A 57,671-nucleotide genomic window follows, 5' to 3' on the forward strand; every position below is an offset into this window, starting at 1 on the left:
TGATTGCTCCGAGGACGCTCAAACCAGCCTCAGCATGTCGACGGGGAGGCACCTGGATGGTCGTCTGGGTCGGCGCGGAGGCGGCCGCCCCGCCCGGCGCCCGGGTGGAGCTCTCGCGGACGGGAGACCTGTGGCGGGTCCTGGTGTCGGCCCCCGCCCCGGGTCCGGCCACCCTCCCGGTCCGCCTCACCGCGAGGGCGGCCGCCCTCGCGGAGGACTCCGTGGGACCTCCGCCATGACGGGGGACCGGGCCCCGGCCCGCGACCGGGACCGGGGGTCGGCCACCGTGTGGGGGGTGGTGGTGGCGACCGTGCTGGTGGCTGTCTTCGGCGGGGTGCTGCTGCTGGGGCAGGCGGTCGTGGCCCGCCATCGCGCCGCGGCGGCCGCGGACCTGGCGGCCCTCGCCGCGGCGGCGACCTGGGCCCACGGACCGGAGACCGCCTGTGCCACCGCCGTAAGGGTGGCGGCGGCGCAGGGCGCGCGGGTCACCGCGTGCGTGCTGTCGGGCGAGGTCGCCGAGGTCCGGGCTCGCGCTCCGACGGGCCGCTTCGCGCCGGAACTCCGCTCCCGGGCGGGCCCGCCGCTTGCTCGGGAGCCCGGCTGAGGAGCGGTGGCGGCGGTGCGCGGTCAGGGAGTGGGGGCTTCTTCCAGGAGGCGGGTGAGGAGGCGGACGGCGCCGCGTTTGTGGAGGGGGTCGTTGCCGTTGCCGCACTTCGGGGACTGGATGCAGGACGGGCAGCCGGCCTCGCACTCGCAGGCGGCGATGGCGTCGCGGGTCGCCGTCAGCCAGGCGTGGGCCGTGTGGAAGGCGCGTTCCGCGAACCCGGCGCCGCCCGGGTGGCCGTCGTAGACGAAGACCGTCGGAAGGAGGGTGTCGGGATGCAGCGGGACGGAGACCCCGCCGATGTCCCAGCGGTCGCAGGTGGCGAAGAGCGGGAGCAGGCCGATGGAGGCGTGTTCGGCGGCGTGCAGGGCGCCGCCGAGGATCTCCGGGTTGATCCGGGCCTCGTCGAGCTGGTCCTCGGTGACCGTCCACCACACGGCCCTGGTGCGCAGGGTGCGGGGCGGCAGGTCCAGCTTCGCCTCGCCGAGCACCTCGCCGGTGATCAGTTTGCGGCGCAGGTAGGAAACGACCTGGTGGGTGACTTCCACGGAGCCGAAACAGAGCCGCCCCCGGCCCCAGGCGACCTCCGTCTCGGTTTCCAGGACGGAGATCGCGGTCGTGTCGCGGGCCGTCGTGGAGAACGGAGGGTTGGCCTCCTCGACGAGGGCCACCGAATCCTCCAGGTCCAGGCGCTTCACGAGGTAGGTGCGGCCCTGGTGGAGGTGGACGGCCCCGCCGTGGACGGCCGTGTGGGAGGCGGCCTCGTCGACGGTCCCCAGCAGCCGGCCGGTGGAGGACTCGACGATCTGGACCGGGCGGCCGCCGGCGCCCCGGATGTCGGTGAGGTCGGAGGCCCGCTCGCGGCGGGTCCAGTGCCAGGCCGTGGCCCGCCGGCGCAGCAGCTTCGCCGCTTCCAGCTGCGGCAGGAGCTCGCGCGCCGCCGGACCGAAGAGGACGAGGTCGGACTCGGTCAGGGGCAGCTCCGCCGCGGCCGCGCACAGGTGCGGGGCCAGGACGTACGGGTTGTCGGGATCGAGGACCGTCGCCTCCACGGGCCGCTGGAAGAGGGCCTCGGGGTGGTGGACCAGGTAGGTGTCCAGCGGGTCGTCGCGGGCGATCAGGATTGCCAGCGCCCCCTGTCCGGCGCGCCCGGCCCGGCCGGCCTGCTGCCACAGGGAGGCGCGGGTGCCCGGGTAGCCGGTGATCAGGACGGCGTCGAGCCCGGAGACGTCCACGCCCAGCTCCAGGGCGGTCGTGGCGGCCAGGCCGAGCAGTTCGCCCGAGTGCAGGGCCCGCTCCAGGGCCCGCCGCTCCTCGGGCAGGTAGCCGCCGCGGTAGGCCGCGACGCGCCCGGGCAGCGAGCGGTCGACGGAGGCGAGCCGCTCCTGGGCGATGACGGCGATCAGCTCGGCGCCGCGCCGGGAGCGGACGAAGGCGACCGTACGGACGCCCTGGACGACCAGGTCCGTCAGGAGGTCGGCCGTCTCGGCGGTGGCCGTACGGCGTACGGGTGCGCCCCTCTCGCCCCTGAGGTCGGTCAGGGGCGGCTCCCACAGGGCGAAGACGACCTCGCCGCGCGGAGAGGCGTCCCCGGTGATCTCGACCACCGGCAGGCCCGTCAGGCGGCCCGCAGCGGCCCCCGGGTCGCTCGCCGTGGCCGATGCCAGCAGGAAGACGGGATCGGAGCCGTAGCGGGCGCACAGCCGCCGCAGGCGGCGCAGGACCTGGGCCACGTGGGAGCCGAAGACGCCCCGGTAGGTGTGGCACTCGTCGATCACGACGTAGCGCAGGGACCGCAGGAAGGCGGACCAGCGCGGGTGGGCCGGGAGGATCCCGCGGTGCAGCATGTCGGGATTGGTGAGGACGTAGTTGGCGTACTGGCGCACCCACTCGCGTTCCTCCACGGGCGTGTCCCCGTCGTAGACGGCGGGGCGGATCGCGTTGCCGAGCGGACCGGCCAGTTCCCGTACGGCGCGACGCTGGTCGGCGGCCAGTGCCTTCGTCGGGGACAGGTACAGGGCGGTCGCGCCGCGCCCGTTGGGTGCCTCCGCGCCGTCGGCCAGGGCGGACAGCACGGGCGCGAGGTAGGCCAGCGACTTCCCGGAGGCGGTTCCGGTGGCGACGACCACCGACTCGCCGTCGAGGGCGTGCTCGGCGGCGGCCGCCTGGTGTTCCCACGGGTGGCCGATCCCGGCCGCCTCGATCGCCGCCACGACATCCGTTCGGATGCGATCAGGCCAAACTGCATGACGGCCCTCCCGAGGGGGCAAGTGCTCCGTATGGGTGATGCGCGCAGCCCGGGAAGGCCCCCGTGACAGCCGGTCCAGGACCGTGCCGGGAGTGGGTCGAGCGTCCGCGGGAGCCGTGGGCCGACCGGGACGGTGAGTGTTGGCCATTGGAACCGAGTGTGTCACTGGCGTGCGGGACAATGGTCCCAAGGCGTCGTGCACGCCTGCCGGTAAGTGATTGAATGCCATCGCGGCAGCCAATCCCTCGCATACCTTCGGGTGGCGAGGCCCCTGGGGGGCGCCGCTCGATAGCAAGGTGCTGGAGGATCCGTGGACCTGTCCCTGTCGACTCGCACTGTCGGCGACCGTACGGTCGTGGTGGTCGGTGGCGAGATTGATGTGTATACCGCGCCCAAGCTGCGCGAGCAGTTGGTCGAGTTGGTGAACGACGGCAGCTACCACCTGGTTGTCGACATGGAGGGGGTCGACTTCCTCGACTCCACCGGACTTGGTGTGCTCGTGGGAGGCCTCAAGCGCGTCCGCGCGCACGAGGGCTCGCTGCGTCTGGTCTGCAACCAGGAGCGCATTCTGAAGATCTTCCGAATCACCGGTCTGACCAAGGTGTTCCCGATCCACAACTCGGTGGACGAGGCCGTCAGCGCTACCGACTGACGGCCCTCGCGGCGAAACGGCCGATGAGGAGCGGGGGGCACCGGGCCACAGGCGGTCCGGGCCCCTGTAAGGCACGCCCGTAGTCCGAGGGGGACGCGCATGGCCACCGTTGAACTGCGCTTCAGCGCCCAGCCCGAACACGTCCGGACGGCCCGCCTGGTCGCGGCCGCCGTGGCGCGGCGGGCGGGCGTGGAGGAAGCCGTCCTCGACGAGGTCCGCCTCGCCGTGGGCGAGGCCTGCTCGCGCGCCGTCGGACTGCACCGCAACAACGGGCTGAACGCGCCCGTCCGGGTCGTGCTGACCGAGGAGGAGAAGGTGTTCTCCATCGAGGTCGGCGACGAGGTGCCCGGGCCGGCCCATGGTCCGGGCGCCGGCATGCCCGGGATCGAGGCCGTTCTGGACCCCGATGTCGAGGGCGAGGACGAAATGGGCCTCGCCGTGATCAGCGGTCTGGTCGACGACGTCGAGGTGCTCAGCGGTGAGGCGGGCGGGACCATTCGGATGAGGTGGCCCGTCTCGGGGGCCTCCGACCTGCCGTAGCCCCTGAGGGGGTGCCCCGACGCCCTGCGGGCCGTCGGGCGCTTCGGCGACTCCGGGTTCCCCCGCCAGCCAGCCGCGGCCGCGCCAGCGCCTCACGGACCAGTTCCCCGCCGCCTCCGCGCTGCCCCGGCCGGGCCGCCGCCTCCACCGGGCCGCCGCCCCACCTGGCCGCCGCCCCCCACCGGGCTCCGGCCGGGCTTTGCCGTGCCCCGGCGAGTCCGGGGCGGCCTCGCCCCGCCCCGGCGATCACGCTGCGCGCCCCCGACCCGTTCCGGCCCCCCTCCTCCGCCTCCCTTCCCCCTGCGCCCCCTGCACCCCCTCCGCCCCTTCCGCCCCTCCGCCCCCTCCTCCCCGTACCGGCCCCGCACGCGCCTCGCGCCGTCCGTGCCCGCCGGGTGGCGGCGCGCTGCGGTGGGTTTCGGAGACGGCCCGGCTGCCGACGGGAGGCCGGGCGGGTCCCGGTAGGGCCCGGGAGATCCCGGGGCAGGGGCTTCCGGCGATCTCCCGACGCGTGTGCCGACGTATCTTCTGATCTTATTCAAAGGCCTGCCGAGCAGGGTTTTTTGAGGCGCCGTAGATCAATTCTGAAGTCGGACCCCGGCTATTTCCTAGATCGATGATCAGGCGTCAATGCCTTTGCCCCATTACTTCTTTCGAGGGTAATGGAGTGACCGGATCTATTGGTGAGGAGCAAGTGCAGGCCAATTCGGTTTCCCGCGTACTGTTTTGATCCCGCCGCGCTCCCTACAATCCGTCCACATCTTGAGCTCATCACGTCAAGGAGGACGAATGACGGGGCTCTTCACCCCTATCGCGCCCGGTCGCACCACTGACCTGGCATCCGCAGTACTCACCGATGACAACCGGCTCATCGTGATCGTCATCGCGGCCGTCGCCGTCGCCGCGCTCGTCGTCGCGCAGATCCTGGTCCGCCAGGTCCTCGCCGCCGACGAGGGCACCGCATCCATGAAGGAGATCGCCGCCGCGGTCCAGGAAGGCGCCAACGCCTACCTCGGCCGGCAGCTGCGCACGCTCGGCGTGTTCGCCGTCGTCGTGTTCTTCCTGCTCTTCCTGCTTCCCGCCGACGACTGGACCCAGCGGTCGGGACGCTCCGCCTTCTTCCTGGTCGGCGCGCTCTTCTCCGCCGCCACCGGCTACATCGGCATGCGCCTCGCGGTCCGCGCCAACGTCCGCGTCGCCGCGGCCGCCCGCGAGGCCACCCCCGCCGAGGGCGAGCCCGCCAAGGACCTGACCGAGGTCTCCCACAAGGCCATGCGGATCGCGTTCCGCACCGGCGGCGTGGTGGGCATGTTCACCGTCGGCCTCGGCCTGCTCGGCGCGTCCTGCGTCGTGCTCGTCTACGCCGCCGACGCCCCCAAGGTCCTGGAGGGCTTCGGACTCGGCGCCGCCCTGATCGCCATGTTCATGCGCGTGGGCGGCGGCATCTTCACCAAGGCCGCCGACGTCGGCGCCGACCTGGTCGGCAAGGTCGAGCAGGGCATTCCGGAGGACGACCCGCGCAATGCCGCGACCATCGCCGACAACGTGGGCGACAACGTCGGAGACTGCGCGGGGATGGCCGCCGACCTCTTCGAGTCGTACGCCGTCACCCTCGTGGCGGCCCTCATCCTCGGCAAGGCCGCCTTCGGCGACCTGGGCCTGGCCTTCCCGCTGATCGTCCCCGCCATCGGGGTCGTCACCGCGATGATCGGCATCTTCGCGGTCTCCCCGCGGCGCACCGACCGCAGCGGAATGACCGCCATCAACCGCGGGTTCTTCATCTCCGCGGTCATCTCGCTGGTGCTCGTCGGGATCGCCGTCTACACGTATCTGCCGGACACCTACAAGGAGCTCGTCGGCGTCGACGACGCCGCGATCCTCGCCCACTCCGGCGACCCGCGGATCCTGGCCCTGGTCGCCGTCGCCATCGGCATCGTGCTCGCGGCCCTGATCCAGCAGCTCACCGGCTACTTCACCGAGACCAACCGCCGTCCCGTCCGGGACATCGGCAAGTCCTCCCTGACCGGCGCGGCCACCGTCGTCCTCGCCGGCATCTCCGTGGGCCTGGAGTCCGCCGTCTACACGGCGCTGCTCATCGGCCTCGGCGTCTACGGGGCGTTCCTGCTCGGCGGCACCTCGATCATGCTGGCGCTCTTCGCCGTGGCCCTGGCCGGCACCGGCCTGCTCACCACCGTGGGCGTCATCGTCGCCATGGACACCTTCGGGCCGGTCTCCGACAACGCCCAGGGCATCGCGGAGATGTCCGGCGACGTCGAGGGCGCCGGTGCGCAGGTCCTGACCGACCTGGACGCCGTGGGCAACACCACCAAGGCCATCACCAAGGGCATCGCCATCGCCACGGCCGTGCTGGCCGCGGCCGCGCTCTTCGGCTCGTACAACGACGCCATCGCGAACGCGGTCAGGGAGGTCGGTGCCAAGGCCGGGGAGATGAACCTCAGCCTGGACATCGCGCAGCCCAACAACCTGGTCGGCCTGATCCTGGGCGCGGCGGTCGTGTTCCTGTTCTCCGGCCTCGCCATCAACGCCGTCGCCCGCTCGGCCGGCGCGGTGGTCTACGAGGTGCGCAGGCAGTTCCGCGAGCACCCCGGGATCATGGACTACACCGAGAAGCCCGAATACGGCCGGGTCGTGGACATCTGCACCAAGGACGCGCTGCGCGAACTCGCCACGCCCGGCCTGCTCGCGGTCCTCACCCCCATCGCCATCGGATTCTCGCTCGGCGTCGGCGCGCTCGGGTCCTTCCTGGCCGGAGCCATTGGCACGGGCACGCTGATGGCGGTCTTCCTCGCCAACTCCGGTGGTGCGTGGGACAACGCGAAGAAGCTCGTCGAGGACGGGCACCACGGCGGCAAGGGCAGTGCGGCCCACGAGGCCGTCGTCATCGGCGACACCGTCGGCGACCCGTTCAAGGACACCGCCGGTCCGGCCATCAACCCGCTGCTCAAGGTCATGAACCTGGTGGCGCTGCTGATCGCCCCGGCCGTCGTGCAGTTCAGCTACGGCGCGGACGCCAACCCGATCGTGCGGGCCGTGGTCGCGGTCCTCGCGATCGGCGTCATCGTCGGCGCGGTGTACGTCTCCAAGCGCCGCGGCATCGCGGTCGGCGAGGAGGGCGAGGGCGAGAACGAGAACGCCGGCGGGACCGGGACGGCCGAGCGGGTGGGCCAGTCGGCCGATCCGGCGACGGTGGTCTCGTCCTGAACCCAGCACACCGGGGCACCTGATCGGACTCTCGATCGTACGCCCGAACGGCGGACGGGCGGCGCGGACTGACGCGCCGTCCGTCCGCCTTTGTGTTTCCCGGATGGAGGGCGTGTATCTTCCGGCCGAGAGTCTTCGAAGGGACCAATCCGGTGAACAAGAAGCTTGCGGCCGCGGTGTCGGGCGGTGCGGTGCTCATGCTCGTCCTGTCCGGCTGCGGCGGGGACGACGGCGACAAGAAGACCGACGCCTGGGCCAAGAAGGTCTGTGACAGCTGGCAGCCCGAGCTCAAGAAGATCGAGCAGGCCAACACGGACATCAAGCGGGTGGCGACCGAGAGCAGCAAGCCCGAGGAGGTCCAGTCGACCGACTCGGCGGCCTTCGGGACCATGTCCGAGGCGTACAAGTCGATGGGTGCGGCCTTGCAGGGGGCGGGTGTTCCGCCGGTCAAGGACGGCCAGAACACCCAGACCGCCGCGGTCACGGGCTTCGAGGCGACGTCGCAGGGGTACACCGCCCTGAAGGCGAAGATGGACGCCCTCGACCCCAAGGACCAGGGCAAGTTCGCCGAGGGCCTCAAGGACGTGGCGGGCGGCCTGGAAGAAGCGACCAAGGGTGGCAAGGACGCGCTCGACCAGCTCAAGGCGGGCGGCCTCGACAAGGCGATGAACGGCCAGAAGGGCTGCCAGGTGACGACCCCGTCACCGGCGAAGTCCTAGGCCCGGCACGGGCTGCCGCCCAGCCGACCGCGTCGGCGGACCGGGGCGGCCGGGATCCTTCGGGACCCCGGCCGCCCCGTCGCGTTCCGGGTTCCGGAGCCTGCCGGTGAGTACGGAGCTGCGCCCGGGCGGCGTTCCGCCCGGCGGCACCGGGCCGGACGCCGGCTCCCGGAGGGCGACGGGCGCCCACGCCGAAGGCCGTGTGGCGCGGGGAATGCCGGTGGCAGCGGCCACAATGGACGGGTGAGTACCACCAGCCTTCCCTCCGGTCTGCCCGCCCGCCTCCCCTCGTCCGACCGCGCCGCCGAGCTCCGCGCCGCGATGCTCGCCGCCGGTTTCACCGCCGACGGACTGCTCGACCTGCTCGGCGCCCCCGCCTACGCGGCGCTCGCCCGCAGCGAGACGGTTCCCGCGCTGCGCGCAACGCGCGGCGGCGGCGACGGACCGCTCGCGATCCTCGTCCGGCTGTTCCTCCTCCAGCAGTCCGTGCCGGCCGTGCACGCCTCGGCCGCGCTGCCCCTCGAGGCGGCGTTGGCCGACGGCTGGCTGCGCCGGGAGGAGGCCGCCGACGGCGAGGACACGGTGCGCGCCGTGGTGGACGTCCGCCCGTACGGAGGGCCGGAGGGCGAGGACTGGTTCATCGTCTCCGACCTCGGCTGCGCCGTCGGCGGGGCCGGCGGGATCGGCAGCCGCGAGGAGGGCGTGGTCCTCGGAGTCGGCGGCGCGTCCACCACGCTGGCCGCGATCACCGTCCGGACGCCGGTCGCCTCGGCCCTCGACGTCGGCACCGGCTCGGGGATCCAGGCGCTGCACGCCGCCCAGCACGCCACCCGGGTCACGGCGACCGACGTCAACCCCCGGGCCCTGGAGTTCACCCGGTTGACCCTGGCGCTGTCGGGGGCCCCGGAGGCCGAGCTGCTCGCCGGATCGCTGTTCGAGCCCGTCGGCGGGGCCACGTACGACCTGATCGTGTCGAATCCGCCGTTCGTGATCTCGCCCGGCGCCCGGCTGACGTACCGGGACGGCGGGATGGGCGGCGACGACCTGTGCCGGACGCTGGTCCAGGAGGCCGGAGCCCGGCTCAACCCGGGCGGTTACGCGCAGTTCCTCGGCAACTGGCAGCACGTGGACGGCGAGGACTGGCACGACCGGGTGCGGGGCTGGGTGCCGCGCGGCTGCGACGCCTGGATCGTGCAGCGTGACGTGCAGGACGTCACGCAGTACGCGGAGTTGTGGCTGCGCGACGCGGGGGACCACCGCAGCGACCCCGCCGCGTACGAGCGGCGCTACGAGGACTGGCTGGACGAGTTCGAGGCCCGCAAGACCAAGGCGGTCGGATTCGGCTGGATCACGCTGCGGCGCAGCGAGGCGGCCGAGTCGTCGATCGTGGTCGAGGAATGGCCGCACTCGGTGGAACAGCCGCTCGGAGAGGCCGTCCTCGCGCACTTCGCCCGGCAGGACTACCTCCGGGACCACGATGACGCGGCCCTGCTGGAGGGCTATTTCCAGCTGGCCGAGGAGATCGTGCAGGAGCAGGTCGGCGCGCCCGGCGCGGAGGATCCGGAACACGTGGTGCTCCGGCAGAACCGGGGGATGCGCCGCGCGACCAAGGTCGACACGGTCGGCGCCGGCTTCGCCGGGGTGTGTGACGGATCACTGAGCGCGGGCCGGATCCTGGACGCGATCGCGCAGCTGGTGGAAGAGGACCCGGTGGTCCTGAGGGACCGGACGCCGGAGGCGATCCGGATGCTGGTGGAGCAGGGGTTCCTGGAGCCGCTCACGCAGCCGTCGCCGGAGGCCTAGCCCGCGGGCCGAGCCTTCCGGAGCCGCGTTCCGGTGTGGGTGGGGACGGGCGCCAGCCCGGAATGCGGAATCCGGAATCCGGTCGGAAGGCCTGCGGACGGCGGGCCGCCGCTTTCCCGCTGTCGAGGCTTTCCCGCCGCCGCGGCGGGCCCGCGCGGCGCCGCGGGCCCGCGGAACGGGGCCGCGGCGCACCCGCGGAACGGGATGCGCGGCCCGCGGGACGGGTGGGCGGGCGCGCTCGCGAGCGGCGCGCCGGGTTTCGCCGCGGTTCCCCCCGAGGAGCGCGTCAGGACGTAAACGCCGATGTGAAGAGGGGTGCGGGGGCGGGGCCAGACGGCCCTTCGGCCACTCGGCCCGGTGATCGCGGAGGGCCTGGCGCGGCATCCGGGCGGCAGAAATGGCACTTGTCGGGTTACCGTTCGAGTGGCCGTTGCGGGCTTCTGCCGTTTGACACGGGGGCGGGTTGTACCGTCACACTCCGCAGCGTCGCCGTACCGCGACCGTGTGCCGACCGGAGAGAAGAGCCAAGTTGTCCCCGACTAGCGAGACCGCAAAGGGCGGCCGCCGACTCGTCATCGTCGAGTCCCCTGCCAAGGCGAAGACGATCAAGGGCTACCTCGGCCCGGGATACGTCGTCGAGGCGAGCGTCGGGCACATCCGCGACCTCCCCAGCGGCGCGGCCGAGGTTCCCGACAAGTACACCGGTGAGGTCCGTCGCCTCGGTGTGGACGTCGAACACGACTTCGCGCCGATCTACGTCGTCAACGCCGACAAGAAGGCCCAGGTCAGGAAGCTCAAGGAGCTGCTGGCCGAGTCCGACGAACTCTTCCTCGCCACCGATGAGGACCGCGAGGGCGAAGCCATCGCGTGGCACCTGCAGGAAGTTCTCAAGCCCAAGGTCCCCGTCCACCGGATGGTCTTCCACGAGATCACCAAGGACGCGATCCGCGACGCCGTCGCGAACCCGCGCGAGCTCAACCAGCGCATGGTCGACGCCCAGGAGACCCGCCGCATCCTCGACCGCCTCTACGGCTACGAGGTCTCGCCGGTCCTGTGGAAGAAGGTCATGCCGAAGCTGTCGGCGGGTCGTGTCCAGTCGGTCGCCACCCGCATGGTCGTCGAGAAGGAGCGCGAGCGCATCGCCTTCCGCACCGCCGAGTACTGGGACCTGACCGGCACGTTCTCCACCGGCCGCGCCGGTGACGCCTCGGACCCCTCCACGCTGGTCGCCCGCCTGAACACGGTGGACGGCAAGCGTGTCGCGCAGGGCCGCGACTTCGGCTCGACGGGGCAGCTCAAGAGCGAGGTGCTGCACCTCGACGAGGCGAACGCGCGGGCGCTGGCCGCCGCGCTGGAGCAGACCGCGTTCGCCGTCCGCTCGGTCGAGTCCAAGCCGTACCGCCGTTCCCCGTACGCCCCGTTCCGTACGACGACGCTCCAGCAGGAGGCCTCGCGCAAGCTCGGCTTCGGGGCGAAGGCGACGATGCAGGTGGCGCAGAAGCTGTACGAGAACGGCTTCATCACCTATATGCGTACGGACTCCACCACGCTCTCCGACACCGCGGTGTCGGCGGCGCGGGCGCAGGTCACGCAGCTCTACGGCGCCGAGTACCTGCCGGAGAAGCCGCGCGTCTACGCCGGCAAGGTCAAGAACGCGCAGGAGGCGCACGAGGCGATCCGCCCCTCGGGCGACCGTTTCCGCACTCCCGCCGAGACCGGTCTGACCGGCGACCAGTTCCGCCTGTACGACCTCATCTGGAAGCGGACCGTCGCCTCCCAGATGAAGGACGCGGTCGGCAACTCGGTGACCGTGAAGATCGGCGGCCGCGCGGCGGACGGCCGGGACGCCGAGTTCTCCGCGTCCGGCAAGACGATCACCTTCCACGGCTTCATGAAGGCCTACGTCGAGGGCGCCGACGACCCGAACGCCGAGCTCGACGACCGCGAGAAGCGCCTCCCGCAGGTCGCGGAGGGCGACGCCCTGTCGGCCGAGGAGATCACCGCCGACGGCCACTCGACCAAGCCTCCGGCCCGGTACACCGAGGCCTCGCTGGTCAAGGAGCTCGAGGAGCGCGAGATCGGCCGCCCGTCGACGTACGCGTCGATCATCGGCACGATCCTCGACCGCGGATACGTCTTCAAGAAGGGCACGGCGCTCGTGCCGTCCTTCCTGTCGTTCGCCGTGGTCAACCTGCTGGAGACGCACTTCGGGCGGCTCGTCGACTACGACTTCACGGCCAGGATGGAGGACGACCTCGACCGCATCGCGCGGGGCGAGGCCCAGTCCGTGCCGTGGCTGAAGCGGTTCTACTTCGGCTCGGAGGACGCGACCGAGGTCGTACCGGCCGACGGCGACCACCTCGGCGGCCTGAAGGAGCTGGTGACCGACCTGGGCGCGATCGACGCCCGGGAGATCTCCTCCTTCCCCGTCGGCGAGGGCATCGTGCTGCGCGTCGGCCGCTACGGGCCGTACGTGGAGCGCGGCGAGAAGGACTCCGAGGGCCACCAGCGGGCGGACGTGCCGGAGGAGATGGCACCGGACGAGCTGACCGTGGAGTACGCGGAGGAGCTGTTCGCGAAGCCGAGCGGCGAGTTCGAGCTGGGCAAGGACCCGATCAGCGGGAACGAGATCGTCGCGAAGGACGGCCGCTACGGGCCGTACGTGACGGAGATCCTGCCGGAGGGCACGCCGAAGACCGGCAAGAACGCGGTGAAGCCGCGGACGGCCTCGCTGTTCGCGTCGATGAGCCTGGACACGGTCACGCTGGAGGACGCGCTCCGCCTCATGTCCCTGCCGCGCGTCGTGGGCGTGGACGCGGAGGGCGTGGACATCACCGCGCAGAACGGCCGCTACGGCCCGTACCTGAAGAAGGGCACGGACTCGCGGTCGCTGGAGACCGAGGACCAGCTGTTCTCGATCACGCTGGAGCAGGCGCTGGCGATCTACGCGCAGCCGAAGCAGCGCGGGCGCGCGGCGGCCAAGCCTCCGCTGAAGGAGCTGGGCACCGACCCGGTGAGCGAGAAGCCGGTGGTGGTCAAGGACGGCCGCTTCGGGCCGTACGTGACGGACGGCGAGACGAACGCGACGCTGCGGCGGGACGACGACGTCGAGACGATCACGCCCGAGCGGGGCTACGAGCTGCTCGCGGAGAAGCGGGCGAAGGGGCCGGCGAAGAAGACGGCCAAGAAGGCTCCCGCGAAGAAGGCTCCGGCCAAGAAGGCCCCGGCGAAGAAGGCGACGACGGCGAAGACCGCTGCCGCCAAGAAGACGACGGCGAAGAAGACGGCGGCCGCGGTGAAGACGGCCGCCAAGAAGACGGTCGCGAAGAAGGCGGTCGCCGTTCCGGCGGACGAGTAGTCCCGGGTCCGGACCCCGGTTCGGTACCGGCCCGCGGAGGGTGAGGGCAGGGCCCGTGCGACGCGCACGGGCCCTGCCCTTTCCGGCGGCGGCGGGGCGGCCCCGGGGCGCCGCCCCGGAGGTGGGTCGGGGGTCACACCGGACCTTGTCCACAGGGCTCCGCACCCGCCAGGCGCAGCGGATAGGCTGGGCGGATGACGCGAGCCGAGCAGCCAACGGTCGTGACCGCCACCGCCGACACCACCCCCACCTACGACGAAGCCCTCGCCGCGGACTCCCGCGAGCGGGCGGTGCGCGCCCTGCTGCGCACGCCCAGGCTCCGCCGGCTGTGGAGCGCCCAACTGGTCAGCGGCATCGGTGATGCCCTCGCCCTGCTGGTCCTGGTCCTGCTCGCCTTCCAGGCGGCCGTGGACCAGGAAGCCTTCGGCGGTGGATACACCGGCTGGGCCCTGGCGGTCGCCGCGGTCTTCGGCGTCCGCGTGCTCGCCACCGTCCTGTTCGGCGCCGTCCTCCTGGGCCCCCTGTCCCAGCTCACCGCCCCCGGCGGCAAGCTGGACCGCCGCTGGACGATGATCGGCGCCGACGGGATCCGGCTCGCCCTGTTCGTCGTCGCCCCGCTGTGGCTCGACTGGCTTCCGGACCAGGCACTGACCGCCCTGCTCGCCACCGTCTTCGTCTCCGGCGCCGCCGAGCGGCTGTGGGCGCTGGCCAAGGACAGCGCGGCGCCCGCCCTGCTGCCCGAGCCGCCGCCGGAGGGCGCGGCCGTGCGGCCGCTCCCGGACCATCTCGACGCCCTGCGCCGGCTGAACCTCCGTACCTCCTTCGCGGCCCTGCCCGTCGCGGCGGCCGCGCTGCTCGCCGCGACCCTGATCGGCAAGGCCCTCGGCCTCGGCGTCGGCTGGTTCGCCGACAACCAGGCCGCGCTGGGCTCGTACGTGGCCTCCGGCCTCTTCGCGGCCTCCGTGTCGCTGCTGCTCCCGCTGGTACTGCCCGCGACGAAGACCCCGCGGCCGCGCTCCCCGTTGGAGGGGCTGCCCGCCCCCAAGGCGGGGGACCGGCCCGAGAAGGGGCGTACGGGGGCCATCCCGCTGCTCGTCCTCGCCTGCGCCGCCGTCGCCGCAGCGGTCGCCGCCGCCGCCGCCGTGGCCGTCCTGCACGCCACCGACCTGGGGGGCGGAGCGGCCGCGTTCTCGCTGTCCGTACTGGCCCTGCTCGGCGGCACCGCCCTCGGCATCCGGGCCACCCAGGCCGGCAAGATCCTTCCCGGCCTGTCCCGGCGCCGCCTGCTCGCCCTGGCCATCGCGGTGGCCGGGCTGGCGCTGCTGCTGACGGGCCTGGTCCCCGACACCGCGACCGTGCTGTTCCTGTCGCTGCTCGCCGGCGCCGCCGCGGGCGTCGCCGCCAGTACCGGGCACACGCTGCTGGACCAGGAGACCGAGGAGTTCCGCCGGGCCCGGGTCACCGAGCACCTGCAGGCCGTCGTACGGGTAGCGGTGGCCGTCGGAGCCGTGGCCGCCCCGCTGCTGGCCGCGGGCATCGGCCCGCACCGGCTGGCCGGCGGCGGGATCGTCTTCGCGCACGGTGGCGCGGCCTTCACCCTGATGCTCGTCGGCGCCCTGCTGCTGCCGGTCGCCGTCGTCGTCCTGGCCAAGGCCGACGACCGCAGCGGCGTACCGCTGCGCCGTGACCTGCGGGAGGCGCTGCGCGGCGGGGAGCCGGTGCAGGCCGCGTCCGACGCCGGGTTCTTCATCGCCCTGGAGGGCGGCGACGGCGCCGGCAAGTCCACCCAGGTGGAAGTGCTGGCCGAGTGGATACGCGGCAAGGGCCACGAGGTCGTCGTGACGCGCGAGCCCGGAGCCACCCCGGTCGGCAAGCGGCTCCGTTCGATCCTGCTCGACGTGTCCTCCGCCGGACTCTCGAACCGCGCCGAGGCCCTGCTGTACGCGGCCGACCGCGCCGAACACGTGGACACCGTCGTACGGCCCGCCCTGGAGCGCGGCGCGGTCGTCATCACCGACCGCTACGTCGACTCCTCGGTGGCCTATCAGGGCGCCGGACGGGACCTGTCCCCGACCGAGATCGCCCGTATCTCGCGCTGGGCCACCGACGGCCTCGTACCGAACCTGACCGTGCTGCTCGACGTGTCGCCGGAGGCGGCCCGGGAGCGGTTCACGGAGGCGCCGGACCGGCTCGAGTCGGAGCCGGCGGAGTTCCACCAGCGGGTGCGGGCCGGATTCCTGACGCTGGCGGCGGCCGACCCCGGGCGCTATCTGGTGGTCGACGCGGGCCAGGACCCGGAGTCGGTGAGCACGGTCGTGCGCCACCGGCTGGACCGGATGCTCCCGCTCTCGGAGGCCGAGGTGGCCGCGCAGGCGGAAGCCCGCCGGCGTGCCGAGGAGGAGGCCAAGCGCAAGGCCGAGGAAGAGGCGGCGCGCAAGGCCGAAGAGGCCCGGCTGCTGGCCGAAGAAGAGGCCCGCAAGGCCCGCGAGGCCGAGGAGGCCCGGGCCAGGGCGGAGGCCGAGGCGGCCCGCAAGGAGCACGAGGAGCGGCTGCGCGCCGAGGAGGAGGCCCGTGAGCGGGCCGAGGCCGAGCGGCTGCGGTGGGAGGCCGAGGAAAAGGCCCGCGCCCTCGAGCAGGAGCGGCTGCGCAGGCAGGCGGAGGAGGAGTCCCGGCTGCGTGCCGAGGCCGAGGAACGCCGGGTGGAGAAGCAGCGGCGGGCCGAAGAGGCCCTGCTGAAGGCTGAGGAGGCGCGGCGCCTGGCCGAGGCCTCGGCGGCCGAAGTGGCGGCCGCGGCGAACGCCGCCGCGGCGGCCTCGGCCGCGCGGGCCGCGGCTTCCGCGCCGGTGCCGGGCGTGCCCGCCGTGCCCGCGCCGCCTGCGGCCGCACCTGGCGCGTCCTCACCTGGCGCGGCGGCCGCGGACGCGCCCAGGGCCGACATGCGCAAGGCCGACATGCGCGAGGCCGACATGCGCGAGGCCGGCACGCGCGGGCGTGGGGAACCGCACCCCGACGACGCGCTGACGGTCGAGACCCCGGTGGTCAAGCGGGTCGTGCAGCCGGACGACGTCACCCAGACGGTCCCCGTCCCGAAGATCGACCCGGCCGCCGAGACCTCGGTGCTGCCGCCCGTCCGCGCGACGGGCCCGGCCGACGAGACGGCCGTCCTGCCTCCCGTACGCCCGTCGGACACGGGTCCGGGCGCGGGTCCGCGTACCGCTCCGGGGACGGGCGCCGGTACGGGCGCGAACCCGGCGGCGGGGACGCCGCGCGTGCAGCACTCCGCGTCGCGGCCCACGGCACGGCGGCCCGCGGAGAACCCGGCCGACCGGGTGCCGCCGGGCATCTTCCGGGACGGCGGCAACGACGCGACCCGCGAGCTGCCCCTCCCCGGCGAGGACGGCCGCCCGCGCCGGGCGCGCTCGGACTGGGCGGAGGAGACCCCGCTCGACGACCTGCCCACGCTGGCGGACGAACTGCTCGGCCGGCGCCGGGACGACGAGGACGACGAAGGCCGCGGCCCGCGCCGCTCCTGACGGGGTGTGTCAGTGGCGCACGCCACACTGGGGTGAGCCGAGCAGCAGGCACGGACGGTACGCGAGGGGAAGGGTGGTGGGCGGGATGCCCGTATGGGACGACCTGGTGGGACAGGAGCGGGTCCAGACGCAGCTGGCCGCCGCCGCCCGCGACGCCGACGCCCTGGTCACCGCCATCGAGGCGGGGACGCAGGCGCCGACCGCCTCCAAGATGACGCACGCCTGGCTGTTCACCGGGCCGCCCGGCTCCGGGCGCGCCACGGCCGCCCGCGCGTTCGCGGCCGCGCTCCAGTGCACCAGTCCGGACCGTGCGCTCGGCGGAGAGCCGGGCTGCGGGTTCTGCGACGGCTGCCACACCACCGTGATCGGTACGCACGCCGACGTGGAGATCGTCCGCACCGATCAGCTGTCCATCGGCGTGAAGGACACGCGGGCCCTGGTCCGCCGGGCGCAGCTCTCCCCGGCCGTCGGGCGCTGGCAGGTCATCGTCATGGAGGACGCCGACCGCCTCACGGAAGGCGCGGGCAACGTCCTGCTCAAGGCCGTGGAGGAGCCGGCGCCGCGGACCGTGTGGCTGCTGTGCGCGCCCTCGCTGGAGGACGTCCTGCCCACCATCCGCTCCCGCTGCCGGCACCTGACGCTGCGCACTCCTCCCGTGTCCGCCGTCGCCGAGGTGCTGGTCCGGCGCGACGGCATCGAACCGGCCGTCGCGCAGGCCGCGGCCCGCGCGACGCAGGGGCACATCGGCCGGGCCCGCCGGCTCGCCACCGACGAGGCGGCGCGCTCGCGCCGGGCCACCGTGCTGAAGCTGCCGATGCGCGTGGACGACGTGGGCGGCTGCCTCAAGGCGGCCCAGGAGCTGGTGGACGCCGCCGCCGAGGACGCCAAGCAGGTCGCGGAGGAAGTGGACGCCAAGGAGACCGAGGAACTGCGGGCCGCGCTCGGCGCCGGGGCCGGTACGGGCGGACGGATGCCGCGCGGTACGGCGGGCGTGATGAAGGAGCTGGAGGACCGGCAGAAGCGCAGGCGTACGCGCACGCAGCGCGACAGCCTCGACCTGGCGCTGACCGACCTCACCGCTTTCTACCGGGACGTGCTGGTCCTCCAGCTGGGCTCGTCGCTGGACATCGCGAACGTGGAGATACGCCAGGACCTGGACCGGATCGCCCGCGAGTCGGGCCCCGAACGGACGCTGCGGCGCATCGAGGCGATCATCGCGTGCAGGCAGGCACTGGACCGCAATGTGGCCCCGCTGCTCGCCGTCGAGGCGATGACGATGTCGCTGCGCGCGGGCTGAGGGCGGCCCCGGTCCGGCCGCCTCGCCCGTTCGCTCCGCCTCTCCGCCTCTCCGCCTCTCCGCGCGGCAACTCTCGTTGACGGATTCACCCGTTCGGGCGGTCCGGATGGCGCGCCCGCGAGCCCGCCCGTCCGTACGGGGCGGGGGACCGCACCCGTGCGGTCGTCCGCCGCCCCGCGTGCGGGCCGCCCGACCCGGCGTGTCCGCAGGCCGTAGGCTCCGGGGATGGACACCAGTCGCCTGCTGCGCACCACCGGTACCGTGATCGCCGCCGCGGGGCTGTTCCTCTCGGGATGCACCTCGGGTGGTTCGGGGGGGCCGCGGGCCTCCGCTTCGCCGGGAGAGGGTTCCGCCACGCAGTCGGCCGAACCGGGCGCCGTACCGGCCGCGCTGCGCCCGTACTACGACCAGAAGCTGAGCTGGCGCGCGTGCGGCGTTCCCGGCTTCGACTGCACCACCATGAAGGCCCCGTTGGACTACGAGCACCCCGAGTCCGGCGACATCGACATCGCGGTGGCCCGGCGCAAGGCCACCGCCCCCGGCAAGCGGCTCGGCTCGCTGGTGGTCAACCCGGGCGGTCCGGGCGGCTCCGGGATCGGATACCTCCAGTCGTACGCGGGCATCGGCTACCCGGCGCAGGTGCGCGCCGCGTACGACATGGTCTCCTTCGACCCGCGCGGCGTGGACCGCAGCAGCCCCGTGGAGTGCCTGACCGGCCCGGCCATGGACAAGTACACGCAGGTGGACCAGACCCCGGACTCGGCGGCGGAGCAGGCCCAGCTCGTGGCCGCGTTCAAGGAGTTCGCGGCCGCCTGCCAGGCACGGTCACAGCGGATCCTGCCGCACGTCTCGACCGTGGACGCGGCGCGGGACATGGACGTGCTGCGCGCGGCCCTGGGCGACGAGAAGCTGTCGTACGTCGGCGCCTCGTACGGCACCTTCCTCGGGGCGACGTACGCGGAGCTCTTCCCGGGCCGGACCGGCCGGCTGGTCCTGGACGGGGCGATGGACCCGTCCCGCCCGGCGCTCGAGCTGAACCGGGACCAGACCGAGGGCTTCGAGACGGCCTTCCGGGCCTTCGCCGCGGACTGCGCCAAGCAGCCGGACTGCCCGCTCGGCCAGGGCAACCCGGACGCGGTGGCGGAGCGCCTGAAGGAGTTCTTCCGCAAGGTGGACGCCCAGCCGGTCCCCACCACCGACCGGGCCCGCCCCGCGCTCGGCGAGTCCCTGGCGACGACCGGCGTGATCGCCGCGCTGTACGACGAGAACGCCTGGCCGCAGCTGCGCGAGGCGCTCGCGGCCGCGATCAACGACGACGACGGCAACGGCCTGCTCGCCCTGGCCGACAGCTACTACGAGCGCGGACCGGACGGCAAGTACGCCAACCTCATGTCCGCGAACGCCGCCGTCAACTGCCTCGACCAGCCTCCCGCCTTCGACGGCCCCGGGGCGGTCGACAAGGCGCTGCCGTCCTTCACCAAGGCCTCCCCGGTCTTCGGCCCGGGCCTCGCGTGGGCCTCGCTGAACTGCACGTACTGGCCGGCCAAGGCCACGGGCACGGCCGCCGCACTGCACGCGAAGGGCGCCCCGCCGATCGTGGTGGTCGGCACCACACGCGACCCGGCGACCCCGTACAAGTGGGCCCAGGCCCTGGCGGGCCAACTCGACTCGGGCGTGCTGCTGACGTACGACGGGGACGGCCACACCGCGTACGGCCGAGGCAGCGAGTGCATCGACTCGGCGATCAACCGCTACCTGCTGGAAGGCACCCCTCCGCAGGACGGCAAGAAGTGCTGACCCCCCTCCGCGGCCCCTGTTCGAGGCACCCCGTTTAACCCTGTAGACTTGGCGCCGCTGCTGATGAGAGCCTCCCACCAGGGAAATTCTTGTCTTCCCAGCGGTGCCGCCTTAGCTCAGCTGGCCAGAGCAACGCACTCGTAATGCGTAGGTCTCGGGTTCGAATCCCGAAGGCGGCTCGGATTAGCCCCAGGACTCACTCGCCGTGACCTGGGGCTTTTTCATGCCCGGGCGGTGCGCGTCGCGTGAGGGGAACGCCGTAGGAACGGCTTGCGTGAGTGATGCGTGAGCGCTCGACAGGCCGACCAGCTCCGCACCAGGTCGGCGTGGGGCCTCCGTCGCGGGAGTGCCCGCGTCCCTTCACCAGTTGGGGTCGAGAACCAGCGGGGCTTCGGACGCCATCCAGGCGTCGAACTCCTCCGGTGTCATGAAGACGGGCCGGCCAGCCTCCGCAGCGGTCAGCGTCGCCAGCCCGGACAGCATGGCCGCCGGATCGGTGCCTGCGAGTCGTCCCCGTACGTCCTTCAACCCGGGCAGCACAACGGCCGACGCGCGCGACGCCGGGACCAGGGCGGCCGCCGCCGAGCCCAGCAGCCCCGAGGTCAGGGATGCCGTGAGCAGCTCCCGCTCCAGCAGCTGCGCGCCCGGCCCGCCGGTGCCGCGGACCGCCACCAAGGCGGCCTGCAGGCCCTGCGCGATCAGTGTGCCCGCTGCCTGGCCCACCAGACCGCCCACCAGCGCCCCGACCACCGGCACCGGGATCACCGTCTGGGCCACCGCCCCGCAGGCCCAGCCCAGGCCGGTCCGCAGGGTGGCCTCCGCGCTGCGGGCCGCGAACTCGCCCGCGTCGATTTGCCCGCGCGCCAGCGCCACACCTGCCTCCGCCACCGCGTACGCGGCACCCGCCGTCGCGAACGCCAGGTCCACGCCGCCCAGCACTGCGGGCAGACGCCCGGCCCGCGACGCTGTACGGATTACCGAGCCCAGCCCCGCGACGGCCCCGGACCGCGCCGCAGCCTGGGCCGCCGACGCGGCTGCTGTGAGGGCTGCAGACGCGGCCGAGGTCTCGCCCGCCCGCACCCGGGCCAGCTGTCCGGCGGCGGACACGGCCCCGGCGACCAGCGCGCCGACCGCCGCCGCCGTTCCCGCTGCTGCCGCCGCCTCCCGGCCGGCCGCCCGTACCGCCTCACCGCGCGCCCAGCGCATCGGGTCGAGGGCCGAGCGGTGCGCGTCGGCCAGGGCGATCGGCTCGGAGGTGACGTTCCCGTACTCCAGCCGATCCTTCAGATACGCATGGGCGTCGGCATAGTCGGCGAACCGTACTCCCTCGGGAGACATGGTGAGTCGGCGCTCCAGCAGACTGTTCACGGCGGCGACCCGGTCGCCCGCCACCAGCCGCGCCATCCCCTCGTAGTGCGGCTGGGCCACCTGGTGCGCGGTCTTCGGGACGCTGTCCATCAACTTGGCCTGCGCTTGGCCCACGAGTCGGCCCCGGTCGACGAGCCAAAGGTCGGCCGAGGCGGTCTGCGAGCCGCCTTCGGCCCACTCCGTGACCACAGCCCGGACCGACGCGCCGGCCCGGATCGCGTTCTGATTGAAGGAGAGCGCGTGCTGTACCTCGAAGAGGTGCCCCGCACGCTGGGCGTTGCCGATGTTGACGTACCGGCGCACCAGCCGCTCCACCGTCTCCCGGGTGCGCAACGTCTCGACGGTGGCCTCGGCCAGCCGTCGGGTGGCGGCGTCCGCGACCGTCCAGGCGGCCTGGTCGGCGGCGCCGGGCAGGATGGTACGGCTCATGCGGCACAGGCCAGTTCGGCAAGGTGGGCCCGGGCGTCCGCAATGACGCGGCCGGACAGTTCGCTGACCCGGCCGTCATCTCCGGCCGGCGGGGCTCCCATGACCGTCACAGTCCTGCAGGCGAGATCGAAGATCTCCTTGACCTGGGCTCGCTGCCGCGTGTCGTACGCGCCATAGTCGTCGTGGTCGGCGGCCAGTGCCGCGAAGGCCGGTATCCGCTCCTCCATGGCCACGCAGAGGTCCTTGAGTACGAGGCGGATCTCCCGGCTGCGCTGGAACACCTCGGACAGGGTCCGGCGGGCCTCCACCAGTGCGGACTCCGCCTCTCCCAGCTCCTCGGCCACCTTCTCCTGGTCTTCGCGGACCGAACGGCCCTGCCATTCAAGGAGGATGCCGCCCACGACGAGCGCGGGGACGGCGACAACCGCTGCCAGGACCATCGTCCCGGCGGCGACTCCACCACCGCCCGCTGCCAGTGAACCGCCGCCCAACCAGGCCAGGGTGGCGCTACTCGCGGCGGCCCCGGAAAGCCCGGAGATAGCTGTGCCGGTGGACGCGGTGGCGAAGGCGCCGACGGCCAGGTAGGTGGCCGTGCCGATGCCCGCTCCGGCGGCTCCGCCCCCGATGAGCGACCCGACCGCGGACACCGCGAGTCGCTGCATCTCCTGCAGTTCGACATCGGCCGTGGTGTGCCCGGCCGGGTCCACCGGGGCGAGTTTGGCCAGATCTACCCGCTTGAGCCGCGCGAAAGCGTCCCCGAAGGGGACGAGGGCCCGCTCGTACGTGGCCTGCCGCTGCTCCTCCTGCGCCGCACCCTCCTGGACGACGTGCCGGTCGAGCTTCCTGCGGCGGGCAATCAGCTTCTCATTGCGCTGTTCGTTCCTTCGCGCGAGCAGGACGGCTCGGTACATGGCTACGGCCACGCGGCATTCCCTCCCCTGGGCAGTCGCACTGACTGGACGTCAGGCTATTGCCGATCGGGTGCTCGCCGGGACATGTCCGTGTGATCCGTGGGTTCTGCTGGCGCGCACCGGCCAGGGCTTGGAACCCCTTGCGTGACCGGTGCGTGCCCGGAGTGTCTTGGCCGGCGGTGCGTGCGGCGTGTGTGACGGTCGGGGTCTCGGGCTATTCGGGGCGGGTGTGCTTCCTCGTGAGGTGGGCGCGGTAGGACCAGCGGGCCAGGGCGCCGACGGCCAGGGCGGTGATGATCGCACCCCAGTCGATGACGTGGGGCAGGCCGGGGAAGAAGGCGAGGAAGGCGAGGGTCGCCGCAGCGCCAGCGAGGAACGCGCCGATGCCGGCGCGTCGGAGTGCGGCGTCCCAGGCGGGGTCTTCGGGCGTGTGCTCGGGGCTCATGTGCGGCTCACTTCGTGATGTGGTGGCACTGGCTGGCCCGCTGGACACCGTTGACGTGGATCTGCGCGCACGCCTTGCCGTAGCGGGGGAGTTTCTGGGGTGCGTTGTCCCTCAGGGGGTTGATCTTGCATTCGGTGTGGGTCTTGCCGCGGGAGATGCGGTAGATCTTGTTGTTCTAGTCCGCGTAGGTGAAGTCGATGCACCAGTTGCAGAACCCGGCGTTGAGGCTTCCGACGAAACCGCAGTCGACGCCCGCGTTCTGGTAGGTGATGTTCTTGCCCTCGCCGCGGATGATGTGGGTGAACATGCAGCCGGTGGGGATCTTCATGGTCACGCCGCCGACCTGGTAGTCGAAGGTGGCCACGGGTGTGGAGCCGATGGCGCCGGCGTGCGTCTCGGCGGGGGGTAAGACGGCCAGTGCGGCGGCCGTGGCGACGGTGGCAAGGGTGCGGGTGATGAGGAGCTTGCGCATCAGTGGTCCTTTCTGGCGGTGGGGGTCCGCACAGGGGAACTTCTGACGGTCGCTCAGGTTCCTGCCCCGAGGGCGGGTGCACTACGAAGAGTGATCAGCGAATTGTCATGCTGACTGCCCGTAACCATCGACTGGATGCTGTGGTGAGGTCGCTCGGGTTCGTGACAGCGGCCGCGGTCCTCTCGCCGACCCGCGTGCAGGGTTCAGTGGCCGGGCGTACGTGGCGTTGCGGTGGGGTGGCGGTGGGGGAGGAGGCCGGCGGGGAGGAGGGAGAGGGCCAGGAGGGCGGCTGCGAGGGCGTACGTGGTGCGGAAGCCGGTGGGGGTGAGGCCCGTCGCGCCCAGGGTGACCGAGATCAGGGCCGTGCCGATCGAGGCCCAGATCTGGGAGTTGATGCTCAGGATGGTGCTGGCCGCGGTCATGCGGTGCTGCGGGAGGCCGCGGCTCGCCGTCGTCATCGTGGGGAGCAGGACCATGCCCGTGCCGATGCCCATCACGACGGACGCGGCGACGACCCGCCAGGCCGCGACGTGGGGCGAGCCGACTTCGAGCGCCGTCAGGGCCATGCCGAGGGCCCCCAGCGCGATGCCGGTCCGGATCAGCCGGCTCGGTGAGACCTTGTCGACGCGGCGCGAGGCGATCTGCATGGTGAGGCCGACCGCGAGCCCGACCGGTGCGCCCAGCAGGCCCGCCGCCGTCGCGCTCAGGCCGCGCGTCTGCTGCCAGTACATCGGGGCGAGCAGCATCGAGCCGAAGTAGCCGCAGGTGAACAGTGCGAGCGTGCCGATTCCGACACCGAAGGTGCGCTCGCGCAGCAGCCGCAGGTCGAGCAGCGGCTCACGGGTCGTCAGGGCGCGTCTGGTGAAGGCGGCGACGAGTGCGAGGCCGGTGAGGGTGGGCAGGAGGGCGCCGGGTGCGGTGAGCGAGCCGCGTTCCGCGCCCCTCGCCAGTCCGAAGAGAAGGAGGGCGAGGCCGGGCGAGAGCATCAGCAGGCCCGGGACGTCCAGCCTGGGAGCGGCCGGAGCGGCCGGAGCGGCCGGAGCGGCCGGAGCGGCCGGAGGGGCCGGAGGGGCCGTGGTGACAGGGGTGGCCGGAGTCGCGGGGGTGTTGCCGCGGGGGTCGTCCGGCTGGAGGAGCTTCGCGGCGAGGGCCAGTGCCGCCGCGCCGACGGGCAGGTTGACGAGGAAGATCCACTGCCATGACACGGCGTCGATCAGCCAGCCGCCCAGTACCGGTCCGAGGGCCGGCCCGACGACGATGGGCAGGCCGAGCAGCGCCATCACCCGCCCGAGCCGGGCCGGGTCCGCGGCGCGCATCACCATGGCCATGCCGACGGGCATCAACAGGCCTCCGCCGAGGCCCTGTACGGCGCGGAAGGCGATCAGGCTCCCCGCGTCCCAGGCGCACGCGGCGAGCAGGGAGCCGAGGGTGAAGAGGGCGAGGGCGGTGAGGTAGGTGCGCTTGGCCCCGAGCCGGCCCATCGCCCATGCCGCGGTCGGGATGACGGCGGCGAGCGCGAGCGTGTAGGCGCTGGCGGCCCATTGGATCGTCTCGAGAGAGGAGTGGAAGGCCTCGGAGAGGCGGTGCAGGGCGACGTTGACGATGGTGATGTCGAGGACCGACATGACCGAGCCGACGATCACGACCGCCGCGGTGCGGTGGAGTTGACCGGACGTGCGGATCGTCCGGGAGGGGCTGGGCTCGGTCGTGGGCGTGGGCGTGGGCGTGGGCGTGGTCGTGGTCGGAGGGGCGGGGTGAGCTGGCTCCGGGGGCGGTTCCGCTCCGGAGGGGGCCTGTGTCGTACTCATCTGCGCGTCCCCTCAGCCCTGGTACGGGAGGGTCGCGCGGGCGGTGCGCAAGGCCCGCCCCCACCAAGCCAGTTGGCCGACCATGCCCTTGACCGCGCCCTCGGCCACGGCGGTGTCGCGCGGGGCGCCGTCCTCGCCGAGGCCCGACCAGGGGCCGTGCAGGCTGACGGAGTCGCGCACGGTCATGGCGTGGAGCTCGGCGAAGACCAGCCGGAGCTGTTCGACCGCGCGGAGGCCGCCGCCGAGGCCGCCGTACGAGACGAAGCCGACCGGCTTGGCGTGCCACTGGGCGTGGTGCCAGTCGATGAGGTTCTTCAGGGCTGCCGGGAAGCTGTGGTTGTACTCGGGGGTGACGACCACGAAGGCGTCGGCGGCCGCGAGGCGCGGGGTCACGTCCGCGAGGGCGATGGCGGCCCGCGCGCTCGGCGTGCCGCCCCAGCCGGGCATGGCCAGCGGAAGATCGATGTCGGCGAGGTCGATGACGTCCAGGTCCAGGCCGCCGTGGGCCCGGGCGGTGCGGAGGAACCAGTCGGTGACGGCGGGGCCCTGGCGACCCTCGCGGACACTGCCGACGATGACGGCGACGCGCAGCGGCGCGGGTGCGTCCTCGGGGGCGCCGGCCGCCGCCGGGGCGGCCGGGCTGGTGGGGGCGGCCGGGCTGGTGGAGGTGGCAGAGCTGGCGGAGTCGGGCGCGGGCATGGTGGTGGTGTCCCCCTCGGTCGGGGCGACCGCTCGGTGCGGCTGCTCCTCCCGTAAACTACAACGAGCGTTGTAAAAAATGCAACGGTCGTTGTACTTCACGTGCGGAGGCGAAGTGAGCACCGGTAGCAGCAGTACCGGCAGTACCGGCAGTACCGGCGGCGCCGGCAGTGCCAAGAAGCAGGAGAAGCAGATCGCCATCGCGAGCGCGTCCTGCGCGCTCTTCGGCCGCGAGGGCTATGCCCGCGCGTCGGTCGACGCGCTCGCCGCCGCGGCCGGCGTCTCGACCCGCACGCTCTACAACCACTTCCCGGGCGGCAAGGCGATGCTCTTCGCCACCGTCGTCACCTGGACGTCCACGCGCGTGCGCGAAGCGCAGGTCGCCATGATCGACGCCGTACTGGATCCGGAACGCCCGCCCCGACCCGCCGACCTGGAGCGCGACCTGGTCGCCCTGGCCCACGCCTTCATCGGGCTCATGGCCGATTACCCGGACCACTTCGCGCTCGTCCGCCACATCCACGCCGAGGCCGACCACGTGCCGCCCGAGGTGCTGGAGGCCTGGACGAACGCCGGCCCGGGCCCGGTGGGGCGCGCCCTGGCCGACGCGATGGAGGGCCTGGCCGCCGCCGGGCTGCTCGACGTACACGGCGACGCGGCGCTGGTGTGCACGCATTTCATGGCGCTGACCTCGCAGCCCATCCTGCAGCTCACCCACTACGGCGTCCTCCCGATCCCGCAGCCCCAGGTGGACCGCCTGGTCACAGGGGGTGTGGCCGCGTTCCTCCGGGCCTACCGCGCGGCCTGAGTGGATGCCTCAGTGGTCTGCCCGTCCCCCCGTCCGGGCGTCCCCTCCGCCCCCGCTCGTCTCCTGTCGCCCGGGGTCGGGGCCGGGGTTACGTTGGACGGATGAGGCAGACCCGGTGGCGCAGGGCGGCTGTGGGAGCGGCCGCCGTGGGGCTCCTGATGGTGCCCGTGGGGGCAGGTGTCGGGTACGCGGTGGACGCGCCGGCGCCACCGTCGGCGAGCAGTTCGGCCGGCTCGACCGACTCCGAGGATTTTCCGCAGCTCACTCCCGCCGTGGCCCGGCAGCTGGACGAAGCCGTCCGGAAGGTGAGGGACGAGGCAAAGGTGCCCGGGGTGCAGGTGGCCCTGTCGGCGCCGGGCAAGGGGGCGTACGTACGGGCCTTCGGCGTGGCCGACAAGGCCACGGGCCGGCCCATGACGGACCACCTCTTCATGCGGATCGGCAGTGAGACCAAGACCTTCACCGTGACCGCGCTGCTGGAGCTGGTCGACGAGGGGAAGGTCGGGCTGGACGATCCCATCGGCACGTACGTCCCCGGGGTCCCGAACGGCGACCGGATCACCTTGCGCGAGCTCGCCGGGATGCGCAGCGGGCTGTTCAACTACTCCGCCGACGAGGACTTCTTCAAGGCGCTGACCAGCGATCCCCAGCGGGAGTTCACCCCGCAGGAGCTGCTGGGGTACTCCTTCAAGCACCCGGTGCTCTTCGCGCCCAACGCGCAGTTCAACTACTGCAACACCAACCTGATCCTGCTCGGGCTCGTGGTGGAGAAGGTCAGTGGCCAGAGGCTCGCCGACTTCATCACCAAGGAGGTCGTCGGACCCGCGGGGCTGAAGCACACCCTCTTCCCCGTCGGCGCCGAGTTCCCGAAGCCGCACGCTCAGGGCTACACGAACCAGACGGCCTCCGGGAAGACCGAGGACTCCGCCGGCTGGAACCCCTCCTGGGGCTGGGCCGCCGGGGCGATGATCTCCGACCTCACGGACCTGCGGAAGTGGGCCAAGGTGGTGGCCACGGGCGAGCTGCTGACCCCCGCCACCCAGGCGGAGCGGCTCAAGGTCAGTCCGGCCCTGCCGGGCACCGGGTACGGCCTGGGCATCTTCAAGGTCAACGGGTGGATCGGGCACAACGGCTCGCTCCCCGGCTACCAGTCGCTGACCCTGTACGACCCGCGGACACAGGCCACCCTGGTCGTCCTGCTCAACACCGACATCTCCGCCGAAGGCCAGGAGCCGAGCACGCTGTTCGGCGAGGCGATCACCAAGATCGTCACCCCGGAGCACGTCTACACACTGCCCGCCCAGCCCGCCGCCGGAAAGAGCTGATCCCCCCGGCCGGGCGGCCGCCGGCGTCGTGCCGGGGGTCGGGGGCCGGGAGGAGGGCGGAAGCCCGGGGCCTGCTGAAGAGGGGTTGCAACATTACGGGGGCGCCGCCGCGTCGATGGAGTGAGGCGGGCGCGAGGGGGAGTGGATGCGGCAGGGTTCCAGAGACGGGTTCCGGGAGTTCGCAGAGGGCAGATCGGCGCATTTGTACCGGTCCGCCTGTCTGCTGGCGAGCGGTGACACCCATCTCGCGGAGGATCTCGTCCAGGAGACCCTCGGGCGGATGTACCTGCTCTGGGGCCGGATCAACCGCATAGACAATCCCGCCGCCTACGCCCAAACCGTGCTGGTGCGTGCCTTCCTGACGCACCAGCGCCGCCGGTCCACGGGGGAGCGTCCGGTCGGGGAGTTCCCCGAATCGGGCGCGCCGGTGGCGGCCGGCGCCGGCGATCCGGTGCTGCGGCTGACGTTGTTGCAGGCGCTGGGTGCGCTGGCGCCGAAGGACCGGGCGGTCCTGGTGCTGCGGTACTGGGAGGACCGCAGCGTCGAAGAGACCGCCGACGCGATGAACGTCAGCTCGGCGGCCGTCCGGACCCGCTCCTCGCGGGCCCTGGTCAGACTGCGGGAACGGTTGGGCGGCTCGCTCGCGGATTTCGCGCCGCGCTGAGCCGCCCGGTTGCCCCTCCGGCCGGCTGCCCGGCTTCCCCTCCTCGGCCGCCCAGTTTTCCCTCCGTCCCTCCGTCCCTCCGCCCAGCTGCCCTGTCCGCCCGGTCGCCGAGTGTCCGGGGTGTCGAGCCGCCGGACTACGGGGCAGCCGTCCCCCTCCCCCCGCCCCATCGGTCCTCGTTTCGCTCTTCGTTCTTCGTTCTTCGCTCGCTCGCTCGCTCGCCCCGGTCGTACCGGAGCGTCGGTGCTTCCGGTGGTCCCGATTCCTCACTCCATGACACCTCTGCACGGAAGGCTTGATTCCGCATGCCCTTTGAAGACGAGCTCGGCGCAGCCCTCAGGCGTGTGGGGGACGGTTTCACGGCGGACGGGCGCGACCTCGTCGGCGCCGGTGAACGGCGTGGGCGGCGGCTGGTGGCCCGCCGCCGGGCCGCCGTCGTCGGCGGATCGACCCTCGCCCTGGCGGTGATCGGCACGGCCGGCGCCTACACGGGCGGGCTGTTCGGCTCGGGCGGTTCCGACGGTCCCCCGAACGTCGCCACCGCCCCGTCACCGAGCTCGGCGCCCGCGTCCGGCCCGTCGGCGCCCGCGAAGTCGGGATCCGGCGAGGGGGAAGACGAGGCGGCGAAGAAGCTCGCCGGCAGCGGGGCCGTCACCGCCGACCAGCTGATCAGCGTGTTCAAGCAGCTGCTGCCGGGCGGCTCGGTCACCGATGCGACGGCCCGGGGCACGGCCGAGCTGACCGGACCGATGGTGAACGGGGTCTTCGACGACGGCAAGGGCAAGGGTTCCCTCGGCGTCGGCCTCTCGCGCGTGGACCCGAAGGGCCGGACGGTCGCCGACATGGTGAAGTGCCCGTCCAAGGCCGTTCTCGATTACGACAGCTGCTCCTCCGAGAAGCTCGAGGACGGTTCGACGCTGATGCTCTTCCAGGGCTACGAGTACCCCGACCGCCGGGTGGACACGAAGAGATGGCGCGCCACGCTGGCCACCCCGCAGGGGTACCTGGTCGACGTGCAGGAGTTCAACGCGGCCGCCGAGAAGGGCAAGCCCGTCACCCGGAGCACGCCTCCGCTGACGCTCGCGCAGCTGAAGACCTTCGCGACCTCCCCGCTGTGGCTGCCGGCCCTGGCGGACCTGCCGGCCGCGCCGGCGGAGCCGGTGGCACCCGCCGCGCCCGGGCCGAAGGCGGCCGACGCGCTGGAGCAGCTGCTGAGCGGGTACGGGATCCCGGTCGCGGGCAAGGAGGAGTTCGACGCGGAGCTCGCCTACCTCGTCCTCGACGACGGCAAGGGCCAGTCGCTGGCCTCCCTCCAGATCCAGCCCGACAGCAAGAACCGGCCCGGGATGTGGGCGGAGCTGTTCGCGGGGGCCGAGATACTGCCGGACGGGACGAAGATCGTGAGTCATCAGCGGCGCGGGGAGGCCGCGGGCGCGGACTGGTGGAGCGTGGAAGTGCTCCGCAAGAACGGCACCCGGGTGATCGTGTCGGCGTACAACACCAAGACGCTGAAGGGGGCCCCGACCCGGCAGGATCCGGCGCTCACGATGCAGCGGCTGAGGGAGATCGCGACGAGCCCGAAGTGGACCGAGTTCGGTTACTGACAGCCCAGTCCGGTCACTGGCAACCGAGTTCGGTTACTGACAGCGGGCGGGGCGGGGCGGGGCGGCCGGCCCGGGGTCCGGTCGGCCGCGTCACTTCGCGTCCGCGTAGCACTCGACGACCGCCGTCGAGAACGGGAAGCGGACCGGCGTCTCCCCGAAAGTGATCCGGCCCGCCAGGTCGCCCGCGGCACGGATCGCGGCGACCACCGCCTCCGCCTCCTCCTGCGGGCAGTGGACGATGACCTCGTCGTGCTGGAAGAAGACGAGCTCGGCCCGCATCCCGGCCGCCGCGATGGACTGGCGCAGGGCCGCGAGCAGCAGCAGCGCCCAGTCCGCGGCGCTGCCCTGCACCACGAAGTTGCGGGTGAAGCGGCCCCGCGCCCGCGCGTCGGTCGAGGCGTAGCTCGGGACCCAGCCGTCGGGGGCCTCCTCCGCGTCCGCGGCCACGGCCGGCGGCGGGCAGGTCCGGCCCAGCCAGGTCCGTACGAGACGGCCCTCCTCGCCCGCCTTCGCGGCGTCGTCCACGTACGCCACGGCCCGGGGGAACCGGCGGCGGAGCGCGGCCAGGTTCTTCAGGCCGTCCCCGGAGGTCTGTCCGTACACCGCGCCGAGCACGGCGATCTTCGCCTTCTCGCGGTCGCCGGAGAAACCCTGGCGGGAGACGGAGGCGTACAGGTCCTCGGGGCGGCCGGCCACCTCCATGAAGGCTGGGTCGCGGGAGATCGCGGCGAGCACCCGGGGCTCCATCTGGTCGGCGTCGGCCACGACGAGCCGCCAGCCCGGGTCGGCGACCACGGCCCGGCGGATCACCTTGGGGATCTGCAGGGCGCCGCCACCGTTGGTGACCCAGCGGCCGGTGAAGGTGCCGCCCGGGATGAACTCGGGGCGGAAGCGGCCGTCGTGGACCCAGTCCTTGAGCCACCCCCAGCCGTGGGCGGTGTAGATCCGGTACAGCTTCTTGAACTCGAGGAGCGGCGCCACCGCCGGATGGTCGAGCTCCTGGATCTCCCATCGGCGGGTCGACTTCAGCTTGATGCCGGCCTCCGCGAACGCCTTGACGACATCGGCCGGCAGCTCGGGCCGGACGCGCCGGCCGAATGCGGCGGAGACGGCGTCGGCGAGCTCGGCGAGCCGCCGGGGCTGGCCGCCGCCCGCGTACCGCTCGCCGAGGAGCTCGGTGAGCAGCGCCCGGTGGACGTCGGCCCGCCAGGGCAGGCCCGCGCGGTTCATCTCGGCGGCCACGAGGAACGCGGCCGACTCCGAGGCGACGAGCAGCCGCATGCGGGCGGGGTGGGCGGTGGCGTCGGCGCGTCTCGCCTGGTCGGCGTGGATGGCGATGAGCGCGTCGAGGGGGACGGGGGCGGGCTGGGGGTCGAAGAGGGAGTTCTGCGTGCCGGGCTCCGCCGCGCGCTGCGGGGGGTCGGGCGGTACGGGGGCGTTCGTCAGGCGGGCCCAGGCGGCGGCCGCCGAACGGGGTTCGCCGAGGCGGCCCTCGTGGGCGAGGAGGAGCAGCTCGGCGTCCTCGATGTCGTGGCAGCGGTCCACGCGGGCGCCGGCGGCGAGCAGGCGGGGGTAGACGGCGGCGGTGGACCGCCAGACCCAGCGGGTGCCGGCGGGGGCGGCGCGGATGGCGTCGGCGGGGTCGGTGACGGTGACGGTGACGGTGTTCCGGGGTGGCGGGGCTTCGGCGGGGCCGGGTGCGGTGGGGTGGGGGCCGTGCGCGGTGTCGTTCGCGGCTTCGCCCGATGGGCCGTGCGCGGTGCCGCTCGCGGGGGCGTCGAGGGGGGCGGCGTGCCAGCGGCCGTCGGCGTCTTCCGCGAGGGCCCACCGGGGGATGTGCTCGCTCATGGGTGCGAGTGTCCCACCGGGGTCTGACAGGGGTGGGGGGTGGCGCGCGGGTGGCGCTGCCGTGCCCTGCGGGGCCGTCCCCTACCCGCCCTTCGACCGTTCCCCGGGCTCCGCCCGGACCCCTCGGGGCCGCGCCCCGGGCCCCCGGCGCCCGCGACGCGGGACCGCTTCGGGCTCCGGGCTCCGCCCGGGCCCGCGCCTCACACGCCGGCGGGGCTGGGGTGGGCTTCGCGCGGGGTCGTGCCTTGGGTGCCGGCGGGGGCTCTGCCCGGGCCCGCGCCTCAAACGCCGGCGGGGCTGGGGTGGGCTTCGCGCGGGGCCGTGCCTCGGGTGCCGGTGGGGGCTCTGCCCGGGGCCGTGCCTTGAGCGCCGGTGGGGGGCTCTGCCCGGGCTGCGCCTCAAACGCCGACGGGGCTGGAGTGGGCCCGGGGCGGGGCCGGGTGGGGTGGGGAGCGGGGCGTGCCAAGCTGAAGGGCGTGAGAGACATAGTCGACCGGGCCTGCGAGGCCGCGCTGTACACCCAGGACGACGCCGGGCTGGACGCCGGGGCGTCGATGCTCGTCGCACAGGGCGACCGGTGGGCGGGGGTCGGGCAGGCCCTGCTCGCGCGCGGGGAGGGGTACGTACGCCAGGCCTGGGAGCGGGGCTGGCGGCCCGGGGACGTGCTGCGGCTCGTGCGCCGGGATCTGGAGCAGGTGCACGTGCGGATCGCCGAGGACCTGATCGCCGCCGAGGCGCGCCGCTACGCGCGCCTGCCCGAGCGGTGGACCGAGGCCGAGGCGTGGTGGGGGGACGACACCCGCTACGGCGAGCGGCTCGTGGAGCGGGAGCGGGCCGACCGGTTCACCCTGGCCGGAGCCGTCCTCGAGGTCTTCCGGCTGCTGATCCGGCTGCCGTCCGTCGAACCGGTCGGCCCCTTGCCGGGAGACGCCACCGACGTGCTCGAGCACGCCCACATCGAACCCCGCATGCTCGGCCGGATCCGCGCGCTCCTCGCGAAGGCCGAGGCGACCACCTTCCCCGAGGAGGCCGAGGCACTCAGCGCGAAGGCGCAGGAGCTCATGGCCCGGCACACCGTGGACGAGGCGCTGCTCGCGGTGAAGACGGGGAGCAGGCAGGTCCCCGGCGCCTGCCGGATCGGCGTCGAGGCCCCCTACGAGGAGGCCAAGGCCGTCCTGCTCGACGCCGTGGCCACCGCGAACCGCTGCCGCTCCGTGTGGAACAGCGCCTACGAGTTCTCCACCGTCGTCGGCTTCGAGAGCGACCTGGAAGCGGTCGAACTGCTCTACACCTCGCTGCTCGTGCAGGGCACCGCCGCCATGACCCGAGCCGAGGCCGGGCAGCGGGCGGGCGGGCGCAAGCGCACCAAGACGTTCCGGCAGTCCTTCCTGCTGGCCTACGCGAGCCGGCTCGGCCAGCGGCTCGCGGAGACGGCCGACCACACGGCTGCCGAGGCCCCGGACAACCTGCCCGCCCTGGTGGCCCGGGACGTGGCCGTCACCTCGCGGGCCGAGGAGATGTTCCCCCGGACCACCACGACCAGGCTGCGCGGGGCCACCGACCTCGCGGGCTGGGAGGACGGCACGGCGGCCGCCGACCGCGCGCACATGGCGGACGGCAGCCGCCGTCCCTTGAAGAAGTAGCCGGGGGTGGGGGACGGGACGGTGGGGGTCGGGACGGTGGGGGACGGGCACCCCCGTGCCTCAGCGATCCGCGGGCCCGCCCGCGTCCGCCCCGCCGGCCGGCGCCGACGGCGTCTCCTCGCGCAGCGCCCGCGCCTCCGCCTTCAGGATGCGCGCCGACTTGCCCAGCCCCCGCGCCATCTCCGGCAGCTTCTTCGAGCCGAACACCATCAGGCAGACGATCACGATGATGGCGACGTGCCAAGGGTGCATGGCGTTCCTGAGCATGTGGGTACCCGCCTTCGGGAGGCTGTAGGGGGCTGGTGGAGGGGGAGGAGAGGGGACAGGGGAGGGGCGTGCCGACGGAGTGCCCGACCGTCCGCGGAACGGCACCACCGGGCCGATGATCGGCGTTATCGGGCGACAACGCCATAGATCACGACATGTCTGAAGAAGACCTGAAGAGCACCCGGCGGGCTACGCTCGGTGCCATGAGCTGGGTCCGGGCGTTGAAGGACACCGCCCGATCCGGGATGACGGTCGAGCGGACCCGGCTGGAGCCGCTCATCGCCGTCCGCGCCGCCGTCGGCCTCGCGCTCGTCGTCGGGGTGAGCCTCGCCCTCCTCGGGCCCGGGGCGGCCGCCAGCTCCGCCTTCGGCGCGTACATGGCCGCCCTCGCCACCTTCCAGAAGAGCTGGCGGCCGCGCCCCGTCCTCGCCCTGGCCGCCGGGCTGACCCTGGCCGTGTCCACCTTCGTCGGCTACCTCGTCGGGTCCTCGCACGTCCCGGCCTTCCTGCTGCTGCTCGCCGTCTGGTGCTTCGTGGCGGGCCTGGTGTGGGCGGCCGGCCCCACCGTCGGCATGATCGCCTCGGGCAACGTCGCGATCATGCTGGTCACCGTCACCCTGCCGACCTCCGTGCCCCAAGCCGCGGGGCACGCCGCGCTGATCGCCGCCGGCGGCGTGGTCCAGGCCCTGCTGATCGTCCTCTTCCCCGTCCGCCGCTGGGGCGCCCAACGCGACGCCCTGGCCGACGCGCTCGCCGCCGAGGCCGACTACGCGCGCCGGCTGCGCCACGACCCCGTCGCCTCCTTCGACCCGCAGCCGCTGATGCGGGCGCGGGACGCCGCGACGGTGACGGCCCGCCAGGCCCGCCGCCGCCCCGCCGAGCTGCACGGGGCGCGGGGGCTCGCGGAGCGGATCCGGCCGGTGCTGGCCTCGCTCGCCGACCCGGCGGTCGGGGCTCCGGGGGAGGGGCCGGCGCGGGACCGGGTGCGGGAGCTGCTCGCCGCCGCCGGGTCGGTCCTGGACGCCGCCGCGCACGCGATCCGGCACGGGGACCCCGTACGGCTGCCCGCGCCGGCCCTCGCCGTCCTCAAGGCGCCCGACACCGCCGACCTGTTCCAGGGCGCCCCGCTGCGGGCCGCCCGACGGCTCGCGGCGCTGCTGGACGACGTACTGGAGACCGCCGAGCCGGGCTCCGGGCGGACCGCGGACCCGCAGGAGTCGATGCTGCGGCCCACCCTGTGGGAGCTCACGCCGGTGGCGCTGGCGTCCGTAGGGGCCGAGCTGCGCCCCGGGTCCCCGGTCCTGCGGCACGCCGTGCGCGTCACCGCCGTCGCCTGCTCGGGCTACCTCATCGGCCACGCGCTGCCGCTCGGCCACGCCTACTGGGCCCCGATGGCCTCCGTCATGGTCATGCGGCCCGACTTCACCCAGACCTACACCCGGGCCGTCGCCCGCTTCGCCGGCACCCTGGTCGGCGTGGCCGTGGCCACCGCCGTGGTCCAGCTCGCGCAGCCGGGGATGTACCTGTCGGGGCTCCTGGCCGTCGTCAGCGCGGGCCTCATGTTCACGCTGATGCGCACCGGATACGCCGTCGCGATGGTCTTCGTCTCCGCCTACGTCGTCTTCCTGCTCGGCATGGGAGGCGTGCGCTGGGACCAGACGGTGCCCGACCGGGTCGCCCTCACCCTCCTCGGCGGCCTCCTCGCGATGGCCGCCTACGCCGTCTACCCGGCCTGGGAGACCCCCCGGCTGCGGACCCGGCTGGCGGACTGGGTGGCGGCCGGCGGCCGGTACGCGGCAGTCGTGCTCGAGCAGTACGCCGACCCGGCGGGAGCCCGCCGCGGGGACGTCAGGGGAGCCCTGCTGGCGGCCCGCGACGCCCGGGCGGCCTGGGACGAAGCGCTGGACCGGGCCGCCGGTGAGCCGGTGCGCCACCGGGGGATCTCGCGGGCGGCGGCCGACGGCGCGGGCCGCGCCATTGCGGCGATGGGCCGCCACGCGATGCTGCTGGAGGCGCACCTCCCGCAGCGGTCCCAGGCCCCGGATCCGGACGCCGCAGCCCTCGCGCACGCGCTGCGCACGGCGACGGAGGAAGGCGCGAGGGCGGTCCGCGAGCGCGAGGTGCCCCGGTGGGACGGGGTGCGCGCCGTGCTGGCGGGCTGGGACGCCCCCGCGTCGGGGGTGTTGCGCGGCGCGGCGCAGCAGCTGCTGGACTCGCTCGACGAGGTCTCCGAGGCGCTGCGCGACGCGCCCCGGACGGAGCCCGGGACCGGGGCCGCGACCCGCGACGGGAACCTGGAGGGAACCCCTCGCGAGCGCCCCGGCGAGCCGCCCGGCGAGGCCCGTGGAGATCCCAGTCCCTAGGCGTGGCAAGGGCCCCGGCCCGTGCACGTGCATCTGCCCATGCAGGCGTTCATGAACACAGCTATGATCCGGTGCAGTTGACATCTGCACTATCGGGGGCTTCCTGTGGACCACGCGTACAACGGGATGGCAGCTGCAGAGCTTGACGGTGTGACCTGGCAGAAGAGCAGACACAGCAACTCGCAAGGCTCCTGTGTGGAGTTCGCGAAGTTGCCGGACGGCGACGTCGCCATGCGCAACTCGCGGTTTCCGGACGGCCCGGCACTGGTCTACACACCGGCCGAGATAGAAGCGCTGCTGCTGGGTGTCAAGGACGGCGAGTTCGATCACCTGATCAGCTGAAAACTACTTTCCAGCGCCGAGAAACAAGCCATGCACGTGCACTGGCCGGGACTGATCGCAATGATCAATCCCGGCCGGTTGCCGTGCATGTGACGGTTCGCGCCCGGTTCGCGCCCGGCTCGCGGCCGGTCGCGCGCCGCCTCGGCCCCGGTCAGTCCTGGAGCGAGAACAGCGCCCAGACCACCTTGCCGGTCAGCCGCCCCGCGAGCGGGTGCCAGCCCCAGCTGTCGCTGTAGGAGTCGACGAGGAACAGTCCCCGCCCCGATTCCAGGTCGCAGTTCTCCTCCGTCGCCGCCGGCGTGAAGCTCCCGCTGGGCCGGCCCTCGCTGGGGTCCCGCACCGCGCACACCAGTCGGGTGCTCCAGCGCATCAGGTGCAGCCGTACCGGCGGCTCGGGCTCGCCGCCCCCGCCGCCAGGCCGGGAATCGTCCGGGAGGGCGTGGCGCAGCGCGTTCGTGACGAGCTCGGAGACCACCAGCGCGACGTCGTCGAAGAGGGCGTCGAGGCCCCACTGAGTGAGCGTGGAACGCGTGAAGGTGCGAGCCCCGCGTACCGCGTCGAACCGGGCGGGCAGGCCGCACGAGGCGGACCCGGAAACAGCCGTGGGGTCGACCGGGGGAAGTCCCTGCCGTAACGGCTCGAGCATGGTCGATCCATTCGTCCCCATGCGAGGCACTCCCGGGATTCGAAAGAACTGCGGGGCACGCAGGTGCGCGGGACCATGGTTCCGAATGCAGAAGCCGGATGCAAGGGCAGATGCACGTGCACGCGCCGGACCTGTCCACTCCCGTGACGGTTCTTGCTCATTTCTTCCTACGCATACTTACGGACTTCTTCTGCGGCGGGGCGGATTCCGTTACAGAACGAGTACGGACCGATGCGTTTTGGTGGCAGACTGCGGGCCCTGAGGGGCACGGGGGCCCCTGCGACGCGAGCCATCTGAAGACATGGGGAGGGCAGGACTAGTGACCGCAGAAGCCAGTGGTTCTGTGGTGCGCCGCATTCTCCTGGGCTCACAGCTCAGGCGACTCCGGGAATCACGCGGCATCACCCGAGAGGCGGCCGGCTACTCGATCCGCGCATCCGAATCGAAGATCAGCCGCTTGGAGTTGGGAAGGGTGAGCTTCAAGGCCAGAGACGTCGAGGACCTCCTCACGCTCTACGGAGTCACGGACGGCGCGGAGCGGGAGTCGCTCCTGGGTCTGGTCCGCGAGGCCAACGTCGCCGGCTGGTGGCACAGCTACGGAGACGTGCTGCCCGGCTGGTTCCAGACGTACGTGGGCCTGGAAGGCGCCGCCTCCCTCATCCGCATCTACGAAGTCCAGTTCGTGCACGGCCTGTTGCAGACCGAGGCCTACGCCCAGGCGGTCGTCAGCCGCGGCATGCCCGGCGCCGGCCGTGCCGAGATCGACCGGCGCGTGGCGCTGCGCCTGGAGCGCCAGAAGGTCCTGGTCTCGGAGAACGCCCCGGTCTTCCACGCCGTCCTCGACGAAGCCGCCCTGCGCCGCCCCTACGGCGACCGCGACGTGATGCGCGGTCAGCTGGAACACCTCATCGAGATCTCGCAGCGGCCGAACGTGCAGCTGCAGGTGATGCCGTTCTCCTTCGGCGGCCACTCCGGCGAGAGCGGCGCGTTCACGCTGTTGCGCTTCCCCGAGTCCGACCTCCAGGACGTCGTCTATCTGGAACAGCTCACCAGTGCCCTCTACCTGGACAAAGAAGAAGAAGTGAGGCAGTACGAGCGGGCGATGCTGCGCCTGCAGGACGACTGCCCCGACCCTGACCGGACCCGCGATCTTCTTCGTGGGCTCCTTCAACTGTCTTGATTCGCACGTAGTATGACGTCCGATCAGTGCATGACCGAACGGGCGTGACGACCGATCGGGATCCGGTGCAGCGCTAAGGACGCGCGCTCGCAGTAAGGGATGGCATGTCCATATTCGACGACCTGGCTCACCAGTACATCGACGGCGAATGGCTGGCCGGCGCCGGTTCGTGGGACATCATCGACGTCAACCCGTACGACGGGGAGAAGCTGGCGGCCATCACCGTGGCCACGGTCGAGCAGGTCGACCGGGCCTACCGCGCGGCCGAGCGGGCCCAGAAGGAATGGGCCGCCACCAGTCCCTACTCCAGACGCGCCGTTCTGGAACGCGTCCTGCGGATCACCGAGGAGCGCGAGAAGGAGATCGTCGAGGCGATGATCGACGAGCTCGGCGGGACCCGTCCCAAGGCCGAGTACGAGGTCCGCCTCTCGATGGAGTTCGTCCGCGAGGCCATGCAGCTGGCCGTCCGGCCCGAGGGCCGCATCCTGCCCTCGCCGGTCCAGGGCAAGGAGAACCGGGTCCAGCGGCTGCCCGTCGGGGTCGTCGCCGTCATCACCCCCTTCAACTTCCCCCTCCTCGTCACGCTCAAGTCGGTCGCGCCGGCGCTGGCGCTCGGCAACGCCGTCGTCATCAAGCCGAACCAGAACGCGCCGGTGGTCGGCGGCGGGCTCATAGCCAAGATCTTCGAGGCAGCCGGCCTCCCGGCCGGGCTGCTCAACGTCCTCGTCACCGACATCGCCGAGATAGGCGACGCCCTCCTGACCCACCCGGTCCCCAAGGTGATCTCCTTCGCGGGCTCCGACCGGGTCGGCCGGCACGTCGGGGCCGTCGCCGCCCGCCACTTCAAGCGGACCGTCCTGAACCTCAGCGGCAACAGCGCGCTCGTCGTCCTCGACGACGCCGACCTCGACTACGCGGTGGACGCGGCCGTCTTCAGCCGCTTCGTCTACCAGGGCCAGGTCTGCATGGCGGCCAACCGGATCCTGGTCGACGTCTCCGTCGCCGAGGAGTTCACCGAGAAGTTCACCGCCCGCGTGCGCGGCCTGCGGACCGGCGACCCGCACGCGGCCGACACCCAGATCGGCCCCCTGATCAACGCCTCGCAGGCCGACGCCCTCACCGCGCTCGTCGACCGGGCCGTGGACGCCGGGGCGCAAGCCCTCGTACGGGGTTCTACGCGCGGCAACCTGGTCGAGCCGACCGTGCTGGCCGGGCTCCCCGAGGACTCCCCCCTGCTCGGCCAGGAGATCTTCGGTCCCGTCGCGCTCCTCGTCCTGTTCGACGGGGAGGACGAGGCGGTCCGGCTGACCAACGCGACCCCCTACGGGCTCAGCGGCGCCGTCCACACGCGCGACATCGAGCGCGGGGTCCGCTTCGCACAGCGCATCGAGACCGGGATGATCCACGTCAACGGCTCCACCATCGGTGACGAGCCGCTGGCCGCTTTCGGCGGGGAGAAGGAATCGGGCCTGGGACGGCTCAACGGCGAGGCCACGATCGAGGCCTTCACGACCCAGAAATGGATCTCCGTCCAGCGCGGCCGGACCCACTTCCCGTTCTAGGGGGGCGGGCGACCTAGACTCGGGCGGGTCAGGCGAGGACGCGTCCCGGGGAGAGCCGAGTTGAGCAACATACCGGAGACCGGGCGGACACCCCGGGTCCAGAACCGGCTCGTCGTGATCCAGATCGTGGTGTTCTCGCTGCTGCTCACGCTCGGCGGACGCCTGTGGTACTTGCAGATACGCAACGGCCAGGAGTACACGGACGAGGCGAAGAACAACAACACCCAGCAGGTGGTCCAGCCCGCCGTGCGCGGTGAGATCCTCGACTCCCGCGGGGTCCCGCTCGCCGACAACGAGACCCGCATGGTGGTCTCCGCCAGCCGCACCGAGCTCTCCAAGATGAAGGACCGCGGCAAAGAGGTGCTGACCCACCTCGCCGGGGTGCTGGGCCTGCGGCCCGAGGACGTGGTCGACGGGGTCCGGCTGTGCGATGCCAAGACCCCCAAGCCCTGCTGGAACGGTTCGCCCTACCAGCCGATCCCCATCACCGACGAGGCGACCACCGAGCAGGTCCTGGAGATACGCGAGCACGCCGAGCGCTTCCCCGGCATCACCGCCGAGCCGACCGCCCTGCGCCGCTACGCCGGACCCGACGGGGCCAACACCTCCCAGGTGCTCGGCTACCTCTCCCCGGTGACCGACGGGGAGATCTCCAAGGCGAAGAACTCCGACTCCCCGTACCTGCGCTCCGACCAGGTGGGCCGCAGCGGCCTGGAGCGCACCTACGACAAGGAACTGCGCGGCAAGGCGGGTATCACCCGCTACGAGGTGGACAACCTCGGCCGGGTCATCGGCGAGGGCGTGAGCGACAAGGCGCAGCCCGGCGCGAACATCGTGACCTCGATCGACTCGCGCGTGCAGGCGGTCGCCGAGCGCGAGCTGAACGACGCGATGACCGAGGCCCGCAAGGGGTACGACAAGAACACGCACCGCAACTACGAGGCCGACTCGGGCGCCGTGGTGGTCATGGAGGCCAAGACGGGCCGGGTCGTGGCCATGGCCTCGAACCCGACGTACGACCCGAACGCCTGGGTCGGCGGCATCTCCGCGAAGGACTACGCCTCCCTCACCGACAAGGAGTCGAACTACCCGCTGCTGAACCGGGCCATCCAGGGCCAGGCGGCCCCCGGCTCGATCTTCAAGGTGGTCTCCTCGACGGCGGCGGTCAACGCCGGGTACCCCTTCAACGGCCGCTACGGCTGTCCGAGCTCGTATTCCGTCGGCAGCCAGGTCTTCACCAACTTCGAGTCCCAGGGCTACGGCGACATCACCATCGGCAAGGCCCTGGAAGTCTCCTGCGACACCGTCTACTACGCCATCGCCGACAAGGAGTGGAAGAAGGACGGCGGCATCAAGCCCAAGGCGCAGCCCGGCGACTTCTTCCTCAAGACCGCCCACGAGTTCGGCCTCGGCAAGCCCACCGGCATCGACCTGCCCAGTGAGGTCGCCGGCCGGGTCCCCGACCGCCAGTGGAAGAAGGACTTCTTCGAGGCGAACAAGGCCGCCTGGTGCCGCGACGGCAAGAAGGACGGCTCCTTCGCCGAGAAGATCGCCTACGAGAACTGCCGCCAGGGCAACCAGCTGCGCGAGGGCGACGCGATCAACTACTCCATCGGGCAGGGCGACACGCTCGTCACCCCGATCCAGATGGCGTCGGTCTACGCCGCCATCGCCAACGGGGGCACGCTCCACCAGCCCAGCGTGGGCAAGGCCGTGGTCAGCGCCGACGGCACCTCGGTGCAGGAGATCGCGCCGAAGGAGCAGGGCAGGCTCCCGATGGACGCGAAGCTGCGCGACGACATCGACGGCGCCCTGGCCGACGTGGCCACCACCGGCAGCGCGGCCTGGCGCTTCGGCGGCTGGCCTCAGAAGAAGATCCCGATGCACGCGAAGACCGGTACGGCCGAGGTCCAGGGCAAGCAGACCACCTCGTGGTTCGCCTCCTACACCGAGGACTACGCGATCGTGATGACGATCTCCCAGGGAGGCACCGGCTCCGGTGCCTCCGGTCCGGCCGTCCGCAACATCTACGAGGCGATGTACGGCCTGGACGAGAAGGGCAACCAGGACCTGTCGAAGGCCCTGCTCCCGAAGCCGCAGACCGAACTCCCTCCGGCCCGGCAGGAAGGCCCGTGATTGCGGACAGGAACTGACCGCAAGACTTCGTAACGTAGTCCTCGTCAGCAGGAGCGGCACCGCAACAGAAGGTGGTCAGGTCATGGCTCAGATTTCCACGGAGGTCCCCGGTGACGAGCGCGGCACGCTCCTCGCCTTCGTCGAGGCCCAGCGTGCGGCGGTCCGCGAAGCGCTGGAGGGGCTGAGCGAGGAGCAGGCCGCGAGCCGCCCCAGTGTCAGCGAGCTCTCGCTCTCCGGGCTGGCCAAGCACGTGGCGGAGGTCGAGCTGAACTGGCTGCGGCTGGCCCAGCAGCGGCCCAACGAGCGGGCGCGCTCGGGCGACAGCTGGGGCGAGGGCTTCCGGCTGGGGGAGGGCGAGACCATCCCCGGCGTCCTGGCCTTCTGGGACGGGGTCGCCCGGGAGACGGCGGAGTTCATCGCGGCCGCCCCCACCCTCGACCTGACCTTCCCGCTCCCGGAGGCGCCGTGGTTCCCCAAGGACGCCAAGGTCTCGCTGCGCTGGATGCTCCTGCACCTGGTGGAGGAGTTCGCCCGCCACGCGGGCCACGCGGACATCATCCGCGAATCCCTCGACGGCAGCCGCGCCATGGGCTAAGGGCTTGCGGGGAATCAAGGTGTCGCTTCCCCGCGAGCCCCTGGCCGTGCCCGGTCAGTAGCCTGGCCGCATGTCAGCGATCCGCCTGCTCGTCCTCGGCGCCGTCCGCCGCCACGGGCGGGCCCACGGCTACCAGGTCCGCGCCGACCTCGAGTTCTGGGGCGCCCACGAGTGGTCGAACACCAAGCCCGGGTCGATCTACCACGCGCTGAAGCAGATGGCGAAGCAAGGCGTACTGCTGGCCCACGCGGTCGCCCCGTCCGCCGCGGGCGGCCCGCCGCGCACCGAGTACGAGCTGACGGAGGCGGGCCGCGCGGAGTACTTCACGCTGCTCCGCGAGGCCCTGTCCTCCTACGACCAGAAGGCCGACGTCCTCACCTCGGCCCTCGGCTTCATGGTCGACCTCCCGCGCGCGGACGCCCTCGCGCTGCTCCGCGAACGCCTGGGCCGCCTTGCCGCCTGGCGTGCGACCGTCACCGGCCACTACGTCCCCGAGGGCGGCACCGAGCCGCTGGGCCACATCGGCGAGATCATGCACCGCTGGATCTCCTCGGCGGACGCGGAAGCGGACTGGACCCGGGGGCTCGTCGGCCGGATCGAGGCCGGGGCGTACTCCTTCGCGGACGAGCCGGGCGATGCCTTCGAGGGGGTTCTGGCGGCCCCGGAACCCCCTTAGGCGGTGGCGGGTCCGACCCGGCCCGGTTCCGGTCCGGCCCGAGCCCGGTAGCAGTCCGGGAGCCGGGCTTGCACCTCACGCGGCGTGAGGGCTCAGGGTGGGGTGCGTACCCAAGGAAAAGGAGCGGGAAGAGATGAGCCACTCCGTGGGCCAGGTCGCCGGATTCGCCGGAGTCACGGTGCGCACCCTGCACCACTACGACGAGATCGGGCTGCTCTCCCCGAGCGGCCGCAGCCCTGCGGGACACCGGCAGTACGACGACGCCGACCTCGACCGGCTGCAGCGGATCCTGTTCTACCGAGAGCTCGGCTTCCCCCTCGAAGAGGTCGCGGTCCTGCTGGACGACCCGGAATCGGACCCGAGGGAGCACCTGCGCCGGCAGCACGCCCTCCTGTCCGGCCGGATCGACCGGCTCCAGCAGATGGCCAGGGCCGTTGAGCACGCCATGGAGGCGAACAGGATGGGCATCAACCTCACGCCCGAGGAGAGGTTCGAGGTCTTCGGGGACTTCGACCCCGACGAGCACGCGGAGGAGGCGCAGCGACGCTGGGGCGGCACGGACGCGTACAAGGAGTCGGCCCGCCTGACGGCCTCGTACACGAAGGCCGACTGGCAGCGGATCATGGCGCGCGCCGAGGACATCAACCGGCGGCTGGCCGCCCTGCTGGAGGCGGGGGCGGACCCGGAGTCCGAGGAGGCCATGGACCTCGCCGAGGAGCACCGCGGCTGGATCAACGCGAGCCACTACTTCTGCACCTACGAGATCCACGTCTCCCTCGGCGAGATGTACGTCGCGGACGAGCGGTTCAGGGCCCACTACGAGGCCGTCCGCCCGGGCCTGGCGGTGTTCGTGCGCGACGCGATCATGGCGAACGCGGTCCGCAAGGCGTAGGGCGTCCGTCCGCGGGAGCGGCCCCCCTCCGGGTCTGGAACCGGGCGGGGGCCGCGTGCGTTCATACTTGAACCGCCGCCCTGTGCGCCCGCACCGCCGACACCCCCTGATCCAGGAGAACCCGGAACTCGTGAACACGCTTGCGCTCGGCCCTGAGTGGATCTCCCCGGAGTACCTGATCGGGCAATTCGGCCTGATCGGCATCCTGGTCATCGTCTTCGCCGAATCGGGTCTCTTCGCGTTCCTGCCCGGCGACTCCCTGCTCTTCACGGCGGGCCTGTTCGTCGCGAGCGGCACCATCGAGCAGCCCCTGTGGCTGGTCTGCACCATGATCGTGTGCGCGGCGATCCTCGGCGACCAGGTCGGTTACATGATCGGCAAGGTCTTCGGTCCGAAGATCTTCAACAAGCCGAATTCCAGGCTCTTCAAGCGCGAGAACCTCGACGCGGCGCACGACTTCATGGAGAAGCACGGCCCCAAGGCCATCGTGCTCGCGCGCTTCGTGCCGATCATCCGGACCTTCGCGCCGATGGTCGCGGGCGCGACCGCGATGAAGTACCGCACCTTCCTGATGTTCAACGTCATCGGCGGCGTCCTGTGGGGTGCGGGCGTCACGGTCCTGGGCTACCAGCTCGGCCAGTTCGAGATGATCAAGAAGAACGTCGAGCCGATCTTCATCGGCATCGTCCTGATCTCCGTCATCCCGGTGATCTTCGAGGTGCTGAAGTCCCGCAAGGAGAAGAAGGCGGCCGCCGAGGCCGGCGGGCAGTCCTCCTCCGGCGACGACCCGCAGTCCCCGGGTCAGCGCAGCGGGCGCCACGCGAAGCGCTAGCCGGTCCCGTCACCCCGCTCTCTCGTGTGGGCCCCGCCGTGCAGGTGGGGCCCACACTGCTGAGCACGCACTGCTAAAATAGGACATTGTTCACTATGTGACGTCCCCGGCTGTGCCGCGCCCCCGCCCGCCCCCTTGCCGCGGCACTCGACCGCCGAGCGCAAGGTGTGATGCGGCATGAGGACCTTCCGTCCGGCCGTCCTGGCATCGGGCGCGGCCCTGCTGATCGCGGTCTGCGGGATCCCTCCGGCGGCCCCCGACGCGACGGCCGCACCCCGCGCGGCGGCCGGAGCCGCCGCGCCGACGCCGACGCCGTCCCCCACGCCCTCGGATCCGTCGGCCGGGCTGGCCCTCCGGCACATCGATCCCGCCGCGCTGCAGTCCGCCGTGGACGCCGCGGCGAAGAAGCTGCTGGTGCCCGGCGCGGTGGTGCTGCTCCGCACCCCTCAGGGCACCTTCCGCGCGCTCACCGGCACCGCGGAACTCGGCAAGGACCGGCCTCCCGGCACCACCGACCACTTCCGGATCGCCTCCAACACCAAGACGATGACCTCGGCGCTGATCCAGCTCCTCGTCCAGGACGGCCGGATCCGCCTCACCGACCCGGTGTCCGACTACGTCCCCGGGGTGCCCGACGGCGCGCGGATCACGATCGCGCAGCTGCTGGAGATGCGCAGCGGCCTGTACAACTACACCGACGCGCCCGAGTTCTCGGCGGCGCTGGACGCCGACCCGGGCAAGGCGTGGACCCCGCAGGAGGCCCTGGCCATCGCGTTCCGTCACCCGCCGGACGCGGCCCCCGGCGCGGAGTACGCGTACGACAACACCAACTACGCCCTGCTGGGCCTGGTCGCGGAGAAGGCCGGCGGCCGTCCGCTGGCCCAGCAGTTCAGGGACCGGCTCTTCGCCCCGCTGGGGCTCGCCGGCACCTCCCTGCCCGGGATCCACGACACCTCCCTGCCGGCCCCCTCCGCGCACGGCTACATGTACGGAGGGACCGCCCACGCCATGACCGACGAGCCGTACCCCGCGGACGTCCGGGCCGCGGCCCGGACGGGGAAGCTCGAGCCGCTGGACTACACCCACCAGAACTCCTCCTACGCCACCGCCGCCGGCGGAGTCGTCTCCACCGCGGACGACATGGCCACCTGGATCAAGGCGCTCGTGACGGGCAAGGTCCTCGGCCCCGCCGCCCAGCAGCAGTGGCTGCGCAGCCCGCGGCCCCAGGACCCGGCCGCGCCCGACGCCCAGAAGTACGGCTACGGCATCGCCTACCAGCGCTTCACCCCGCGGGCCTCGATGTACTTCCACGGCGGCGAGCTCCCCGGCTTCAACTCCTTCATCGGCCACGACCCGGAGAACGACGTCACCCTGGTCGTCTGGACGAACCTGACCGTCTCGCTCGACGCGAAGGCCACGGCCATGGCCCTGCTCCCCACGGTCCTCGACCAGGTCTACGCGGGCGCCTCCTTCCCGACCGTCACCGACCAGGACGACCAGGGCGGTGGCTGACCCGGGCGTCCGGCAGCCCAGGCCCCCAGGGAGCCCAGGCCCCCAGGGCCCCAGAAGAGCCCAGGGCCCCAGGCCCCCAGAAGAGCCCGGGGCGGCCTAGAAGCCCCGGGTGCGCTTGGCCGCGCGGCGCTTGGCGGCGCTCGCCGCCCCGGGGATCCGCATGAACAGGCGGGACATCTCGGAGCCGAGGTTGACGCCGATGGCGATGGCGAGCGCGACGGCCACGGCGTTGGTCAGCGAGGCCAGACCCTCGTTCAGCCGGTTCTCGGCGATCAGCAGCAGCCCGTAGTACGTGGCCGAGCCCGGCAGCAGCGGGCCGATGGCCGCCGTGACGAAGGGCAGGGCCGAGGAGATGCGGTGCCGGGAGAGGAGCTGCCCGAAGAGGCCGACCAGCCCGGCGGCGACGGCGGTGGACGGCACCGCCGGGATCTCCCCCGCGTAGTGCAGGGCTCCGAAGACCGTCCAGGCGACCCCGCCGTTCAGCGCCACGATCCACACGGTGGAACGTTCCTGCTGGAGCAGGATCGCGAACGTGAACACCAGCACGATCGAGGCGGCGATCTGCAGCGCGGGCCGCTGGGTGATCTGGAGGACGTCCTCCGGCCGGGGCGAGGAGCCGAACTGCAGGCCGGCGTAGAGCACCACCAGGACGCCCATGATGATGCCGATGAAGAAGTACATGACCTCCAGCAGCCGGGCGGAGGCGGTGATGTAGTAGCCGGTCAGGCCGTCCTGGACGGCCGCGACCAGGGCCCTTCCCGGCAGCAGCGCGAACAGCCCGCCGGTGATCACGGCGGAGGAACGCAGGTCGGGCTCGGCGAGCTTCAGGGCCACGCCCATCGCGGCCGGCGGCATCGCCGCGACCACGAACTGGTAGAACTCCGGCAGCCCGCGTCCGGCGCAGAACCACGCCAGCCGGTCGCCGAGGACCGCTCCGAGTGCGGCTGCGAAGAAGACGAGCACCCCGCCGCCGACCAGGGTGGAGGCCGCCCCCGCGAGCAGCCCCGCGGCCGCGGTGAGCATCCAGCCCGGGTACGGGTGCCGGTTGCGGCGGATCTCGGCCAGACGGCGGTAGGCGTCCTCCAGCGACATCTCGATCTCGTGCGCGCTGATGTCGTTGACGAGGCGGAAGACGGCCGAGAGGCGGGTGTAGTCCGTGCCCCGGCGGCGGACGGTGCGGTTCGCCGAGACCGGATCGTCCACCAGGGAGCGCTGATAGCTGATCGACAGCAGGGTGAAGGTGACGGTCGGCTCACAGCGGTCCAGCCCGTAGCTGCGGGCCACCGCGAACATCGCGGCCTCCACGTCCTCGGCGCCCTCGCCGCCCGCGAGCAGCAGCTCGCCGATGCGCAGCGTCAGGTCGAGCACGCGGCCCACGGCGGGCCCGGTCTCGACGCCGGACTTCTGCGAGGGCTCGGGAACCGGCCGGACGTCCACCGGCATGCGCAGCATGGTGCGCATCCGGTCCTGCCAGAGGGAGTCCTTCATCCGGGCGACGGGGAACCCGGGACCGAGATAGGCCTGCGGGGACTGCGCGGCGCTGTAGGTGTGCGGGGTGGCGAAGGCGGAACCCTCCTCGGGCTCCGCGGCCACGGAGGCGAGCCCGTCGGGGACGGCGAACTCCGAGGTCGGCTGGTCCTCCTCGGTGGCCTCGGGCTCCAGCCCGACCCCCTCGGGCACGGAGAACGCGCTGTGCGCCTCGTCCGACTTCGGCTTCCGGTCCTCGGTCCCGGATGCTTCGCCCTCCGCCACACGTCCTCCAGTCCCCGGCCAGCCCGTGATCAGTATGCGGAACCATTTCGTCCACGGCGAAACGCGCCCCTCGGCACCCGGGCACGACAGCGGGCGGCACCCCCGGAGGGGTACCGCCCGCGTGATGTCACAGGGGTGGCGGGAGGACCCGCTCACCCGTCACCGACCCGGAGGTCAGTGGTGGCCGCCCTGCGCCTCGAGGCGCTTGTACGAGGCCTCGATCTCGGCCTCGGCCTCGGTGCGGCCGACCCAGTTCGCGCCCTCGACCGACTTGCCCGGCTCCAGGTCCTTGTAGACCTCGAAGAAGTGCTGGATCTCCAGGCGGTCGAACTCGGACACGTGGTGGATGTCGCGCAGGTGCTCGACACGCGGGTCGGAGGCCGGCACGCAGAGCAGCTTGGCGTCGCCGCCCGCCTCGTCCGTCATGTTGAACATGCCGATCGCGCGGCACTTGATCAGGCAGCCCGGGAAGGTCGGCTCGTCGAGGATGACCAGCGCGTCCAGCGGGTCACCGTCCTCGCCGAGGGTGTTCTCGACGAAGCCGTAGTCGGCCGGGTAGCTGGTCGAGGTGAAGAGGCGACGGTCCAGGCGGATCCGGCCGGTCTCGTGGTCCACCTCGTACTTGTTCCGCGAACCCTTGGGGATCTCGATGGTGACGTCGAACTCCACGTCCTGCTCCTCCATGATCAGCTTCATTGCTTCCGAGACTGCGTCCGATGCGCCTGCGTGCGCGTACCGCCCGGCCCTGCCGGGTGGGGTGCCATGCTCGCGGCAAGACGCAGTGGTTAAGTGTCCCTCACGCATATGTGTGATCGCGAAAGGGGCTGGTCCGAGGTGCCATTGGTCAAGACGTGGCAGCTCATCGCGGTGTCGGCCGTGGCCGGCCTCGCCCTGTCGGCCGTGACGGTCGCCGCCGCGGGCCCATGGGACTCCGGCCAGCGTAAGGCCGAGCGGGACGAGGCCGCCTCCTGGGGCCGTACGGGTGGCGCAGATCACGGTGGGGACGGGGTCCGCGGAGTCCCGCAGGCCGCTCCCAGCGCCCCCGGAGTGCTCGCCGGCGTCCGAGCCGCCGGAGCGGGCACCGGCGAACAGGCCGGAGCGGTGGGCTCCGGAGCCCTCGGCGCCGCGCTGCGGCCGCTGCTCGCGGACTCCGCGCTCGGGACCGTCCGCGCGGCCTCGGTGGTCGACACCGCCACCGGGCAGGTCCTCTACGAGGCCGGGGCCCGCGAGGCGATGACCCCCGCCTCCACCGTCAAGATCGCCACCGCCGCCGCCGCGCTGGCCTCCCTCGGGCCCGACCACCGGATCCCGACGACCGTGACGCCCGGCGCGAACGCCGGGTCGATCGTCCTGGTCGGCGGCGGCGACCCCTCGCTCACCGCCAAGAAGAAGGCCCCCGCCGGCTCCGGCGGCAGCCTCGTCGCGCTCGCCGCCGACACCGCCCAGGCCCTCAAGGCCGCCGGCACCGACTCCGTCGTCCTCGGCTACGACGACACCCTCTACACCGGCCCGGCCCGCCACCCGATCGGCGCCAACGACAACATCGCCCCGGTCACGGCCCTGACGGCCGACGAGGGCCGCACCGACGAATCCTTCTCGGGGCCCGTGCGGCGCGGCGACGACCCCTCCAAGGACACCGCCCGCGCCTTCGCCGCCCTCCTCGCCGAACGCGGGGTCAAGGTGACCGGGGAGCCCGCCAGGGCCAAGGCGCCGGCCGGCGCGGCCCCGCTCGCCGTCACCCTGTCGACCCCGCTCGCCGGGCTCGTCGAACGGATGCTGACCAACAGCGACAACGACATCGCCGAGGCGCTGGCCCGCCACACCGCCCTCGCCTCGGCGCAGCCCGCGAGCTTCGAGGGCGTCGAGAAGGCCGTCGGCGACAAGCTCGCCTCGCTCGGCATCGACACCGCCGGCTCCCGGTTCGCCGACGGCAGCGGCCTGAACCGCGCCGACAAGGTCAGCGCCGGGCTGCTGACCGCCCTGCTCGTCAAGGCCGCCGATCCGCAACGGCCCGAACTGCGGCCCGTCCTCACCGGGCTGCCCGTCGCCGGATTCACCGGAACCCTCCGCGGCCGCAACGCCGGCGTCTCCCCGGCGGCCGGCCTGCTCCGGGCCAAGACGGGCACCCTGACGGGCGTGAACTCGCTCGCCGGCACCGTCGTCGACCCCTCCGGACGACTGCTGGCCTTCGCGTTCCTGACCGCGAACGCCCCCGACCCGGGCGCCGCCGAGAAGGGCCTCGACAAGCTCGCGGCGGCGGTGGCCACCGCTTCCTAGGCCGACAGGCCCAAGGGGATCCGCCCGCGCGCCGGTCCACGTACGGTTGACGCATGACGAGCATCGGTGGAGCGGAGATGGTCGACTGGAACCTCGCGGTGGCGACCGCGACCCGGCTGGTACGGCCCGGCCCGGAGATCAGCCGGGACGAGGCGCGGGCCGTCGTCGCGGAGCTGCGCAGGCACGCCAAGACCTCGGAACGGCACGTGCGCGAGTTCACCCGGATGATGCCGCAGGGGGTGACCCCGCCCGACACCCCCGTCCTCGTCGTGGACCGGCCCGGCTGGGTCAGGGCCAACGTGGCCGGCTTCCGCGAACTCCTGGCGCCGCTGCTCGGCAAGATGCAGGACCGCCGCGCCGAAGCCCCCGGCGCGGCCTTCCTCGGCGCGGTCGGCGGCAAGGTCACCGGCGTCGAGCTGGGCATGCTGCTCAGCTTCCTGGCCTCCCGCGTGCTCGGCCAGTACGAGACCTTCGCGCCCGCGGGCCCCGACCTGCCGGGTTCGGCCTCCGGAGGCGGCCGGCTGCTGCTCGTCGCGCCGAACATCGTGCACGTCGAGAGGGAGCTGGAGGTGGACCCGCACGACTTCCGGCTCTGGGTCTGCCTGCACGAAGAGACGCACCGTACCCAGTTCACGGCCGTCCCGTGGCTCCGCGAGCACATCGAGGGCGAAATCCAGACGTTCCTCGGTGCCACCGAGATCGACCCGATGACCGTGCTGGAGCGGCTGCGCGAGGCCGCCCAGACCTTCGCCGGGGCCCGCCCCGACGCGGAGCGGGGCGACGAGGGCCGCTCGCTGGTCGAGCTCGTCCAGACGCCCGAACAGCGCGAGGTGCTGGCCCGGCTCACCGCCGTCATGTCCCTGCTGGAGGGACACGCCGACTTCGTCATGGACGGGGTCGGACCGGACGTGGTGCCCTCGGTCGCCGAGATCCGCGAGAAGTTCCAGCAGCGCCGGGCCAGCGGCGCGGGCCGGCTCGACGCGGCCCTGCGCAAGCTCCTCGGCCTCGACGCGAAGCTGCGCCAGTACCGCGACGGCGAGCGCTTCGTGAGCGCCGTCGTCGGCCAGGTCGGCATGGACGGCTTCAACCGGGTCTGGACCTCCCCGAACACCCTCCCCACCAAGGCCGAGATCGCCAGCCCGGCGGACTGGGTGGCCCGCATCCACCGCAAGGGCGGCGAGCAGAGCGAGGAGCTCCGCGAGGAGGCGTGACGGCGGACGTGGCGGCGGCGGCCGGAACGGCGGACGTGACGGCGGGGGCGGGGGAGGCGGGACCGGAAGGCGCCGGGGCGTGCGGAGGGAGGAGGCGACGGGCAGGACGGGCAGACGGGCAGGACGGGACAGGACGGACAGGACGGGCAGGACGGGGCCGGAGGGAACCGACCCGAGAGAAGTGGCCCGAGAGGCGTGAAGTTGTCCCTCTGGGGTAAACAGCATCACCCGTCCGAGGGACCGTGGGGCGTGGAAGCGCGTGCGATGCTCGGGGAACGGCTCGGTTCTGTCACCATCATCGCACTCTGAGTGACAACCCCCGTCCGCGGGGGTGGACCGGACAGCACCCCGAGCGCACCACCCTCCCCAACGCCTCCGAGGCGCCTCCGAGGCATCCGAACTCCACCGAAGGGCACCGGACATGGGTCCCCATCCTGCGGTCGCGGCGATACGCCTGGCGGTCCGCCGCGTACTCCACGACGTCCTCACCGACCTCACCGACCGTCCCGCACCCGCGCACGCACCCGCTCCCCGTGTCGGCCGCCCCGGCCGCGCCCCCGGAACCTCCGGACCCCTCGGTGCCCCGGGAGCTCCCGACCGGCCCGCCCTCCCCGACAGCGCGCCGCTCGTCCTGGTCGCCTGCTCCGGCGGCGCCGACTCCATGGCGCTCGCCTCCGCCCTCGCCTTCGAGGCCCCCAAACTCGGCATCAGGGCCGGCGGCATCACCGTCGACCACGGGCTCCAGGACGGCTCGGCCCTGCGCGCCGCCGAGGTCCTCACCCGCATGACCGCGCTGCGCCTCGACCCGGTCGAGTCCGTCGCCGTGCGCGTCGGCCGGGACGGCGGCCCCGAGGCCGCCGCCCGCGACGCCCGCTACGCGGCCCTGGACGAGGCCGCCGACCGCCTCGGCGCCGCCGCCGTGCTGCTCGGCCACACCCGGGACGACCAAGCGGAAACCGTCCTGCTGGGCCTCGCCCGCGGCTCCGGCATCCGCTCGCTCTCCGGAATGCCCGAAGTCTCCGGAGGCCCCGGAGCCTCCGGCCGCCGCCACCGCTACCGGCGCCCCTTCCTCCAGGTCGACCGGCAGACCGCCCGCAAGGCCTGCATGGTCCAGTCCCTCGCCGTCTGGGACGACCCGCACAACATCGACCCCGCCTACACCCGCTCCCGGCTGCGCCACGAAGGGCTGCCCGCCCTGGAGAAGGCGCTCGGCAAGGGAGTCGTGGAGGCGCTCGCCCGCACCGCCCAGCTCTCCCGCGACGACGCCGACGCCCTGGACGCCTGGGCCGCCGAGGCGGAGAACGGCGTACGCGACGAGGACGGCCGGCTCGAGTGCGCCAAGCTGTACGCGCTGCCCCCGGCCGTCCGCCGCCGGGTGCTGCGCCGGGCGGTCGTCGCGGCCGGTTCTCCCGCAGGCTCCCTCTTCGCCCGCCACATCGAGGAAGTCGACCGGCTCATCACCGGATGGCGCGGTCAGGGCGCCATCAACCTGCCCGGCCGGGTCGAGGCCCAGCGGCAGGGTGGCAGACTGGTCATCCGGCAGGGCTGATTGGTGCTGAAACACGGCTGAGTCCTCCGGGGTCACCCCCCGGAGCCCCGGCCGACAACGAAAGTGATGCGGGTGGACGAGAAGGACATGGGCAACGACCTCCAGTCGGTGCTCATCACCAAGGAAGAGATCGACGCGAAGCTGGCCGAGCTGGCCGCGAAGATCGACGCGGAGTACGCGGGCAAGGACCTGCTCATCGTCGGCGTCCTCAAGGGCGCGGTGATGGTGATGGCGGACCTGGCGCGCGCCTTGTCCACCCCGCTCACCATGGACTGGATGGCGGTGTCCTCGTACGGCGCCGGGACCCAGTCCTCCGGCGTGGTGCGGATCCTCAAGGACCTGGACACCGACATCAAGGACAAGCACGTCCTGATCGTCGAGGACATCATCGACTCGGGCCTGACGCTGTCCTGGCTGCTGTCGAACCTGGGCTCCCGCCAGCCGGCGTCCCTCGAGGTCGTCACGCTGCTGCGCAAGCCCGAGGCCGCGAAGGTCGCGATCGACGTGAAGTGGGTCGGCTTCGACATCCCCAACGAGTTCGTCGTGGGCTACGGCCTCGACTACGCGGAGAAGTACCGCAACCTGCCGTTCGTCGGCACGCTCGCGCCGCACGTCTACGGCGGCTGAACCCGCCCGGACGAAACCTCCGGGCAGGGGAACCCTGGAACGGTTCCCGCCGTTGGAGCATGGAAAGGCGGGTCCGTCAGCCGCCCCATGAGGCAGCGGGTGACAATACAGGGGTACATTCCGAAGAACAGTCTTTACTCACAGCAGCATTTACCTACGGGCAGGAGGGACGGGGTGCCTAGCGCCCCGTATGGATGGACGTGAAGCGATACTTCCGTGGGCCGGTCATGTGGATCGTGCTGGCCGTCCTCGCCGTGGTCGTGTTGATGAACGTCGTCGGCTCCGGCGGCGGCTACAAGTCGGTGGAGACCAGCGAGGTCATCAAGGCGATCAACAGTGGCCAGGTGGACAGCGCCAAGCTGACCACCGGTGACAGCCAGATGATCAAGATCGAGCTGAAGAAGGACCAGAAGCTCGGCGACAACGACGGCACCAAGTTCCAGGCCAACTACATCGGGGACCAGGGCGTACAGCTCGCCCAGAACCTCCAGACCAAGTACGAAGCCGGTCAGATCCCTGACGGATACTCCGTCACGCCGGACAAGACGAGCCCGTTCCTGAGCGTGCTGCTCTCGCTGCTGCCGTTCGTCCTGATCGTCGTCGTCTTCCTGTTCCTGATGAATCAGATGCAGGGCGGCGGGTCCCGGGTGATGAACTTCGGGAAGTCCAAGGCCAAGCTCATCACCAAGGACACCCCGAAGACGACGTTCGCGGATGTCGCGGGCTCGGACGAGGCCGTCGAGGAGCTCCACGAGATCAAGGAGTTCCTCCAGGAGCCGGCGAAGTTCCAGGCCGTCGGCGCCAAGATCCCCAAGGGCGTGCTGCTGTACGGCCCGCCCGGCACCGGAAAGACCCTGCTCGCGCGTGCCGTCGCGGGCGAGGCCGGTGTCCCCTTCTACTCGATCTCCGGTTCCGACTTCGTCGAGATGTTCGTCGGTGTCGGCGCCTCGCGTGTCCGTGACCTGTTCGAGCAGGCCAAGGCCAACGCCCCGGCGATCGTCTTCGTCGACGAGATCGACGCCGTCGGCCGGCACCGCGGTGCGGGTCTCGGCGGCGGTCACGACGAGCGCGAGCAGACCCTCAACCAGCTGCTGGTCGAGATGGACGGCTTCGACGTGAAGGGCGGCGTCATCCTGATCGCCGCCACGAACCGTCCGGACATCCTCGACCCGGCCCTCCTGCGTCCCGGCCGCTTCGACCGCCAGATCGCGGTCGACCGTCCGGACATGCAGGGCCGTCTGGAGATCCTCAAGGTCCACCAGAAGGGCAAGCCGGTCGCCCCGGACGTCGACCTGGGCGCTGTCGCCCGTCGTACGCCCGGCTTCACGGGTGCCGATCTCGCCAACGTCCTGAACGAGGCCGCGCTGCTCACGGCCCGCTCCGACGGGAAGCTGATCGACAACCACGCGCTGGACGAGGCGATCGACCGCGTCGTGGCGGGTCCGCAGAAGCGGACCCGGATCATGTCGGACAAGGAAAAGAAGATCACCGCGTACCACGAGGGCGGACACGCCCTGGTCGCGGCGGCCTCCCCGAATTCCGACCCGGTCCACAAGATCACGATCCTGTCCCGCGGCCGGGCCCTGGGCTACACCATGGTCCTGCCCGACGAGGACAGGTACTCGACCACGCGCAACGAGATGCTCGACCAGCTGGCGTACATGCTGGGCGGGCGCGCGGCCGAGGAGCTGGTCTTCCACGACCCGACCACGGGCGCGGCGAACGACATCGAGAAGGCCACGGCAACGGCCCGCGCGATGGTCACGCAGTACGGCATGACCGAGCGCCTCGGCGCGATCAAGTTCGGCGGGGACAACACCGAGCCGTTCCTGGGCCGCGAGATGTCGCACCCGCGGGACTACTCGGAAGAGGTCGCCGCGCTGGTCGACGAAGAGGTCAAGAAGCTCATCGAGACGGCGCACAACGAGGCCTGGGAAATCCTGGTCGAGAACCGCGACGTGCTCGACAACCTCGTTCTCGCGCTGCTGGAGAAGGAGACGCTCAACAAGGAGCAGATCGCCGAGGTCTTCTCGACGATCGTGAAGCGCCCGGCCCGCCCGGCGTGGACCGGCTCCTCGCACCGCACCCCGTCGACCCGTCCGCCGGTGCTCTCTCCCAAGGAGCTCCAGCTGACGAACTCGGCGAACGGGACCTCGGCGGCGACGCCGGCCGTCTCGGTGGACAAGGCCCCGGAGCCCTCCCCGGAGGAGCGTCCGGAGGCCTGATCCCTCCCGGAATGGATGCCGCGCCCCCCAGGTTCTAGCCTGGGGGGCGCGGCACTTTCGTCTGCGCGCGAGCGAACACAGGAACGAGGAAGCAATGACCGACCCAGTGACCCTGACAGGTGGAGAGGGCACGATCGGCGAGTTCGACGAGAAGCGCGCCGAGGCGGCCGTCCGCGAGCTCCTGATCGCGGTCGGCGAGGACCCCGACCGCGAGGGCCTGCTGGCTACCCCGGGCCGCGTGGCGCGTGCGTACAAGGAGATATTCGCCGGCCTGTACCAGAAGCCGGAGGACGTGCTGACGACGACGTTCGACCTGGGTCACGACGAGATGGTCCTGGTGAAGGACATCGAGGTCATGAGCACCTGTGAACATCATTTGGTGCCATTCCACGGCGTGGCGCACGTCGGGTACATCCCGTCCGTCGACGGCAAGATCACCGGCCTGTCGAAGCTGGCCCGCCTCGTGGACGTGTTCGCCCGCCGCCCCCAGGTGCAGGAGCGCCTGACCACGCAGGTCGCCGAGTCCGTCATGGAGATCCTGGATCCGCGGGGGGTCATCGTGGTCATCGAGTGCGAGCACATGTGCATGACCATGCGCGGCGTCCGCAAGCCCGGCGCGAAGACCATCACCTCGGCCGTCCGCGGCCAGCTGCGCGACCCCGCGACCCGCAACGAGGCGATGAGCCTCATCATGGCCCGCTGACGGGGTGGATGCGGGGGAGGGCGCGGGCGGGTCGTCGGCCGCGCCCGGCGGGGCCGACGAGGACGTCTGGGAGCCGCTGAGCGAGGACGTCCGGGGGACGCCGGAGCCGGCCCCGCTATCCGATGGCCGGCCCGGACACGCCTGCGGCCGGGCCGCAGGATGCGTGGGGTCAGGCCTTGGCGGTGGCCTTGGCGGGGTCCTCGTCGTCCGGGAGTTTGAGGACGTGTTCCAGGAAGAGCGCGGCGGCGATGACCGCCGCGCCCGCCAGGACCGAGAATCCGGCGTACCAGGCCTGGTCGCGGCGGGCCGGGACGTCCAGTGCTGTCGTCAGCAGGAAGACCCCGACACCGCCGTAGGCGCCCGCGACCAGGGCCGCGACCAGGGCACTGGCCTGGCCGAAGACCACCGCGCGGGCCGCCATCAGCGGCTCCACGCCCTTGGCGCCCGGCACCCGCTCGCGCTGCGCCTTCAGGCGGGCGCGCAGTGACAGGGCCGTCGCCAGCAGGACCACGGCGATGACGCCGAGC

The 57,671-nt window shown here is 72.5% G+C and carries 45 protein-coding genes and 1 tRNA gene (1 of these 46 running past the window's edge); 33 read left to right on the forward strand and 13 right to left on the reverse strand.

From position 1 onward, the window contains the following. The first annotated feature begins 56 nt into the window (after nucleotides 1-56). Nucleotides 57-239, forward strand: a complete 183-nt coding sequence (locus tag ABZY44_RS20815) for a hypothetical protein (RefSeq protein ID WP_356655873.1) — start codon at nucleotides 57-59, stop codon at nucleotides 237-239. Beyond that, nucleotides 236-604, forward strand: a complete 369-nt coding sequence (locus ABZY44_RS20820) for an Rv3654c family TadE-like protein (RefSeq protein ID WP_356655875.1) — start codon at nucleotides 236-238, stop codon at nucleotides 602-604. The genes ABZY44_RS20815 and ABZY44_RS20820 overlap by 4 nt, the downstream gene beginning before the upstream one ends. 23 nt (nucleotides 605-627) lie before the next feature. On the opposite strand, the gene ABZY44_RS20825 is transcribed toward ABZY44_RS20820, so the two are convergent. Next, nucleotides 628-3,081, reverse strand: coding sequence for a DEAD/DEAH box helicase (locus ABZY44_RS20825; RefSeq protein WP_356655877.1), 2,454 nt, complete (start codon nucleotides 3,079-3,081; stop codon nucleotides 628-630). A gap of 81 nt (nucleotides 3,082-3,162) precedes the next feature. On the opposite strand from ABZY44_RS20825, the gene bldG reads away from it, so the two are divergent. The 10 genes from bldG to ABZY44_RS20875 all read left to right on the forward strand — a co-directional run bounded on the left by bldG (nucleotide 3,163) and on the right by ABZY44_RS20875 (nucleotide 19,952). Continuing rightward, entirely contained in the window at nucleotides 3,163-3,504 is a 342-nt protein-coding gene (bldG, locus tag ABZY44_RS20830) for an anti-sigma factor antagonist BldG (RefSeq protein WP_356655879.1), read from the forward strand. 99 nt (nucleotides 3,505-3,603) lie between these two features. Continuing rightward, entirely contained in the window at nucleotides 3,604-4,044 is a 441-nt protein-coding gene (locus ABZY44_RS20835) for an ATP-binding protein (protein ID WP_356655881.1), read from the forward strand. Between the two features lie 789 nt (nucleotides 4,045-4,833). Further along, nucleotides 4,834-7,266, forward strand: a complete 2,433-nt coding sequence (locus ABZY44_RS20840; RefSeq protein ID WP_356655883.1) for a sodium-translocating pyrophosphatase — start codon at nucleotides 4,834-4,836, stop codon at nucleotides 7,264-7,266. A 152-nt stretch (nucleotides 7,267-7,418) separates the two neighbouring features. Beyond that, entirely contained in the window at nucleotides 7,419-7,985 is a 567-nt protein-coding gene (locus ABZY44_RS20845; RefSeq protein WP_356655885.1) for a small secreted protein, read from the forward strand. A 321-nt stretch (nucleotides 7,986-8,306) separates the two neighbouring features. Beyond that, nucleotides 8,307-9,788, forward strand: coding sequence for a methyltransferase (locus ABZY44_RS20850; RefSeq protein ID WP_356655962.1), 1,482 nt, complete (start codon nucleotides 8,307-8,309; stop codon nucleotides 9,786-9,788). A gap of 529 nt (nucleotides 9,789-10,317) precedes the next feature. Then, nucleotides 10,318-13,146 carry a type I DNA topoisomerase gene (gene topA, locus ABZY44_RS20855; RefSeq protein WP_356655887.1) on the forward strand — a complete coding sequence of 943 codons (2,829 nt, stop codon included), beginning with the start codon at nucleotides 10,318-10,320 and terminating at the stop codon, nucleotides 13,144-13,146. Between the two features lie 194 nt (nucleotides 13,147-13,340). Beyond that, the gene (tmk, locus tag ABZY44_RS20860) at nucleotides 13,341-16,679 is read left to right on the forward strand and encodes a dTMP kinase (protein ID WP_356655889.1); all 3,339 of its coding nucleotides are present in this window, start codon (nucleotides 13,341-13,343) and stop codon (nucleotides 16,677-16,679) included. Nucleotides 16,680-16,764: 85 nt separating this feature from the next. Continuing rightward, entirely contained in the window at nucleotides 16,765-17,976 is a 1,212-nt protein-coding gene (locus ABZY44_RS20865; RefSeq protein WP_356655891.1) for a DNA polymerase III subunit delta', read from the forward strand. Between the two features lie 225 nt (nucleotides 17,977-18,201). Further along, nucleotides 18,202-19,773 (forward strand): alpha/beta hydrolase, encoded by a 1,572-nt coding sequence (locus tag ABZY44_RS20870; RefSeq protein ID WP_356655893.1) that lies wholly within the window; start codon nucleotides 18,202-18,204, stop codon nucleotides 19,771-19,773. Between the two features lie 105 nt (nucleotides 19,774-19,878). Further along, a tRNA-Thr gene (locus tag ABZY44_RS20875) sits at nucleotides 19,879-19,952 on the forward strand. A 181-nt stretch (nucleotides 19,953-20,133) separates the two neighbouring features. On the opposite strand, the gene ABZY44_RS20880 is transcribed toward ABZY44_RS20875, so the two are convergent. The 6 genes from ABZY44_RS20880 to ABZY44_RS20905 all read right to left on the reverse strand — a co-directional run bounded on the left by ABZY44_RS20880 (nucleotide 20,134) and on the right by ABZY44_RS20905 (nucleotide 25,905). After that, nucleotides 20,134-21,570: a hypothetical protein gene (locus ABZY44_RS20880; RefSeq protein ID WP_356655895.1), complete on the reverse strand. Its 1,437-nt coding sequence runs from the start codon at nucleotides 21,568-21,570 to the stop codon at nucleotides 20,134-20,136. Further along, nucleotides 21,567-22,493: a hypothetical protein gene (locus ABZY44_RS20885; RefSeq protein WP_356655897.1), complete on the reverse strand. Its 927-nt coding sequence runs from the start codon at nucleotides 22,491-22,493 to the stop codon at nucleotides 21,567-21,569. The genes ABZY44_RS20880 and ABZY44_RS20885 overlap by 4 nt, the downstream gene beginning before the upstream one ends. Nucleotides 22,494-22,695: 202 nt before the next feature. Then, nucleotides 22,696-22,926 carry a hypothetical protein gene (locus tag ABZY44_RS20890; protein WP_356655898.1) on the reverse strand — a complete coding sequence of 77 codons (231 nt, stop codon included), beginning with the start codon at nucleotides 22,924-22,926 and terminating at the stop codon, nucleotides 22,696-22,698. A gap of 175 nt (nucleotides 22,927-23,101) precedes the next feature. Beyond that, complete coding sequence (locus tag ABZY44_RS20895; RefSeq protein WP_356655900.1) at nucleotides 23,102-23,398, reverse strand: hypothetical protein; 297 nt, start codon at nucleotides 23,396-23,398, stop codon at nucleotides 23,102-23,104. Nucleotides 23,399-23,601: 203 nt separating this feature from the next. Then, complete coding sequence (locus ABZY44_RS20900; RefSeq protein WP_356655902.1) at nucleotides 23,602-25,206, reverse strand: MFS transporter; 1,605 nt, start codon at nucleotides 25,204-25,206, stop codon at nucleotides 23,602-23,604. 12 nt (nucleotides 25,207-25,218) lie between these two features. Beyond that, nucleotides 25,219-25,905 carry an NAD(P)H-dependent oxidoreductase gene (locus ABZY44_RS20905; RefSeq protein WP_356655904.1) on the reverse strand — a complete coding sequence of 229 codons (687 nt, stop codon included), beginning with the start codon at nucleotides 25,903-25,905 and terminating at the stop codon, nucleotides 25,219-25,221. Between the two features lie 115 nt (nucleotides 25,906-26,020). Between ABZY44_RS20905 and ABZY44_RS20910 the strand changes: the two genes are divergently transcribed. The 4 genes from ABZY44_RS20910 (at nucleotide 26,021) to ABZY44_RS20925 (ending at nucleotide 30,306) form a co-directional block, all read left to right on the forward strand. Then, a complete protein-coding gene (locus ABZY44_RS20910) occupies nucleotides 26,021-26,713 on the forward strand; it encodes a TetR/AcrR family transcriptional regulator C-terminal domain-containing protein (protein ID WP_356655906.1) in 693 nt (230 codons plus the stop codon). Between the two features lie 101 nt (nucleotides 26,714-26,814). Next, the gene (locus ABZY44_RS20915; protein WP_356655908.1) at nucleotides 26,815-28,038 is read left to right on the forward strand and encodes a serine hydrolase domain-containing protein; all 1,224 of its coding nucleotides are present in this window, start codon (nucleotides 26,815-26,817) and stop codon (nucleotides 28,036-28,038) included. Nucleotides 28,039-28,183: 145 nt separating this feature from the next. After that, a complete protein-coding gene (locus tag ABZY44_RS20920) occupies nucleotides 28,184-28,702 on the forward strand; it encodes a SigE family RNA polymerase sigma factor (protein ID WP_356655910.1) in 519 nt (172 codons plus the stop codon). Between the two features lie 305 nt (nucleotides 28,703-29,007). Next, nucleotides 29,008-30,306 carry a hypothetical protein gene (locus ABZY44_RS20925; RefSeq protein WP_356655912.1) on the forward strand — a complete coding sequence of 433 codons (1,299 nt, stop codon included), beginning with the start codon at nucleotides 29,008-29,010 and terminating at the stop codon, nucleotides 30,304-30,306. Between the two features lie 90 nt (nucleotides 30,307-30,396). Here the strand turns inward: ABZY44_RS20925 and ABZY44_RS20930 are convergent, their stop codons facing one another. Beyond that, the gene (locus ABZY44_RS20930; protein WP_356655914.1) at nucleotides 30,397-32,154 is read right to left on the reverse strand and encodes a bifunctional 3'-5' exonuclease/DNA polymerase; all 1,758 of its coding nucleotides are present in this window, start codon (nucleotides 32,152-32,154) and stop codon (nucleotides 30,397-30,399) included. Between the two features lie 476 nt (nucleotides 32,155-32,630). Here ABZY44_RS20930 and ABZY44_RS20935 point away from each other — a divergent pair, with 476 nt between their 5' ends. Continuing rightward, entirely contained in the window at nucleotides 32,631-33,797 is a 1,167-nt protein-coding gene (locus ABZY44_RS20935; protein WP_356655916.1) for a DUF2786 domain-containing protein, read from the forward strand. A 60-nt stretch (nucleotides 33,798-33,857) separates the two neighbouring features. Here the strand turns inward: ABZY44_RS20935 and tatA are convergent, their stop codons facing one another. Then, entirely contained in the window at nucleotides 33,858-34,064 is a 207-nt protein-coding gene (tatA, locus tag ABZY44_RS20940) for a Sec-independent protein translocase subunit TatA (protein WP_356655918.1), read from the reverse strand. Between the two features lie 203 nt (nucleotides 34,065-34,267). Between tatA and ABZY44_RS20945 the strand changes: the two genes are divergently transcribed. Then, nucleotides 34,268-36,427, forward strand: a complete 2,160-nt coding sequence (locus ABZY44_RS20945; protein ID WP_356655964.1) for an FUSC family protein — start codon at nucleotides 34,268-34,270, stop codon at nucleotides 36,425-36,427. Between the two features lie 105 nt (nucleotides 36,428-36,532). Further along, a complete protein-coding gene (locus ABZY44_RS20950) occupies nucleotides 36,533-36,769 on the forward strand; it encodes a DUF397 domain-containing protein (RefSeq protein ID WP_356655920.1) in 237 nt (78 codons plus the stop codon). A 151-nt stretch (nucleotides 36,770-36,920) separates the two neighbouring features. Here the strand turns inward: ABZY44_RS20950 and ABZY44_RS20955 are convergent, their stop codons facing one another. Then, nucleotides 36,921-37,415, reverse strand: coding sequence for an ATP-binding protein (locus ABZY44_RS20955; RefSeq protein WP_356655922.1), 495 nt, complete (start codon nucleotides 37,413-37,415; stop codon nucleotides 36,921-36,923). A gap of 301 nt (nucleotides 37,416-37,716) precedes the next feature. On the opposite strand from ABZY44_RS20955, the gene ABZY44_RS20960 reads away from it, so the two are divergent. The 8 genes from ABZY44_RS20960 to ABZY44_RS20995 all read left to right on the forward strand — a co-directional run bounded on the left by ABZY44_RS20960 (nucleotide 37,717) and on the right by ABZY44_RS20995 (nucleotide 46,800). Beyond that, nucleotides 37,717-38,595 (forward strand): helix-turn-helix transcriptional regulator, encoded by an 879-nt coding sequence (locus tag ABZY44_RS20960; RefSeq protein ID WP_356655924.1) that lies wholly within the window; start codon nucleotides 37,717-37,719, stop codon nucleotides 38,593-38,595. A 104-nt stretch (nucleotides 38,596-38,699) separates the two neighbouring features. Beyond that, the gene (locus ABZY44_RS20965; RefSeq protein ID WP_356655926.1) at nucleotides 38,700-40,157 is read left to right on the forward strand and encodes an aldehyde dehydrogenase family protein; all 1,458 of its coding nucleotides are present in this window, start codon (nucleotides 38,700-38,702) and stop codon (nucleotides 40,155-40,157) included. Between the two features lie 60 nt (nucleotides 40,158-40,217). After that, entirely contained in the window at nucleotides 40,218-42,293 is a 2,076-nt protein-coding gene (gene mrdA / locus ABZY44_RS20970) for a penicillin-binding protein 2 (protein ID WP_356655928.1), read from the forward strand. Between the two features lie 82 nt (nucleotides 42,294-42,375). Next, a complete protein-coding gene (locus ABZY44_RS20975) occupies nucleotides 42,376-42,888 on the forward strand; it encodes a DinB family protein (protein ID WP_356655930.1) in 513 nt (170 codons plus the stop codon). A 70-nt stretch (nucleotides 42,889-42,958) separates the two neighbouring features. Beyond that, nucleotides 42,959-43,564 carry a PadR family transcriptional regulator gene (locus tag ABZY44_RS20980; protein ID WP_356655932.1) on the forward strand — a complete coding sequence of 202 codons (606 nt, stop codon included), beginning with the start codon at nucleotides 42,959-42,961 and terminating at the stop codon, nucleotides 43,562-43,564. A 133-nt stretch (nucleotides 43,565-43,697) separates the two neighbouring features. Next, the gene (locus tag ABZY44_RS20985) at nucleotides 43,698-44,456 is read left to right on the forward strand and encodes a MerR family transcriptional regulator (protein WP_356655934.1); all 759 of its coding nucleotides are present in this window, start codon (nucleotides 43,698-43,700) and stop codon (nucleotides 44,454-44,456) included. A gap of 130 nt (nucleotides 44,457-44,586) precedes the next feature. Continuing rightward, nucleotides 44,587-45,288, forward strand: a complete 702-nt coding sequence (locus tag ABZY44_RS20990) for a VTT domain-containing protein (RefSeq protein ID WP_356655936.1) — start codon at nucleotides 44,587-44,589, stop codon at nucleotides 45,286-45,288. Between the two features lie 177 nt (nucleotides 45,289-45,465). Further along, on the forward strand, nucleotides 45,466-46,800 hold the full coding sequence (locus ABZY44_RS20995) for a serine hydrolase domain-containing protein (RefSeq protein ID WP_356655938.1): 1,335 nt from the start codon (nucleotides 45,466-45,468) through the stop codon (nucleotides 46,798-46,800). Between the two features lie 96 nt (nucleotides 46,801-46,896). Here ABZY44_RS20995 and ABZY44_RS21000 read toward each other — a convergent pair whose 3' ends face one another. Both ABZY44_RS21000 and ABZY44_RS21005 read right to left on the reverse strand, forming a co-directional pair. Next, the gene (locus ABZY44_RS21000; protein ID WP_356655940.1) at nucleotides 46,897-48,552 is read right to left on the reverse strand and encodes a threonine/serine exporter family protein; all 1,656 of its coding nucleotides are present in this window, start codon (nucleotides 48,550-48,552) and stop codon (nucleotides 46,897-46,899) included. A 174-nt stretch (nucleotides 48,553-48,726) separates the two neighbouring features. Continuing rightward, on the reverse strand, nucleotides 48,727-49,221 hold the full coding sequence (locus ABZY44_RS21005; protein ID WP_214947725.1) for an inorganic diphosphatase: 495 nt from the start codon (nucleotides 49,219-49,221) through the stop codon (nucleotides 48,727-48,729). Nucleotides 49,222-49,386: 165 nt separating this feature from the next. Between ABZY44_RS21005 and dacB the strand changes: the two genes are divergently transcribed. From dacB to folE, 6 genes are all read left to right on the forward strand, one after another. Next, a complete protein-coding gene (dacB, locus tag ABZY44_RS21010) occupies nucleotides 49,387-50,829 on the forward strand; it encodes a D-alanyl-D-alanine carboxypeptidase/D-alanyl-D-alanine-endopeptidase (RefSeq protein ID WP_356655942.1) in 1,443 nt (480 codons plus the stop codon). A gap of 53 nt (nucleotides 50,830-50,882) precedes the next feature. Further along, complete coding sequence (locus ABZY44_RS21015) at nucleotides 50,883-52,040, forward strand: zinc-dependent metalloprotease (protein WP_356655944.1); 1,158 nt, start codon at nucleotides 50,883-50,885, stop codon at nucleotides 52,038-52,040. A gap of 421 nt (nucleotides 52,041-52,461) precedes the next feature. Continuing rightward, entirely contained in the window at nucleotides 52,462-53,589 is a 1,128-nt protein-coding gene (tilS, locus tag ABZY44_RS21020) for a tRNA lysidine(34) synthetase TilS (RefSeq protein WP_356655946.1), read from the forward strand. A 66-nt stretch (nucleotides 53,590-53,655) separates the two neighbouring features. Then, a complete protein-coding gene (gene hpt / locus ABZY44_RS21025; RefSeq protein ID WP_030010907.1) occupies nucleotides 53,656-54,216 on the forward strand; it encodes a hypoxanthine phosphoribosyltransferase in 561 nt (186 codons plus the stop codon). Nucleotides 54,217-54,410: 194 nt separating this feature from the next. Beyond that, complete coding sequence (gene ftsH / locus ABZY44_RS21030) at nucleotides 54,411-56,441, forward strand: ATP-dependent zinc metalloprotease FtsH (protein ID WP_356655948.1); 2,031 nt, start codon at nucleotides 54,411-54,413, stop codon at nucleotides 56,439-56,441. A gap of 94 nt (nucleotides 56,442-56,535) precedes the next feature. Continuing rightward, a complete protein-coding gene (gene folE / locus ABZY44_RS21035) occupies nucleotides 56,536-57,144 on the forward strand; it encodes a GTP cyclohydrolase I FolE (RefSeq protein ID WP_356655950.1) in 609 nt (202 codons plus the stop codon). A gap of 169 nt (nucleotides 57,145-57,313) precedes the next feature. On the opposite strand, the gene ABZY44_RS21040 is transcribed toward folE, so the two are convergent. After that, a protein-coding gene (locus ABZY44_RS21040) for a DUF3180 domain-containing protein (protein ID WP_356655952.1) crosses the window boundary here: on the reverse strand, nucleotides 57,314-57,671 show its 3' portion. Its footprint extends 128 nt past the window's final position; 358 of the gene's 486 nt are visible here — the last part of the coding sequence; its start codon lies beyond the right edge, outside the window; the stop codon is at nucleotides 57,314-57,316.

Source organism: Streptomyces sp. NPDC006544, assembly GCF_040611715.1.
In the GTDB taxonomy this organism is placed as follows: Bacteria; Actinomycetota; Actinomycetes; order Streptomycetales; family Streptomycetaceae; genus Streptomyces.

What these genes read in the sequence shown, in the direction of transcription:
- ABZY44_RS20815 (WP_356655873.1), top strand. Translation starts at nt 57, where the DNA reads ATGGTCGTCTGGGTCGGCGCGGAGGCGGCCGCCCCGCCCGGCGCCCGG.
- ABZY44_RS20820 (WP_356655875.1), top strand. Translation starts at nt 236, where the DNA reads ATGACGGGGGACCGGGCCCCGGCCCGCGACCGGGACCGGGGGTCGGCC.
- ABZY44_RS20825 (WP_356655877.1), bottom strand. Translation starts at nt 3,081, where the DNA reads ATGGCATTCAATCACTTACCGGCAGGCGTGCACGACGCCTTGGGACCA.
- ABZY44_RS20835 (WP_356655881.1), top strand. Translation starts at nt 3,604, where the DNA reads ATGGCCACCGTTGAACTGCGCTTCAGCGCCCAGCCCGAACACGTCCGG.
- ABZY44_RS20840 (WP_356655883.1), top strand. Translation starts at nt 4,834, where the DNA reads ATGACGGGGCTCTTCACCCCTATCGCGCCCGGTCGCACCACTGACCTG.
- ABZY44_RS20850 (WP_356655962.1), top strand. Translation starts at nt 8,307, where the DNA reads ATGCTCGCCGCCGGTTTCACCGCCGACGGACTGCTCGACCTGCTCGGC.
- tmk (WP_356655889.1), top strand. Translation starts at nt 13,341, where the DNA reads ATGACGCGAGCCGAGCAGCCAACGGTCGTGACCGCCACCGCCGACACC.
- ABZY44_RS20865 (WP_356655891.1), top strand. Translation starts at nt 16,765, where the DNA reads ATGCCCGTATGGGACGACCTGGTGGGACAGGAGCGGGTCCAGACGCAG.
- ABZY44_RS20870 (WP_356655893.1), top strand. Translation starts at nt 18,202, where the DNA reads ATGGACACCAGTCGCCTGCTGCGCACCACCGGTACCGTGATCGCCGCC.
- ABZY44_RS20880 (WP_356655895.1), bottom strand. Translation starts at nt 21,570, where the DNA reads ATGAGCCGTACCATCCTGCCCGGCGCCGCCGACCAGGCCGCCTGGACG.
- ABZY44_RS20890 (WP_356655898.1), bottom strand. Translation starts at nt 22,926, where the DNA reads ATGAGCCCCGAGCACACGCCCGAAGACCCCGCCTGGGACGCCGCACTC.
- ABZY44_RS20895 (WP_356655900.1), bottom strand. Translation starts at nt 23,398, where the DNA reads ATGCGCAAGCTCCTCATCACCCGCACCCTTGCCACCGTCGCCACGGCC.
- ABZY44_RS20900 (WP_356655902.1), bottom strand. Translation starts at nt 25,206, where the DNA reads ATGAGTACGACACAGGCCCCCTCCGGAGCGGAACCGCCCCCGGAGCCA.
- ABZY44_RS20905 (WP_356655904.1), bottom strand. Translation starts at nt 25,905, where the DNA reads ATGCCCGCGCCCGACTCCGCCAGCTCTGCCACCTCCACCAGCCCGGCC.
- ABZY44_RS20915 (WP_356655908.1), top strand. Translation starts at nt 26,815, where the DNA reads ATGAGGCAGACCCGGTGGCGCAGGGCGGCTGTGGGAGCGGCCGCCGTG.
- ABZY44_RS20920 (WP_356655910.1), top strand. Translation starts at nt 28,184, where the DNA reads ATGCGGCAGGGTTCCAGAGACGGGTTCCGGGAGTTCGCAGAGGGCAGA.
- ABZY44_RS20925 (WP_356655912.1), top strand. Translation starts at nt 29,008, where the DNA reads ATGCCCTTTGAAGACGAGCTCGGCGCAGCCCTCAGGCGTGTGGGGGAC.
- ABZY44_RS20930 (WP_356655914.1), bottom strand. Translation starts at nt 32,154, where the DNA reads ATGAGCGAGCACATCCCCCGGTGGGCCCTCGCGGAAGACGCCGACGGC.
- tatA (WP_356655918.1), bottom strand. Translation starts at nt 34,064, where the DNA reads ATGCTCAGGAACGCCATGCACCCTTGGCACGTCGCCATCATCGTGATC.
- ABZY44_RS20945 (WP_356655964.1), top strand. Translation starts at nt 34,268, where the DNA reads ATGAGCTGGGTCCGGGCGTTGAAGGACACCGCCCGATCCGGGATGACG.
- ABZY44_RS20955 (WP_356655922.1), bottom strand. Translation starts at nt 37,415, where the DNA reads ATGCTCGAGCCGTTACGGCAGGGACTTCCCCCGGTCGACCCCACGGCT.
- ABZY44_RS20960 (WP_356655924.1), top strand. Translation starts at nt 37,717, where the DNA reads ATGGGGAGGGCAGGACTAGTGACCGCAGAAGCCAGTGGTTCTGTGGTG.
- ABZY44_RS20965 (WP_356655926.1), top strand. Translation starts at nt 38,700, where the DNA reads ATGTCCATATTCGACGACCTGGCTCACCAGTACATCGACGGCGAATGG.
- ABZY44_RS20975 (WP_356655930.1), top strand. Translation starts at nt 42,376, where the DNA reads ATGGCTCAGATTTCCACGGAGGTCCCCGGTGACGAGCGCGGCACGCTC.
- ABZY44_RS20980 (WP_356655932.1), top strand. Translation starts at nt 42,959, where the DNA reads ATGTCAGCGATCCGCCTGCTCGTCCTCGGCGCCGTCCGCCGCCACGGG.
- ABZY44_RS20985 (WP_356655934.1), top strand. Translation starts at nt 43,698, where the DNA reads ATGAGCCACTCCGTGGGCCAGGTCGCCGGATTCGCCGGAGTCACGGTG.
- ABZY44_RS20995 (WP_356655938.1), top strand. Translation starts at nt 45,466, where the DNA reads ATGAGGACCTTCCGTCCGGCCGTCCTGGCATCGGGCGCGGCCCTGCTG.
- ABZY44_RS21015 (WP_356655944.1), top strand. Translation starts at nt 50,883, where the DNA reads ATGACGAGCATCGGTGGAGCGGAGATGGTCGACTGGAACCTCGCGGTG.
- tilS (WP_356655946.1), top strand. Translation starts at nt 52,462, where the DNA reads ATGGGTCCCCATCCTGCGGTCGCGGCGATACGCCTGGCGGTCCGCCGC.
- hpt (WP_030010907.1), top strand. Translation starts at nt 53,656, where the DNA reads ATGCGGGTGGACGAGAAGGACATGGGCAACGACCTCCAGTCGGTGCTC.
- ftsH (WP_356655948.1), top strand. Translation starts at nt 54,411, where the DNA reads ATGGACGTGAAGCGATACTTCCGTGGGCCGGTCATGTGGATCGTGCTG.
- folE (WP_356655950.1), top strand. Translation starts at nt 56,536, where the DNA reads ATGACCGACCCAGTGACCCTGACAGGTGGAGAGGGCACGATCGGCGAG.